Origin of the sequence: Gracilimonas tropica DSM 19535, assembly GCF_000375425.1 — a bacterium.
GTDB classification, from domain to species: domain Bacteria; phylum Bacteroidota; class Rhodothermia; order Balneolales; family Balneolaceae; genus Gracilimonas; species Gracilimonas tropica.
Genome location: NZ_AQXG01000012.1, coordinates 7,501 through 65,171, shown reverse-complemented (window position 1 = coordinate 65,171; position 57,671 = coordinate 7,501). Strand labels below are relative to the sequence as shown.

Annotated in this window: 48 protein-coding genes and 1 tRNA gene (2 of these 49 only partly in view); 20 read left to right on the top strand and 29 right to left on the bottom strand. The window is 43.9% G+C overall.

Annotated elements, in window-relative coordinates:
* The 4 genes from B151_RS19715 to B151_RS0114795 all read left to right on the top strand — a co-directional run.
* On the top strand, positions 1-1,218 hold the 3' portion of the coding sequence (locus B151_RS19715; protein WP_157471056.1) for a GLUG motif-containing protein. Its footprint begins 1,164 nt before the window's first position; the window shows 1,218 of its 2,382 coding nt (coding positions 1,165-2,382); its start codon lies off the left edge, out of view; the stop codon is at positions 1,216-1,218.
* A 78-nt stretch (positions 1,219-1,296) separates the two neighbouring features.
* Positions 1,297-2,364, top strand: coding sequence for a PAS domain-containing sensor histidine kinase (locus B151_RS0114805; protein ID WP_020404430.1), 1,068 nt, complete (start codon positions 1,297-1,299; stop codon positions 2,362-2,364).
* 56 nt (positions 2,365-2,420) lie between these two features.
* Positions 2,421-2,747 carry a hypothetical protein gene (locus tag B151_RS0114800; protein ID WP_020404429.1) on the top strand — a complete coding sequence of 109 codons (327 nt, stop codon included), beginning with the start codon at positions 2,421-2,423 and terminating at the stop codon, positions 2,745-2,747.
* Positions 2,748-2,827: 80 nt separating this feature from the next.
* On the top strand, positions 2,828-4,375 hold the full coding sequence (locus B151_RS0114795) for an amidase (RefSeq protein ID WP_026166692.1): 1,548 nt from the start codon (positions 2,828-2,830) through the stop codon (positions 4,373-4,375).
* Between the two features lie 84 nt (positions 4,376-4,459).
* On the opposite strand, the gene fsa is transcribed toward B151_RS0114795, so the two are convergent.
* Complete coding sequence (gene fsa, locus B151_RS0114790) at positions 4,460-5,116, bottom strand: fructose-6-phosphate aldolase (RefSeq protein WP_020404427.1); 657 nt, start codon at positions 5,114-5,116, stop codon at positions 4,460-4,462.
* Positions 5,117-5,314: 198 nt separating this feature from the next.
* Between fsa and B151_RS0114785 the strand changes: the two genes are divergently transcribed.
* The 4 genes from B151_RS0114785 to B151_RS0114770 all read left to right on the top strand — a co-directional run bounded on the left by B151_RS0114785 (position 5,315) and on the right by B151_RS0114770 (position 13,440).
* Positions 5,315-6,679, top strand: a complete 1,365-nt coding sequence (locus tag B151_RS0114785; RefSeq protein ID WP_020404426.1) for an efflux RND transporter periplasmic adaptor subunit — start codon at positions 5,315-5,317, stop codon at positions 6,677-6,679.
* A gap of 9 nt (positions 6,680-6,688) precedes the next feature.
* Complete coding sequence (locus tag B151_RS0114780; protein WP_020404425.1) at positions 6,689-9,817, top strand: efflux RND transporter permease subunit; 3,129 nt, start codon at positions 6,689-6,691, stop codon at positions 9,815-9,817.
* Positions 9,814-13,005 (top strand): efflux RND transporter permease subunit, encoded by a 3,192-nt coding sequence (locus B151_RS0114775; protein ID WP_020404424.1) that lies wholly within the window; start codon positions 9,814-9,816, stop codon positions 13,003-13,005. Before B151_RS0114780 ends, B151_RS0114775 begins: the two co-directional genes overlap by 4 nt.
* Positions 13,006-13,131: 126 nt before the next feature.
* Positions 13,132-13,440 (top strand): YtxH domain-containing protein, encoded by a 309-nt coding sequence (locus B151_RS0114770; protein WP_020404423.1) that lies wholly within the window; start codon positions 13,132-13,134, stop codon positions 13,438-13,440.
* Between the two features lie 63 nt (positions 13,441-13,503).
* Here the strand turns inward: B151_RS0114770 and B151_RS0114765 are convergent, their stop codons facing one another.
* From B151_RS0114765 to B151_RS0114755, 3 genes are read right to left on the bottom strand one after another with little or no spacing between them, the layout of a single operon-like run.
* A complete protein-coding gene (locus tag B151_RS0114765; RefSeq protein WP_020404422.1) occupies positions 13,504-14,847 on the bottom strand; it encodes a pyridoxal phosphate-dependent decarboxylase family protein in 1,344 nt (447 codons plus the stop codon).
* Positions 14,847-15,722 carry a DUF3078 domain-containing protein gene (locus tag B151_RS0114760; RefSeq protein WP_020404421.1) on the bottom strand — a complete coding sequence of 292 codons (876 nt, stop codon included), beginning with the start codon at positions 15,720-15,722 and terminating at the stop codon, positions 14,847-14,849. Before B151_RS0114760 ends, B151_RS0114765 begins: the two co-directional genes overlap by 1 nt.
* A gap of 27 nt (positions 15,723-15,749) precedes the next feature.
* Positions 15,750-16,256: a phosphoribosyltransferase family protein gene (locus B151_RS0114755; protein ID WP_245550424.1), complete on the bottom strand. Its 507-nt coding sequence runs from the start codon at positions 16,254-16,256 to the stop codon at positions 15,750-15,752.
* Between the two features lie 125 nt (positions 16,257-16,381).
* Here B151_RS0114755 and B151_RS0114750 point away from each other — a divergent pair, with 125 nt between their 5' ends.
* The 8 genes from B151_RS0114750 to B151_RS0114715 all read left to right on the top strand — a co-directional run bounded on the left by B151_RS0114750 (position 16,382) and on the right by B151_RS0114715 (position 23,384).
* Positions 16,382-16,693 carry a YtxH domain-containing protein gene (locus tag B151_RS0114750; protein WP_020404419.1) on the top strand — a complete coding sequence of 104 codons (312 nt, stop codon included), beginning with the start codon at positions 16,382-16,384 and terminating at the stop codon, positions 16,691-16,693.
* Positions 16,686-17,855, top strand: a complete 1,170-nt coding sequence (locus B151_RS0114745; protein WP_020404418.1) for a DUF2851 family protein — start codon at positions 16,686-16,688, stop codon at positions 17,853-17,855. The genes B151_RS0114750 and B151_RS0114745 overlap by 8 nt, the downstream gene beginning before the upstream one ends.
* Positions 17,856-17,903: 48 nt before the next feature.
* Positions 17,904-17,974, top strand: a tRNA-Gln gene (locus B151_RS0114740).
* Positions 17,975-18,076: 102 nt separating this feature from the next.
* Positions 18,077-19,009: a ribose-phosphate diphosphokinase gene (locus B151_RS0114735; RefSeq protein WP_020404417.1), complete on the top strand. Its 933-nt coding sequence runs from the start codon at positions 18,077-18,079 to the stop codon at positions 19,007-19,009.
* Between the two features lie 19 nt (positions 19,010-19,028).
* Complete coding sequence (locus tag B151_RS0114730; protein WP_020404416.1) at positions 19,029-19,742, top strand: 50S ribosomal protein L25; 714 nt, start codon at positions 19,029-19,031, stop codon at positions 19,740-19,742.
* A 42-nt stretch (positions 19,743-19,784) separates the two neighbouring features.
* The gene (gene pth, locus B151_RS0114725; RefSeq protein WP_020404415.1) at positions 19,785-20,342 is read left to right on the top strand and encodes an aminoacyl-tRNA hydrolase; all 558 of its coding nucleotides are present in this window, start codon (positions 19,785-19,787) and stop codon (positions 20,340-20,342) included.
* Between the two features lie 50 nt (positions 20,343-20,392).
* Positions 20,393-22,576 carry a sodium-translocating pyrophosphatase gene (locus B151_RS0114720; RefSeq protein WP_020404414.1) on the top strand — a complete coding sequence of 728 codons (2,184 nt, stop codon included), beginning with the start codon at positions 20,393-20,395 and terminating at the stop codon, positions 22,574-22,576.
* Positions 22,577-22,712: 136 nt separating this feature from the next.
* Complete coding sequence (locus B151_RS0114715) at positions 22,713-23,384, top strand: hypothetical protein (protein ID WP_020404413.1); 672 nt, start codon at positions 22,713-22,715, stop codon at positions 23,382-23,384.
* 43 nt (positions 23,385-23,427) lie between these two features.
* Here B151_RS0114715 and B151_RS0114710 read toward each other — a convergent pair whose 3' ends face one another.
* Complete coding sequence (locus B151_RS0114710) at positions 23,428-26,751, bottom strand: amidohydrolase family protein (RefSeq protein WP_020404412.1); 3,324 nt, start codon at positions 26,749-26,751, stop codon at positions 23,428-23,430.
* Between the two features lie 154 nt (positions 26,752-26,905).
* On the opposite strand from B151_RS0114710, the gene pyrF reads away from it, so the two are divergent.
* Both pyrF and rnhA read left to right on the top strand, forming a co-directional pair.
* Positions 26,906-27,745 carry an orotidine-5'-phosphate decarboxylase gene (gene pyrF, locus B151_RS0114705; RefSeq protein WP_157471054.1) on the top strand — a complete coding sequence of 280 codons (840 nt, stop codon included), beginning with the start codon at positions 26,906-26,908 and terminating at the stop codon, positions 27,743-27,745.
* Positions 27,738-28,181, top strand: coding sequence for a ribonuclease HI (rnhA, locus tag B151_RS0114700; protein ID WP_020404410.1), 444 nt, complete (start codon positions 27,738-27,740; stop codon positions 28,179-28,181). The genes pyrF and rnhA overlap by 8 nt, the downstream gene beginning before the upstream one ends.
* Positions 28,182-28,248: 67 nt before the next feature.
* Here rnhA and tsaD read toward each other — a convergent pair whose 3' ends face one another.
* The 10 genes from tsaD to B151_RS0114650 all read right to left on the bottom strand — a co-directional run bounded on the left by tsaD (position 28,249) and on the right by B151_RS0114650 (position 41,746).
* Entirely contained in the window at positions 28,249-29,235 is a 987-nt protein-coding gene (tsaD, locus tag B151_RS0114695; protein ID WP_020404409.1) for a tRNA (adenosine(37)-N6)-threonylcarbamoyltransferase complex transferase subunit TsaD, read from the bottom strand.
* 447 nt (positions 29,236-29,682) lie between these two features.
* Positions 29,683-29,877: a hypothetical protein gene (locus B151_RS0114690; protein WP_020404408.1), complete on the bottom strand. Its 195-nt coding sequence runs from the start codon at positions 29,875-29,877 to the stop codon at positions 29,683-29,685.
* A 126-nt stretch (positions 29,878-30,003) separates the two neighbouring features.
* Positions 30,004-31,953: a molecular chaperone DnaK gene (gene dnaK / locus B151_RS0114685; RefSeq protein ID WP_020404407.1), complete on the bottom strand. Its 1,950-nt coding sequence runs from the start codon at positions 31,951-31,953 to the stop codon at positions 30,004-30,006.
* Positions 31,954-32,108: 155 nt separating this feature from the next.
* Positions 32,109-32,543: an Hsp20/alpha crystallin family protein gene (locus B151_RS0114680; protein WP_020404406.1), complete on the bottom strand. Its 435-nt coding sequence runs from the start codon at positions 32,541-32,543 to the stop codon at positions 32,109-32,111.
* Positions 32,544-32,768: 225 nt separating this feature from the next.
* On the bottom strand, positions 32,769-34,055 hold the full coding sequence (aroA, locus tag B151_RS0114675) for a 3-phosphoshikimate 1-carboxyvinyltransferase (protein WP_020404405.1): 1,287 nt from the start codon (positions 34,053-34,055) through the stop codon (positions 32,769-32,771).
* Positions 34,052-37,048 (bottom strand): tetratricopeptide repeat protein, encoded by a 2,997-nt coding sequence (locus B151_RS0114670; protein ID WP_051069759.1) that lies wholly within the window; start codon positions 37,046-37,048, stop codon positions 34,052-34,054. Before B151_RS0114670 ends, aroA begins: the two co-directional genes overlap by 4 nt.
* Before the next feature lie 38 nt (positions 37,049-37,086).
* Positions 37,087-37,752, bottom strand: coding sequence for a CBS domain-containing protein (locus tag B151_RS0114665; protein WP_020404403.1), 666 nt, complete (start codon positions 37,750-37,752; stop codon positions 37,087-37,089).
* Positions 37,753-37,754: 2 nt separating this feature from the next.
* A complete protein-coding gene (gene hflX / locus B151_RS0114660) occupies positions 37,755-39,044 on the bottom strand; it encodes a GTPase HflX (protein ID WP_020404402.1) in 1,290 nt (429 codons plus the stop codon).
* A 15-nt stretch (positions 39,045-39,059) separates the two neighbouring features.
* Entirely contained in the window at positions 39,060-39,644 is a 585-nt protein-coding gene (locus tag B151_RS0114655; protein WP_020404401.1) for a hypothetical protein, read from the bottom strand.
* Complete coding sequence (locus B151_RS0114650; protein ID WP_020404400.1) at positions 39,644-41,746, bottom strand: BatA domain-containing protein; 2,103 nt, start codon at positions 41,744-41,746, stop codon at positions 39,644-39,646. Before B151_RS0114650 ends, B151_RS0114655 begins: the two co-directional genes overlap by 1 nt.
* Before the next feature lie 102 nt (positions 41,747-41,848).
* Here B151_RS0114650 and B151_RS0114645 point away from each other — a divergent pair, with 102 nt between their 5' ends.
* The gene (locus B151_RS0114645; protein WP_020404399.1) at positions 41,849-44,485 is read left to right on the top strand and encodes a hypothetical protein; all 2,637 of its coding nucleotides are present in this window, start codon (positions 41,849-41,851) and stop codon (positions 44,483-44,485) included.
* Positions 44,486-44,561: 76 nt separating this feature from the next.
* On the opposite strand, the gene B151_RS0114640 is transcribed toward B151_RS0114645, so the two are convergent.
* From B151_RS0114640 to B151_RS0114590, 11 genes are all read right to left on the bottom strand, one after another.
* Complete coding sequence (locus tag B151_RS0114640) at positions 44,562-45,461, bottom strand: TIGR01777 family oxidoreductase (protein WP_020404398.1); 900 nt, start codon at positions 45,459-45,461, stop codon at positions 44,562-44,564.
* Positions 45,462-45,531: 70 nt separating this feature from the next.
* A complete protein-coding gene (locus B151_RS0114635; RefSeq protein WP_020404397.1) occupies positions 45,532-46,563 on the bottom strand; it encodes a dipeptide epimerase in 1,032 nt (343 codons plus the stop codon).
* Positions 46,550-47,371, bottom strand: a complete 822-nt coding sequence (locus B151_RS0114630) for a phosphatidate cytidylyltransferase (protein WP_020404396.1) — start codon at positions 47,369-47,371, stop codon at positions 46,550-46,552. The genes B151_RS0114635 and B151_RS0114630 overlap by 14 nt, the downstream gene beginning before the upstream one ends.
* A 3-nt stretch (positions 47,372-47,374) precedes the next feature.
* The gene (locus B151_RS0114625) at positions 47,375-47,665 is read right to left on the bottom strand and encodes a putative signal transducing protein (protein ID WP_020404395.1); all 291 of its coding nucleotides are present in this window, start codon (positions 47,663-47,665) and stop codon (positions 47,375-47,377) included.
* Positions 47,662-48,615, bottom strand: coding sequence for a CPBP family intramembrane glutamic endopeptidase (locus tag B151_RS0114620; protein ID WP_020404394.1), 954 nt, complete (start codon positions 48,613-48,615; stop codon positions 47,662-47,664). The genes B151_RS0114625 and B151_RS0114620 overlap by 4 nt, the downstream gene beginning before the upstream one ends.
* A gap of 10 nt (positions 48,616-48,625) precedes the next feature.
* The gene (locus tag B151_RS0114615; protein WP_020404393.1) at positions 48,626-49,168 is read right to left on the bottom strand and encodes a DUF4199 family protein; all 543 of its coding nucleotides are present in this window, start codon (positions 49,166-49,168) and stop codon (positions 48,626-48,628) included.
* A 3-nt stretch (positions 49,169-49,171) separates the two neighbouring features.
* Complete coding sequence (locus B151_RS19710) at positions 49,172-49,639, bottom strand: DUF2085 domain-containing protein (protein WP_020404392.1); 468 nt, start codon at positions 49,637-49,639, stop codon at positions 49,172-49,174.
* 6 nt (positions 49,640-49,645) lie between these two features.
* A complete protein-coding gene (locus B151_RS0114605) occupies positions 49,646-50,083 on the bottom strand; it encodes an acyl-CoA thioesterase (RefSeq protein WP_051069758.1) in 438 nt (145 codons plus the stop codon).
* 4 nt (positions 50,084-50,087) lie between these two features.
* Positions 50,088-51,044: an acetyl-CoA carboxylase carboxyltransferase subunit alpha gene (locus B151_RS0114600; protein ID WP_020404390.1), complete on the bottom strand. Its 957-nt coding sequence runs from the start codon at positions 51,042-51,044 to the stop codon at positions 50,088-50,090.
* Positions 51,045-51,113: 69 nt separating this feature from the next.
* On the bottom strand, positions 51,114-51,842 hold the full coding sequence (locus B151_RS0114595; protein ID WP_020404389.1) for a polyprenol monophosphomannose synthase: 729 nt from the start codon (positions 51,840-51,842) through the stop codon (positions 51,114-51,116).
* 2 nt (positions 51,843-51,844) lie between these two features.
* Positions 51,845-53,272: a sugar transferase gene (locus B151_RS0114590; RefSeq protein WP_020404388.1), complete on the bottom strand. Its 1,428-nt coding sequence runs from the start codon at positions 53,270-53,272 to the stop codon at positions 51,845-51,847.
* A 93-nt stretch (positions 53,273-53,365) separates the two neighbouring features.
* Here B151_RS0114590 and tgt point away from each other — a divergent pair, with 93 nt between their 5' ends.
* A complete protein-coding gene (gene tgt / locus B151_RS0114585; RefSeq protein ID WP_020404387.1) occupies positions 53,366-54,472 on the top strand; it encodes a tRNA guanosine(34) transglycosylase Tgt in 1,107 nt (368 codons plus the stop codon).
* Here tgt and B151_RS19705 read toward each other — a convergent pair.
* The 3 genes in view from B151_RS19705 to porZ are tightly spaced (at most 3 nt apart) and all read right to left on the bottom strand, a layout consistent with a single transcriptional unit that may run on beyond the window.
* Positions 54,469-56,562: a glycosyltransferase gene (locus tag B151_RS19705; protein ID WP_020404386.1), complete on the bottom strand. Its 2,094-nt coding sequence runs from the start codon at positions 56,560-56,562 to the stop codon at positions 54,469-54,471. The two genes, tgt and B151_RS19705, sit on opposite strands and share 4 nt — an antisense overlap.
* Positions 56,563-57,204, bottom strand: a complete 642-nt coding sequence (locus B151_RS0114575; protein ID WP_020404385.1) for a glycosyltransferase family 2 protein — start codon at positions 57,202-57,204, stop codon at positions 56,563-56,565.
* Between the two features lie 3 nt (positions 57,205-57,207).
* On the bottom strand, positions 57,208-57,671 hold the 3' end of the coding sequence (gene porZ / locus B151_RS0114570; protein WP_020404384.1) for a type IX secretion system anionic LPS delivery protein PorZ. The gene runs 1,861 nt beyond the window's last position; the window shows 464 of its 2,325 coding nt (coding positions 1,862-2,325); its start codon lies beyond the right edge, outside the window; its stop codon occupies positions 57,208-57,210.

The window sequence follows — 57,671 nt, the reverse complement described above, 5'->3', positions numbered from 1 at the left end:
CGAAATTGGGGGTACGTTCAAGATGCGCCTCCCATACACTTATGGCAAATACCCTATTTTGCGATTACTAAAGTTGATCCGGATTCAAATTTGATCAGCGGAGACCTTGCTACCATCGAAGTTTTGATCAAAAATGTGGGCAGCCAGCCCGACACCAATCATGTCATCTTCAAAAACGGCGATGGAGATATCCTGGATGAATACCCTGATCTGATTCTTGATCCCGGAAAGCAATTCACCCTTTTCTTTAACTGGCAAACTGCTTTGGACGATCATGGAAAATATCCGATGGAAGTTCAGACGGGGGAATATCACAGGCCTTTTTCTATTACCGTTTCCCGTACACCCGATCCCGTAGAACTCAATGATCCCTATGTATTGGAAGAGCATGTCAATTTAAAACCAAGATTTGACTGGGATCCGGCTTTTTTAGCAGAGAACTATGAGCTGCAAATCTCCAGAAATGAGAACTTCCTGCCTGTTGATGTAGCCATTTCTGAGATAGACACCACCTTTTATACGCTCAGTAAACCCCTTAAACATTATACCTATTACCACTGGCGTGTTCGAGGAGTGAATGCGGATACCGTTGGGCCCTGGAGCGATATTTCTGAGTTCACCACTATCATTGAGAAACCGGTAGCCGTTAAACTGAAAGCGCCGGAAACCGAAACAAAAGATGCCTCCACACAACCCACTTTTATCTGGTATTCAGCAGAACGCAGTGAGGAGTATTTTCTTCAAATAGCTTCAGATGAAGATTTTGAGAAAGTCATTTTCGATACTACCGTGGTTGCCAGCGATACCACTTTGGCCATGAAACGAACCCTGCCTGAAAAGAACGTTCTTTATTGGCGCATGAAATCACTGAATATGGGAGGAGAATCCGGGTGGTCGGAAGCCCGAACCTTTGTACCGCTTATACCCCCTCCCAAACGATCTAAGGTAAACACGTTGGATTATGCCCTGGAGCAGAATTATCCAAATCCCTTTAATCCCGTAACATACATTCAGTACAGCATTCCGGAGCCGGGCAGGGTACACCTTGAAGTTTTAAATATGTTGGGACAAACAGTCGCAATTTTGGTAGATGGGTACAAAGCAGCGGGTTGGCATACAGCCGTATTTGATGCCTCCGAACTTTCCAGTGGATTTTATATTTACCGCATCAAAGCCAGAGATTTCGAGGCAACCAAGAAATTATCTTTGGTCAAATAAATAAATGCCATTTAGTTGCAGAGATGGCTCAAAAAAGATAGTATTTAAGCTTTAGGTTTTAACGAAGGAAAATCACTTATGCCCAATGAATACTCTTTGGCTCCATTTTTTGAACAAACGGCAGACTTACTTTGTATAGCAGGCTTTGACGGGTATTTCAAAAAGGTAAATCCGGCACTTTGCAAATTACTTGAATATTCCGAAGAAGAATTGCTTTCCCGGCCAATAAATTCATTCATTCATCCTGAAGACCGTGAGATCACTTCTAAACACCGGGAGAATATCTTTCAGGGAAAACCACTTCTTAACTTTGAAAACCGGTACGTCAACAGATCTGAAGAGATTGTATGGTTCTCGTGGACTTCCATTCCTAAAGTTGAGGAAAAATTGGTTTATGCTATTGCCAAAGATATCACCCATATTAAATCGCTGGAAAAGGAACGTAATTCCCTGCTCACTAAACTCACAAAAGAGAACGAGCAGCTCAAAAAACTCAATTATACCACCTCTCATGATCTTCGCTCTCCCATTTCCAATCTATTGACCATCTTTGAACTGATCGATAAATCCACGATCCTGGATCCAGAAACCAAAAGTTTTATTGAGTTGCTGGAAGCTTCGGCTAACCACCTGAAGGAATCCCTGGATACCTATATCGACGGGTTCAAAAATAATGTCAGCCTGAATGTTAAAATTACCCGGGTTGAACTTCCCGCTTCACTTGATTACGCAAAGAAGGCCCTTGAATCTCTGCTGCAAGATGCCGGAGCAACCATCCATGCAGATTTTTCCGACTTCTCAGAAGTACTTTTTAATGCAGAATACATGAAAAGTATTTTTTTGAATCTCCTTTCAAATTCGCTTAAGTATGCCCATCCGGACCGGAATCCCGAAATACGGATCAACGCGGAAATGAACAATGGCATAAAGCAGCTCATTTTCTCCGACAACGGAATCGGATTTGACGCATCTAAAGCAAAAGATAAGGTGTTTGGATTGTACCAAACCTTCCACAGCAATACAGACAGCAAAGGCATTGGGCTGTACCTGGTGTACAATCATGTATCAAATATGGGCGGACACATTTCTGTTGACAGTGAAGTGGGTAAAGGCACCACATTTACGATCACTTTCAAAAAGCAATAGTTCACTAAATCTACATTTTCAGGTGATATCATGGCGTAACAAATCAATCTACGCCAATGAAATTTCTGCTCGCTATCCTGATTATTGTTCATGGCCTCATTCACATACTTGGGTTTTTAAAAGGCTTCAACCTGGCTGATATTGAAGCACTCAAGCTTCCAATTTCCAAAACCGGTGGTTTGCTGTGGGGCCTTACTACCTTCGCCCTAATTATAAGCTCGGTCTTGTTGATCCTCGATGTTTCCTTTTGGTGGAAATTGACTCTTGCCGGATTGGCGTTGTCTCAGGTGCTGATATTCTGCTCCTGGGAAGATGCCAAATTTGGATCTATTGCAAACCTGCTAATTCTGGCCGGCATCATCTATATGCTCTTCAAGCAGTGATGTAAAAAATAGTGTATAGGTGGAAATCCATTTCAGGGCTTGTATATTCCTGATCTAACTACGGATCAAATTAATGCACCATGAAAAAATATCTACTGTTAATGGTATTCCCATTTTTAGTGATGGGATGTCAAACTCAATCCAAATACGATCAACTCAATTTAGAGGAGATCACCATAAGTGAGCTGCAGGAAGGCTTTGAAAATGGCGACTTCACGATCGAGGATGTCACGGCCGCTTACCTGGAGCGGATCGCCGAAAAAGACCAAAACGGCCCAAAATTGAATTCAATGCTATACATCAATCCCATGGCCCTTGATGTTGCCAAAGAATTGGACTCAGAACTCCGGGAAGGCAAAAAAAGAGGGCCACTGCATGGTATTCCCGTTGTTTTGAAAGACAATATCGATACCTATGATATGCCAACTACGGCGGGTGCAAATGTTTTGAAAAGCTCGGTTCCGGATCAAGATGCATTTATTGCCCAAAAGCTCAGAAGTGCCGGAGCCATCATTTTGGGAAAGGCAAACTTAAGTGAATGGGCCAATTTCCACAGCAGTTTCTCCTCCAGTGGCTGGAGCGCTTTAGGCGGACAAGTTCATAATCCCTATGACCTGACAAGAAATCCTTGTGGTTCCAGCGCCGGTTCCGGAGCTGCAGCTTCTGCTAACATGGCCGTTTTTGCTATCGGTACGGAGACGAATGGCTCTATTACATGCCCATCTTCAGCAAATGGATTGGTTGGAATAAAACCGACCGTTGGACTTTTGAGCCGCTCCGGCATCATTCCGATTTCTCACACTCAGGATACACCCGGCCCTATGGCACGCACCGTTACAGATGCCGCCACTGCTCTTGGCACCATGGTTGGGGTGGATTCATCAGACTCAAAAACACTGGAAAGTGAAGGAAATTACCATTCAGACTATACTCAATTCCTGAATGCAGACGGACTTGAAGGCAAACGTATCGGGCTTTGGACAGGCTCTCTTGGCGGTCATTTTCGTGTGGATACCCTTATGCATGAAACGGTTCGCCTTCTGGAAAGCAAAGGTGCCACCATTGTTGAAGTGGATCAAATAACCCAGGAAAATGCAGGAGGCGCTTCTTTCCAGGTTCTGCTGTATGAATTTAAGGACGGACTCAACAAATATTTCGCATCGCTCGGTGATGATGCTCCGGTAAAAAATATGGACGAATTAGTGGAAGCAACACTAAACGATCCTGAAGAAATGCGCTATTTCGATCATGATTTGCTGATACAAGCTAATGAAAAAGGCAGCCTTGAATCGAAGGATTATCAGGACGCACTTCAACGCATGTTGCGTATCACGCGGGAAGAAGGAATCGACCGGGTAATGGATGAATATGAACTGGATGCCATCATCGGTCCTACCGGAGGCCCGGCCTGGAAAACAGACCTCACCAATGGGGATAATTTTGCGGTATCGTCCAGTTCGCCGGCCGCACAGTCAGGCTATCCAAATATTACGGTTCCGATGGGCTTTATTGACGGACTTCCGGTTGGGATTTCATTCTTTGGAAGAGCCTGGAGTGAACCGGAGCTGATCGAAATCGCATATGCATTTGAGCAGGCCTCAAATGTAAGAAAAGCTCCGAAATTGTAGTCCCCGGGCTTGCTAAACTTTAGCCATAAAAAAAAGGCACATCATTTTGATGTGCCTTTTTAGTTTCTTAGAGGAAAAGATCTCTTATTTCAGGCTGTTCTGAAGGTCATCCCAATCAGCTAAAAATCGCTCTAAGCCAATATCTGTGAGTGGATGCTTCAGCAAGCTCTTGATCACGCTCAAAGGCATGGTAGCAACATCTGCTCCTTCTTTGGCACATTCCAGTAAGTGCATGGGATGGCGGATGCTGGCTGCCAGTACTTCGGTTTCATATCCATAGTTATCATAAATAGTGATGATATCGCGGATCAGCTGCATTCCTTCGGTGGAGATGTCATCCAGTCTTCCCAAAAACGGGGAAATATAAGTAGCCCCGGCTTTAGCGGCTATCAGTGCCTGAGTGGGTGAAAAGCAAAGTGTGCAATTGGTTTTAATGCCTTCTTCTGAAAATGTTTTAATGGCTTTGATGCCATCTTTGATCAGCGGAACCTTAACTACCACATTCTCAGCAATGGCGGCGATCTTGCGGCCTTCCTCAACGATGGCTGCATATTCTGTGGAAACAACCTCGGCTGAGACATCGCCTTCTACGATATCACAGATCTTGGCAATGTGGCCTTCAAAGTCCTTCACTCCAATTTTAGCACATAAACTTGGATTGGTGGTAACACCGTCGAGCACTCCAAGATCATGAGCCTCTTTGATTTCGTCAAGATCAGCAGTATCAATAAAAAATTTCATCAGGGGCAAAAGTTTGATTGGGATTTATCATCTAAACCTCAAAATAAGGATTAGTATGGACTCATTCATTGCAAATCGAAACATATAATTTCTTTTTTTTACAAAAAGAGAGCATCTAAACTTAAACTTTATCACGAACTTTGTAGTTGAACAAATGCTCTTTCAAAAGCACTCTCAATCAAGAAAATAAGATCACAAGTGAAGAAATTTTTCATACCTATTTTTGTACTCAGTTTATTTGTTTTAGGCTGTAGTGGTGACGATTCCAATAACGGTCAATCCGGTTTTCAGGGTTTCGGAGGCGGTAACTTTGGCCAGCGTGCAACCAGCGTTGAAACGGCTGATGTTGAAATCAGCTCCATTTCTGAACAAGTACGTTCTTTTGGGAATGTAAAAGCCCAGGATGTGATCTCAGTCCTTCCCCAGGTTAGCAACCGTATCACCCAAATTTATGTAGACCTTGGAGATACCGTTCGGCAAGGCCAGACTTTGGCTAAGATACACGATGTCACTTTTCGAGATCAGCTTGCACAGGCGCGTTCTCAACTTGAACAAAGTCGCATTGCAGTGATCAGAGACAGTTCGGAATATTCCCGCCAGCAGCGCTTAATAGACAGAGATTTGACAAGTGAAGCGGAACTTGAGATCGCTGAAGCTAATTACCAGAATTCCTTAGCCCAGCTCGAGTCGGCACAATCATCCTTGACCCAGGCCCTTGAAAATTTTAATAATACCGAGGTTAAAGCGCCGGTTACCGGAGTGATTACAGCACGTTCTCTTGAAGTAGGCGACCTGGCAACAACTGGAACTGAAATCTTTCAGATCGCAAGCACCAACGGGTATGAATCCCGTATTTATCTTCCGGTAGAAGATTGGAGAGCCGTAAAAATCGGGCAGAATGTAAACCTGCGCATCAGCAACGAAAGTGATGTAAGTGCCCGCGGTATCGTTTCCCGTAAAAGCCCGCAACTTGATGAAACAACCGGCTTGGGTGAAGTGGTAATTACTCTCACCAATGTTGGAAATGACATATACCCGGGAGTGCTTGTTGAAAACATCATAAACATTACGACCAAGGAGCGGGCCATGATCGTTCCCCGAAGTGCTCTTGTTGAGCAGGTGGAGACCGTGATCAACCCGGAAACAAACACCATAGATCTTGAAAGAACCTATTCTGTTTTTGTATCCAAAGGAGATTCTATAGCCGAACGGCGTGAACTGGAGCTTGGTATTGAGCAGGGCGACCGCATTGAAGTATTGGCCGGGCTGTTGCCAAGCGACCAAATCATCATCACAGGGCAAAGCGGACTTGATGACGGAGCTCGTATTCAGGTGGCTTCAGGGGAGCGTTTTCAAGCACCTCAGGAACGTGAAATAGGAAGCAGCGATCAGGGAGATAGCAGCCAGGGTAATGAGCGTCAAAATCCGCTCGCAAATATGAGTGAAGAAGAACGGGCCAAGGCGCGTGAGAAAATGCAGGGCATGAGCCGTGAGGAACGTATGGCTTATTTACGGGAATTGAGGCAGCAAAATGCTTCTTCAGCAGACTCAACCTCAAACTAAAAAGAAAACATGGCTTCCATATCCAAAGTAGCGGTCGATCGTCCGATCACATTCCTGATGAGCACCCTTATCCTGTTGGGATTTGGGCTATATGGTTTGCAGAATTTGAGGCTGAATCTGTATCCTGATGTTTCTTTCCCCACTATTACCGTATACACGAGCTATGAAGGAGTGGCTCCGGAAGACATCGAAACGCTGGTTACGCGTCCCATTGAGGAATCGGTGGGCAGCATCAGTGGAATTCGCCGGGTTCGTTCGTTATCTAGCCAGGGAGCCTCTGTAGTAAAACTAAACTTTGAATGGGGAACAGATCTTTACCAGGCCGAAAATGATGTCCGTAAAGAACTTGGTTTCGTGGAGCGGCAGATCCCTGATGATGCCGAAACTCCGTTAGTTTTTTCTTACGACCCCAATCAAGAGCCGATTGTGGTTTTGACAGTGACATCAAATGCACGAAGTGCCCGTGAATTGCGCACATACTCGAAGCAGGTTTTGGAACAGCGTATTGAACGCATTAACGGTATTGCTTCCGCTGAAACCTCCGGAGGGCTTGAACGGCAGATCAACGTTCGTATCGACAATGAAAAGATGCGTTTATATAACATCACCATAGCCGAGATCGCCCAGAAACTTCAGCAGGAAAATATTCAGGTACCTGCAGGACAGCTTACAGAAGGAAATACCAACTACTCCCTGCGGACCATTGGCGAGTTCAAAAATGTGGATCAAATTAGAAATACCATTATTACGGTACGTAATGGTCAGCCACTTCTACTAAAAGACGTTGCGAATGTGGAAGATGGAATTGAACAGCCCATCGGGAACGTGCGTGTTGATGGTGAAGATGGCATCATCCTGAATGTATACCGCCAAAGTGATGCTAATGTGGTAACCGCCGCTAACGCTGTAGTTGACGGACTTGAGAATATCCAGTGCAGTTTACCCTCTGATGTTGAAGTTTCTGTACTCACCAATAAAGCGGATTTCATTGAACAATCCATAAGCAACCTTTTGTGGACCGGGGTGCAAGCCATCATATTGGTTGTTCTGATCCTGCTTGCGTTTCTGAGAAGCGGGCGTTCTGCAACCATCATTGCCATCTCCATTCCGGTTTCGATTGTAACCACCTTCCTGGTGATGGATCTGGCCGATCTTAGTTTGAATATAATTTCCCTTTCCGGACTTACCCTTGCCGTGGGATTGGTGGTAGACAATGCCGTTGTGGTACTTGAGAATATCTTTCGATTCCGTGAACAGGGAGCAAACCGGGATGAAGCTTCGGTTAACGGAGCCAAAGAAGTAGCCGTGCCCATTATCGTTTCCACCCTCACTACCCTGGTGGTATTTTTACCCATCTTGTTTGTACCTGGAATTGCAGGGTTTTTGTTTAGAGACCTGGCCCTTACCATCTCCTTCTCCCTGATCGTCTCTACATTGGTAGCACTAACCCTCATTCCGCTGATGGCCTCTCAGTTTTACAAGGAAACCATGCAGGATCAGGGCGCCCAAAACAAGATTGCACGCTTCTTTAGTAACCTGCTGGAAAAAATGGAAACAACCTATCACGACCAATTGCAGCGGGTGATCGGGAAAAGCGGAAGCGTCGTATTGGCAGCTGTTATCTTTTTTGCTGTCACAGTACCGTTATTTTATATGATAGGTGGCGAGTTTTTTCCACGCGTAGATGAAAACGCCTTCGTACTTGAAGTTCAGCGGGAACCCGGTGTGAACCTGTTTGAATTAGAGCGTTCGATGGGACAGGTGGAGTCAATCATCCGACAGGAAGTACCTGAAGCACGTCTGGTTGTATCTGATTATGGAGACAAAGAAGGAATTGAAGGAGCCGATGACCCCGGAGGTTTTACCGGCACCGTACGGGTTGAATTGGTTTCACAAAATGAACGAAACAGAACACAGGCCGAAATCACCTCCTCCCTTCTGAGAGAATTACAGATCGTACCCGGAGTTCAGATACAGGAAGTTATCATAGACCCACTTAGTCCCGATGGCGAAAATGGGCTGATCGTACAAATTTTTGGGTTTGATCCTGAAGTGAAGAAAGAATTGTCAGAAGGAGTGAAAGAACGCCTCCTGCAAATAGAGGGGATTAATAATGTATTCAGTTCTTCCGATCAGGGGCGTCCGGAGCTTCGCCTCATCATGGACCGTGAACGCATTTCCAGGGTAGGAATGACTACCAATCAAGTTGCCAGTGCGGTCAGTAATGCCGTAAAAGGAAATGTAGCTACCGCTTTTGTAGATCAGGGGGTGGAATATGAGGTAGTGGTGGAATTAGATCCAAGTGATAAAGCCCAATCCGTTGACCTTTCTAATATTCAGGTTCAAACTCCTTCCGGAGAATGGATGCCTCTCAAAAATCTTGCCCGGATTGAACGTTACACCGGCCCTACCAATGTGTTGCGCATTGATCAGGAGCGGGTTACAGAAGTTACAGCTGAGTTGTCCGGCATAGATCTTGCGACTGCATCTGAACGTGCACGAGCATCTCTGAACCAGGTAAACTGGCCGGATGAATACCGCTACGAGATCTCAGGAACAGCCGAAGAACAAGCAGAGTCGTTTGGTTATTTGATGATCGCATTCATGATCGCAGGGATCTTAACATATATGGTGATGGCATCCCAATTTGAAAGCCTTGTAGAACCTTTTATTATCATATTGACCATTCCGCTTGCGTTATCAGGGGTGTTATTGATGCTGTGGATTACCGGTACTTCCATCAGTGTAACATCCATGGTAGGCCTGATCCTGCTCACCGGAATCGTAGTAAATAATGGAATTGTGATGATCGATTATATCAAGATACTTCAGGCGAGAGGAGTAGTTCGCGAAAAAGCAATTGTGGACGGTGCAACCCGACGACTACGTCCTATTTTAATGACCGCCTTCACAACTATTTTGTCCATGGTTCCTTTGGCTCTTGAACTGGGTTCCGGTTCAGAGACCTGGAGCCCAATGGCCCGGACTGTGATCGGTGGGTTGACCATCAGCACTTTGTTGATGCTGTTTGTAGTGCCCTGTTTCTATAACATCATCAATGGCTTGGTAGAAAAATTTGGCTTTGACGCCGTTCATAAAGAAGATCCTTTAGCAAAATCTCAAGAGGCCCTGGCATGAAGCAATTCTCTGTAGCAGGAAGTATTCTCAAGCGCCCCATCACGGTCATTATGATGACATTGATCGTGATTGGTTTTGGGGTTTTTTCTCTTACTAATCTTAAGGTTACGCTGTACCCATCTTTCAATATTCCCGTACTGGCCGTTTCTACCGGATATAATAATGTTGCCCCGGAAGACATCAACAGGATCATTGTAAATCCAATTGAGGGTGCACTTTCTGCTATTGAAGGAATTGAGACACTGGAAGCCCGGGTGAACCGGGGTAGTGCCTTCATTATTCTTCGTCTAAGAGAAGGCTCTGATATCAGAAAAACAGAATTAAAAGTCCGTAAAGCCATCGACCAGATCCGGGGTGAGCTGCCTGGACAAGCCCAGGAACCGGTTATATTTCAGTTTGATCCGGAAAACCGCCCTATCATGCGCCTTAGTATTGATGCTGAGAACAGAGGGCTGGATGAACTTCGAAATATTGGGTTGGAATTGGTGGAAACCCGCCTCGAACGAATTGAAGGATTAGCATCAGCAGAGACACAAGGAGGGCTGGAACGCCGAATTTATGTGGACGTATCACCGATGTCTTTGGCTCAGCATAACCTTTCTCCGTCAGATATTGAAGCAGCCCTTCGGTCGAACAACGTACAGATGCCGATCGGGAATGTGGTTTCGAAACGAATCAATTACAGTATTCGGGCTGAATCTACTTATCAAACGGTTGATGAAATCCGAAACACGATCATCAGGATGTCTGAGAATGGCATTCCCATCCGGGTTGAAGATGTGGCGGATGTCAGCGATGGGTTCACCGACATCACCAGCCTGGTGAAAGTAAACGGCAAGAACAGTGTATCTGTGGAAGTGCAGAAAACCTCAGATGCAAATACACTGGATGTGGTGAATGCAGTCAAGGCCCTGGTCCCCGAGATCAACGAAGTCTTACCCCCGGGCGTAACTCTGCGTGTTCTTTCTGATGAAGGGAAAACTATTGAAGATTCCATCAATAACCTGTCACAATCTGCCCTCGCAGCCCTTGTAGTGGTCATACTTGTTATTCTTATATTTATGGGTGGATGGCGCATTTCTTTAGTTGTGGCATCTACTATACCGGTTTCAATTGCGGCTACATTTGCCGCCATGTACGCAGCAGATCTTACCCTTAATATCCTCACGATTTCAGCCTTGGCATTAGCTATTGGATTGTTGGTAGATAATTCCATCGTGGTCACGGAAAGCATTGCCCGAAAGCTCGAGGAAGGAAAATCCCGTTTTGATGCGGCTTTACAAGGAACCAACGAAGTAATCGGAGCCCTGCTCGGTTCTACCCTTACCACACTTGGTGTATTTGTCCCCATCATTCTGATTTCCGGAACACAAGGAGCCTTTTTTCGGGAATTTGCTTATGCCATCTGTTTCTCGATTGCCTTTTCATTCCTGTCGTCTATCATCTTGGTACCCGTTATTGCTTTGCTGACCTTAGACACCAAACAATTCAATACCAAAAATCTGGCCTTCAGGAGCATTGCAAAACTGGAACGTGGGTACACAAAAATACTAGGGTGGCTTTTTCAACATAAATGGATTCCCCTGCTCGGCATGATCACGATCGCCGGCGGCACTTTCTTTTTGTACAACAATATCACCAAAGAAGGCTTTCCTGAAGCAGATTCCGGCCAGATCGATATCAATATCAGCCTGCCTGAGGGTAGTCAACTCATTAAAACGGCAAATGTCATGGATGAATTCTCTCGCCGTATAAATGAAATGCCTGAGGTGGAAACCATTATTACCAATATCGGCAGAAGTCGCTGGAGCAGCTCCAGTAACCGGGGCGAGATCAGCCTGACCCTGGTTCCTGAAACCGGCAGGGAAATAAGTACAACCGACTTTGCAGCCCAACTTCGTCAAAAACTTACTGCCCCCGGCGTAGATGTGCGTGTGCGGGTTGAAGGCGGCGGATTGAGTTTTGGACGCGGCTGGGATTCAGGAGGAAATTCTATACGGTTGAGCCTCATCGGACCTGAGATCGAAGAGCTATTAGCAATCTCCAGAAAGATCGAAGCCAACCTCATGGAAGACCCAACGGTTATCGATGTTGATAACGGACGAACAGATCCTACCCCGGAACTACATTTTATTGCTGACCGGGAGCGGCTGGCCCGCCTTGGAACCAGTATGAATGCCATCGCCTCTAACCTGCGCACTCAAACCCTTGGAAACACCGCCGGTTATTTTATTAGTGAAGGGCGAGAGATCCCTATTGAAGTCCGCACTCAAAAAGAAGCACTGACCAGCCGGGAAGAATTATTTGACCTTGAAGTATTTCAATACGAAGACCAAAGAATTCCAGTATCAGCGGTTGGTGAATTTATTCCTGTACGCGGGGTAGATTCATTTCAAAGAAGAGATCGTGAAACGGTATTGGATGTAAACATTCAGATACAGGGCAACGCTTTGGAGTATGAGCAAGTGGTACGGAATTTCATTGAATCAGAAATTGTGCTGCCGGATGGATACCGATATGAATTTACCGGAGGAACACGCGAAACACAACAGGGGCAATCAGAGTTTGGCTTTGCTTTGCTGGCGGCACTCATCCTGATGTTCATGATCATGGCCTCACTGTTTGAGAACTTCCGTGACCCATTTGTGATCTGGCTGTGTATTCCACTGGCTATGTTTGGCGCCCTCGCCTTCCTATCCATCATTGGAGATCCGCTTACTACCACAGCCAATATTGGCGTATTCATGCTGGTGGGAATTATCGTTAACAACGGCATTGTATTGGTTGATTATATGCATCTTTATACCAAAGGAGTTTCCTACGATCTGCTGAACCGCAGATCAGTAAGCTGGAAAAACCTGATCATTCCTGTTTTCCTCTGGAAGGAGAAACCAACCGTTAAAGATTCAGTACTTCTTAGCCATATTCTGGAGGCTTGCCGCCGGCGTATGCGACCGATCTTGCTGACAGCCATCACTACCATTTGTTCTATGATCCCGCTTTCTCTGGAGATCGGGTCCGGGGCTGAAACCTGGTCACCTTTGGCTAAATCCGTGATCGGAGGATTGATGTTTGGCTCTATACTGACGCTTTTCATTACTCCGGTTCTATCCGTTTCTCTGAGTATGACCATCGAATGGTTCAAGACATTATTAAAGGGGCAAACAGCAAAAACTACAGAAGTCTGATTTTCAATTTAGTTAGGTAAGTACCTACGCCACAGGCAGAAATAGCGGTAAAAATTTTCATTCCGTCTTGGAAATTGGAACTTGTTCTCGCTATACTTGTTTTAAATAACAAAAAGGAGAAATATCATGAGTAGATCATCAGATTTTGTATCAGGAATAATTTCCGGAGCACTTGTTGGCGCAGCAATCGCATTACTGTATGCCCCCGATACCGGCAAAAACACCCGCGACCGTTTGACTTATCAGTTAAGCAATTATTACGATGAATTGCACGATCTCATCGACCAGTTGAGGGAAGAGAAAGAGATCCTTGTTAGCGAAGCTAAGGAGAAAGGAGACAAAGTAGTGTTGGATGCCAAAGAAAAAGCAGAAGGTTTGATCAAAGAAGCGGAAGACCTATTAGAATCTATCGAAGCTGCTAAACGAAAAGCTTGATCGTTTCTTGATAAACCAACGAAATTTTAGAAGGCCCGGGTGATCTCACACTCAGGGCTTTTTTTATGAAATCCCATCTACTATTCGGTGAAATAGCTGTGGTACAAAATCATAATGCTCTGGCTTCATAAAAACACTGCGCAAGATCGTAACAGATTCGGTATCTACCTTATATTCAGGATGCCGCCGGCTAAAAGCTTCCGACGAGATCTTGTATAAGGAAAGATAAAACGTCCTATCCCGCATCCCCTTTTCGAACACCTCTTTCGACTTTTGGGATATCTTCGAAGTTGTTTCACATTCAGATGGAAAATACCCCAGAATGTCCAGCTCCGGCTCTTTGTATGCCTTTATTTTTTTGGATAATTCTGCAAGCTGATACATTCTTTTGGCAGCTCCCAAACATTTTCTAAGGATCGGCCCAAAGCCTTCATCCTCTTTCAGGGGAAACATTTCCAGGGTGGCCCAAAGAGCAACGGCAGCGGCTCCTGCGCGGGAACACTCCAGGCTTATTTCCCCAAGGTGAAGCTCTTCAGAAGTAAAATAGGTATATGGAGAATCATGCTTGTAGAATTTACCAACCGATGGATCTTTAAATAGCACACATCCACACCCATAGGGCTGTAACCCATGCTTATGAGGATCTACTACGATACTGTCAGCCTCTTGCATCAGCGACCAGGCGGGTTCATTGGAAAGATCCGAATCCTTTAAGACCCGGAAAAACCCCCCGTATGCCGCATCAATATGGATACGGATTCCATGTTCTTTTGCCCAGGGTATGATCTGATCCAGAGGCTCCACCTCACCCAAGCCGGTGGTACCAAGCGTTACTACGATGGTCCCAATTTCCTCCGGATCAACGGCATCAAGATCAAAGCTGCCATCATCTGATATCGCAATTTTATGCCCTTCAACCTTTAATACAGAGCACATTCGTTCATGAGTGTAATGGGCATTCCCGGAATAGGCGATTTTTTTTTTGGGATGTGATTGCCTTGCCACCCAAAGAGCCTCCAGGTTCGCAATGGTTCCGCTTGCAGTCAGATGCCCGAGGAAATCCTCTCCATATCCAAAGAAACCGGCAAGATCGGCCATCACCTCTTTCTCCATTTCAGAGGAAGGAGGTCCGCCATCCAAAGCGTGGTTGTTGGGATTAATGGACATTGCCATGGCGTAAGCAGCCCACGCTAAAGGGTGAGGAGGCTTTAACATCTGCCCTGCATATGCCGGATGATGAAACGGGTAATTGCACTTCAAACGTTGAGCCAACCTTGAAAAAACAGCTTCGGCCCTTTCATCCGAAACAGAGAGTACAGGATCCTGACTCCACGCGCCAAAAGAGGTTCCCCAAGCTGTCAGATCATCCAGCGCTTTACCAAGAAATTTTTGTGCGCCTTTATCCATTAGTAAAGATTTACTGAAATCCCGGCAGACAACACCTGCTTGAGCTGTACTTCACTGGAAAAGTCATTATCGTACCTGAGCTCAAACTGAAATGAGGCACTTACTAAACTGTTGATCTGTCCCACCAGCTCATTCCCCCACTTTACATCCGTTTCAGAAACAGGGATCAGAAAATTAGTAAATGTCTCTAGCGAACTGGTATAAAGTATATTCTCAAAGACTTCTTTTTCAAAATTTATACCGGTCGTTAAACCTCCCTCACCCCGTATGTTCTTGTCTTGGGCCACATTGTAGAGCGACTTCAGGCTGTCATCATTCACAATCGTTTGCTTGAGGGCCAAACCGGCTTCAAACGTTAATCCACTTCCCGGATCGAAAGCCAAACCAACCCCTTCCATGATATAAGCCGGTGCAAGAAAATCTGAGATCAGAACATCTGGCACCCCGTCTTCCGTGCTGTAGTCATACCCTTTGTCGAACTGGGTTCGAAAATTAATATTCCCATATCCCGACCAATTGCTACCTTCACTAAACATATAATTGAAACGATTGATCAGCTCGATCACGTCATCAGTTTTACGAACTCCCTGCCCTTTGATATTGGATTGTCCGTATTTCAAATTTGTTCGAAAACCATAGCTGAATAAACCCTGACGATATTTTAGGGTCAAGATAGAAGAACCAGTTCCACTGATGGAACTCACTCCACCCTGCGACCAGTTATTATATGCTGCTTGTGAGCCGTTAAGACTTGCCACCCAGCTTTGATCCCATCCGTCCAGGGTGTCGGGAATATTTATGGATTGAGCCGTCACAGTAGCTGACATCAACATCAGCACAAAGACGGAGGAAAGTTGTTTGAATATATTTTTCATGGCTTCTCTATATTTAATTTTTATCTCTTATTGATTCTTAAAAAGTATTGCCTGATCAAGCACACCTTCGTTAAGCATTACTTCAATATGCTCGCCTAATTTTGTTGGCACTTTAATACCGGTCAAGTCTGTGCCTAAAGGATATTTTCGGTGGCCCCTGTCGATGAGGGCTGCAATTTCAATGATCTCCGGCTCATAAATACTGCAAATTGATGATAAGGCTGAAAACATTGTTTTTCCTGAAAATATTACATCATCAACAAGCAAAACAAATTTATCGTTGCAATCCGGCAAGTTTCGATTGGCTGCTTTACCCTGTACTTGATATTGATAAGGTTCAACCTGGAGGCCAGCAATTTCCTGAAGATACTCCGCTATTTTTTGAGCAGTGGTATATCCTCTTTCATTCAAGCCGATCAGCACTAAATTGTTTCCGGCTCCCTTGTCTCCCATTCGTTCCCAAACCTGTATCGCCATTCGCCGAAGTGTGCGTTGAATCCGGCGTTCGTTCATAAGTATGATCTGCTTATTCATATCAGTAAAATTAAATTCATCTGAAGGTACCGCTTTCTAAAACAGAGTAAAAAAATAGCAAAAAAATTCCGGCAGATTATTATCTTAACAGTGTTAACCAAAACCCAAAATTTAGGAAGAGAGACATGAAAAGAGGAATTGGAACACTACTGATAGGTTCTGCTGCTTTTGCAGGCGGAATAATTGCCGGGCTACTCCTTACACCAAAATCAGGCCGTGAGAACCGGGAACTCATCAACGAATACGGAAAAGAAACCAAAAACTGGTTACGGGAAAAAGGCCAGCAAATTAAAACAGATGGTGAAAAACGCATTGATAAGGTTTCGAAAGGAATACGAAAAACGGTAAAAGAAGCCGTTCCCGATCTGTATGAAGCAACGGAAAATCTGCACTTTTCTGAAGAAGAAGAGGTAGAAGAAATCACAAAAAATGGGTGATTCCGGCTTTAAACATTCGGAAGCCTTTTTACAATGGATTTGGGAAAACCTGCTGTTTGATTTTACCGCCCTCCAAACCAATGAGGGTCAACCTGTTCATGTTCTGGATCCCGGAAAACAGAATGTAACTGATGGCCCTGATTTTAAACAGGCAATTGTCCAAATAGGTAATTTAACCTGGCATGGTGATGTTGAATTACATATCAACAACCGAGGGTGGTTAGAACACAGGCATCACGAAGACCCCAACTACAACAATGTGATCTTACATGTAGTTGCAGAAAAGGGAGGTCTTCCTGCAATCACCAAAAGTGGACAGCAATTACCAACCCTGAACCTTGAGCCTCATTTATCTAAAGAGCTCTCTCGATTTCTTAAAAGTTTCAGTACTTCAGGCAAACTTAATTGTAGCACGGGTTTGCAGTTTATATCAGAAAGAGCTTTCTATGAACAATTGGATAAAGCACATTTAGAATACTTTGAGAAAAAAGCAGACGATTTCCTCCAATATTATGACCCCGAGTTATTGCCAACCCAAGCCTGGAAATATGCTCTCGTGATTTCACTTTGGGATGGGCTTGGTATTTCGCACAATCGCAAACCGATGCAGAAAACGGCCTGTAAATGGATACAAGTCATTAATTCAGAGAACAGGCTTCCCGCCATTACAGAGATCTTGGAATTTGCAGGGTTCAAAAATAAAATAAACCCTGATCTAAAATGGAATTATAAATCTGTACGCCCGGCCAATCATCCCCGAAATCGCATTATTGAAGCTATAAATTTAAGTGAAGCCATTATAAATCTCCCTTTTGATCATTTCTTAAACCTTGAATTGGCACCTGCCTGGGATCGGTTCCTTTACTCTGCCGGGTTAAAGAAAACCGGCCGCTACCAAATTCTTTATGGCACCGTTTTTCTGCCGGCCCTATATATGTTGGGGAAACTGTTTGCACATCAAAAACTTTCTGATGCTGCTTTCTCCAGTTGGAAACATTTAAAAACTCCTATTCCATCATCTATTTTAAGCTCTTTCCACAGCCTGCCTATCAACAATCAGCGATACCGAAAAAAACTCGGCAGCGTACATCTGCTAAACGCTTACTGTAAAGCCGGTAAATGCACAGAATGTTTTGTACTAAAAAAAGCAATTCAGTCTTGATTGCTTTTATATCACTCCCTATCTTTGGGGTCTGTCAATGACATGCATTGCCCGGTCGTCTAATGGCAGGACAGCTGGTTTTGGTCCAGTCAGTGGGGGTTCGAATCCTCCCCGGGCAACACAAATTAACAAAGGATGACTGCAGAGCCATCCTTTTTGTTTATTAATTTAAGAATTGGTTTCGCAGCCGATTCCAAATCAGAACTGAAGGCCTCCTGCACGTGGATACTCCTCTGGCAATTTTTTCCGGTACAAGTAATCCGGCTTTAGCAAGAGCAATTGCTGAAGAGTATGGTACATCATTAGGTGATGTGACCATCAAAAAATTTTCTGATGGGGAACAATATGTAAAGTATGAGCAGAGTATTCGGGGTGAAGATATTTTCGTTATCCAGTCTACCCCTCCTCCGGGAGATAATATTATCGAGCTTCTGCTCCTGCTTGATGCAGCAAAACGGGCTTCAGTAAAACGAGTTACAGCAGTAATTCCTTATTTCGGTTATGCGCGGCAAGATCGTAAGGATCAACCGCGGGTATCTATTGGTTCCAAATTAATGGCCAATTTATTGGTTAAGGCCGGAGCCGACCGGATTTTAACCATGGATTTACATGCTGCTCAAATTCAAGGTTTTTTTGATATCCCGCTTGACCATTTGTACGCAAGCAGGGCTTTTATTGATCACTTTACTTCTAACCCGATCGACAATCTGGTTGTGGTAGCTCCTGATGTAGGCAGCCTGAAAATGGCTCGGGCCTACTCTAAGAAATTGGGAGCAACGCTGGCTTTTATTGATAAGCGCCGGCCCAAGGCAAACCAGTCTGAGATCATGAATTTGATCGGGGAAGTAGAAGGTAAGAATGTGTTAATAGTCGACGATTTGATCGACACCGCCGGTACATTGACAAATGCTGCTGCGGCTTTGAAAGAGCGCGGTGCATTAAATATAATTGCAATTTGTACACACCCGATCTTGTCGGGACCGGCATTCCAGCGAATTGAAGATTCGCCTATTGACGAGGTGTTGGTTACGGATACCGTGCAGCTGCGCCAACCTTCAGATAAGATAAAGGTGCTCAGTGTAGCCAATATTTTTGCTGAAGCAATACAGCGTATTCACACCAACGACACAATCAGTGCACTGTTTGATAATTAATGATTAATGTAAACGCATTATGGCATACCCAGAATTAGTAAAAATTGAAGGAACAGTAAGAGAGACCAGTAAAAAAGCGAATAAAGCGCTGAGGGAAGAACTCCGCGTTCCTGCTGTTCTCTACGGACCTGAAATTGAAGAAAACATCCATTTTTCTATTGACGAGCTGGAGTTGGAAAAAATTCTCAGAACTCCGCAAACCAAATTACAGGAACTCACGGTTGATGGAAAAACCTATAAAACCCTTCTTAAGAGAACTGAATTTGACCCGGTAACCGACCGCCCCCTACATGCCGACTTTTATGTATTGGCAGACAAGCACCCGGTTACCCTGCGTGTACCGGTAAAGATCACCGGAAACGCCAAAGGTGTTGTTGAAAATGGTGGCCGCGTATTTCAGCCATTGAAATTTGTTCGGGTTCGGGTATTACCGGAAGTAATTCCTGCAGAATTTGAACTTGATATTTCTCCGCTTGCCATTGGCCAGTCTCTTCATATATCTGACATTGACATGGAAGGCATTACCCCTCTGGACGATCTCGGACGTACCATCGTAACTATTCGTCCTCCAAAAGGAGCCGACTTCCTCGAAAACCTCGTCTCCGGTGTGGCTGATGAAGCTGAAGAAGAAGTGGTTGCAGAAGGTGAAGAAGTTGCTGAAGGTGAAGAAGCGGCTGAAGGCGAAGCTCCTGCCGAGGGTGAAGGAGATTCTGAAGAATCAACCGAAGAATAATTACACATTATTCTAAACACTTAAACGTGACTTTCAACTAACATGTCCCTTATTGTTGGATTAGGAAACATCGGGGAAAAGTATGAAGGTACGCGTCACAATATCGGATTTGAAATTGTTGATGCACTCGCTGAAACTCTTTCTATCACATTTGGCCCGGGCGACGGGCCTTTTGTGGTTGCAGAGGGCAGGCACAGAGGGCGGAATGTGGTACTTATAAAGCCAACTACTTATATGAATAAAAGTGGCATGGCTGTTAAGAAGGCGCTTTCTAAATACAAAGCCGACCAACAGGATTGTTTGGTTATCTATGATGACCTCAACCTTGATGTTGGAGACATTCGGCTTAGAGCCTCAGGCAGTGCAGGAGGGCATAACGGAATACAACATATTATTGATCAATTAGGCAACCGGGATTTTCCCCGCCTACGTTTCGGGATAGGAAATGATTTTCCACGGGGCAGACAAGTTGATTTTGTATTATCTCCCTTCAGCAATTCGGATCAGCCTTATTTGGAAGAAGGCATTCAAAAAGCCCATGATGCAGCTCTTTATTTTGTACGAGAAGGCATCAACAAAACCATGAACAATTTTAATTAGATGAGTCCCCACTACGGACAACGCAAATCATAACTAACGCAATCGGAACTATGCAAACAATTACCTATTTGATACCGGTGGCAGGCGTGCTCGCACTCTTGTACACTATTTTTAAGACCTCCTGGGTTTCCAAGCAGGAAATCGGGACAGAAAAAATGGAACGCATCAGCAAGCACATTGCTTCCGGAGCAATGGCTTTCCTGAAAGCTGAATACAAAGTTCTTTCCATATTTGTAGTCGCTGTAGCCATTATCCTTGGATGGAGCGCCAATCCTGAAGTCTCAAGCTGGATGGTTGCAATCTCTTTTGTAGTTGGAGCTGTCTGTTCCGGACTTGCCGGATTTATTGGCATGAAAGTAGCCACTAAAGCCAACGTGCGTACAACCAACGCTGCCCGAACAAGTCTCGGAAAAGGACTTGAAGTTGCATTTGCAGGTGGTTCCGTGATGGGACTTGGCGTAGTAGGACTTGGTGTTTTGGGGCTTTCTCTGCTTTTTATTGGGTTTGGCTCTTACTTTGGCCTTGAAGGTGCTGCAGCCGTAAATAAAGTACTCGCCATTGTAACCGGATTTTCTTTCGGTGCTTCATCTATCGCACTTTTTGCCCGTGTAGGAGGTGGCATTTACACCAAAGCTGCCGATGTTGGTGCTGACCTGGTAGGTAAAGTGGAAGCCGGTATTCCTGAAGATCACCCGCTAAACCCTGCTACCATTGCAGATAACGTAGGTGATAACGTAGGTGATGTTGCTGGTATGGGCGCCGACCTTTTTGAATCGTATGTTGGGTCTATTATTGGTACTATGGTATTGGGTGCTGCTTTTATGGCTATTCCTGAATGGAGTGATAACTTCAACGGACTTTCTGCTGTATTGCTTCCATTAGTGTTAGCCGGAACCGGAATTGTGACCTCAATTCTTGGAACTTTCTTTGTACGGGTTAAAGAAGGTGGAAATCCACAAACAGCACTAAACGTAGGTGAGTTTATTTCTGCTGCCGTTATGCTGGTTGCTTCATTCTTTATTATCCAATGGATGCTTCCCGCTGAATGGACTTTCAACGGACAAACCCTGACCTCTATGGGTGTTTTCTGGGCTACTATTTTCGGTCTTGCTGCCGGATTATTGATCGGACTTGTAACTGAGCATTATACCGGAACCGGCACTAAGCCTGTTTGGTCTATCGTAAAACAGTCCGTAACCGGGTCCGCAACAAATATTATTGCCGGTGTCGGTGTTGGAATGATCTCAACCGCAATTCCTATCATCATTATCGCTGCTGCCATCATTGGAGCTTTCTATTTTGCCGGATTGTACGGTATTGCAATCGCTGCTGTAGGTATGCTTGCAAATACAGGTATTCAGCTTGCTGTTGATGCCTACGGTCCTATCTCTGATAACGCCGGTGGTATTGCTGAAATGTCTGAACTTCCCAGTGAAGTTCGTGAACGTACCGATAAGCTTGACGCCGTTGGTAATACTACTGCAGCCATTGGTAAAGGTTTCGCGATCGGTTCTGCAGCACTTACTGCACTGGCTCTTTTTGCCGCCTTCATCACTGCATATGAAACGGTAAATCCGGGTTCTAATATTTCCATCAATGTAACGAATCCATTTGTAATGGCTTCTCTTTTTGTTGGAGCCATGTTGCCTTTCTTATTCTCTGCACTTTCAATGAATGCAGTAGGCCGTGCAGCTATGAGTATGATCGAAGAAGTACGTCGTCAGTTTAAAGACATTCCTGAGTTGACCGAAGCTCTTGCTGCTATGAACCGAAATGAAGGCAAGAAACTAAGTGAATGGTCAGATGATGACCGTACTAAATTTGAAGCCGCTGACGGTAAAGCCGAATACGAAAAATGCGTGGAGATCTCTACCACAGCTTCAATTCGTGAAATGGTTGCGCCCGGACTGCTGGCTGTAATTGTACCGGTACTATTCGGATTCATCGGCGGACCTGAAATGCTTGGTGGCTTGCTTGCCGGTGTTACAGCTTCCGGCGTGTTGATGGCTCTGTTCCAGTCTAATGCCGGCGGTGCTTGGGATAACGCCAAGAAAATGATTGAAGAAGGCGTTACGATCGACGGCGTTGAATATGGCAAAGGGTCTGCCCCTCACAAAGCCGGTGTGGTAGGTGATACCGTTGGTGATCCTTTTAAGGATACTTCCGGCCCTTCACTAAACATTCTGCTTAAGCTGATGTCAGTAGTTGCACTTGTGATCGCAACCATGATCTAAGCTAAGATCTTAGTATCTTTCCAGCCCTGCACTTAAATGAAGTGCAGGGCTTTTTTGTTTCTATGATCCACGAATTTAAATAGTCACCCAAAGGAGATCTTTTTACGCCTCCTGTAGTGACATAAATAATGAACACATGCCAAGCACTGACATCTTCAAATTGATCTTTCAACACGATCAAAGACTGGATAAACTTGCCGATCGCAATACAAGAGAAAATCCAAAAAAAATAGAGTCTTCTCTCGAGGATTTCATGAAGCCGGATCCTACCTACTCCAAGCTTTACTTCACCGGAACTGATCTCAAAAATGAGCATTTTGGGTTGAATCGGTTGTCTTCTTTTGATGAGATCATCGCGGCGATGGAACTGGCTTTTCCTAACAAAAATATTATTACGGCTAAAACTTCATTTCCATCCATATCCAAAGCCATTCAGGATCTTAGACTGGGTGAAGTTTTTATACTTACGGATAAAGAAACATCGGATCTGGATATCAGCTCATTACATATCGATATAAATTCCAATGTAGGCCATCTTAAAGAAGAGCTTAAAGATGCATTAGAGAACGACCACATTGTAGTGTATAAAGAACAGGCCAAAAATGGTTTCGACCTGCATTTATTTTCAAAGGAAAATGTATATCGGGACCTCTTCTTTCCACTGCAAAAATTAGTTCCCGATCACTTTCGATTTTTCAGCATCAACGGCAAGAAATTCAGATCAGAACGACATTTTTATTTTGAGACCTGGACACTGGATAAACCTCCCCACGGTTTTGAAGAAGTTCACCCGGAGAGTGTGATTTAGTGATGAAGTAGTTTGAATCAGATTTACTTCATCACTTACTTTATCACTTCCGAACTCCCGGAACATTCACTGGCTCTGTATTTTGCCACCAGAAGGTTGGTAATTCTTTTTGGGTGGGAAATACTTCATTCAAGCTTTCCGTTTCATACATCCGTCCATTCTTCATGATAAACTCCAGATCAGCCGTATTTCGAATATTTAACAAAGGGTCAGAATTCAAGATCAGCAAATCAGCCAGTTTTCCTTCCTCAATGGTTCCCAGGTCTGTTTCCAGACCAATAGCTTCTGCGCCCTGAATGGTGGCCACCTTCAAAATATCATGCTCCGAAATACCGCCGGACTGCATCGCCCAGAGCTCCCAATGATATCCCAAACCTTGCAGTTGTCCATGGCTTCCCACTCCGGCCCGGCCTCCTGCTTCTACCAGATCGTTCACAAATGCCGCCAGTTCTTCAAATACATGTTCTTCTTCCATGAACCAGCCTGCATTTCGTCTTCGGGTACGTTCATCCAGATTATTATGGGGCATAAAACGCTGTAACTTTGGCTCATCGTGGGGACGTTCGATCGCATAGAAATAATTTTCGGCCCAGGGTCCACCATAAGCTACCAATAAAGTAGGTGTATAAGCTGTTTGTGAAAATGCCACTAACTCGATCACATCTTCAAATAGGGGAAATATTGGGAAAGAATGCTCATGTCCGGGGTACCCATCGATCACTTGCGTCAGGTTTTCCTTGAAATCAAGAGAACCTTCCGTGGTTGGCATTAACTCCTGCTCTCTGGCAGCCTCAATGATCCACTGTCGCTGCTCACGATTACCGGCCCCATACATTTTGATGGTCTTGGTATCATAATAATCGCTGTAGCGTTTCATCACATCGCGGGCATGATCGAGGTCTTTGATATTCTCGCTGCTGAAGACACCCGGCCCCGTTGAATACACACGTGGACCCAATAATTTACCTGCGTGAACCAGATCCTGATACGTAAGCACATCGGTAGTTGAAGTTTGCGGATCTCTGGTAGTGATCACACCGTACGCCAGGTTCGTCAGGTAAGACCAAAACTCCCCTCGGTGCAAATTCACAGGATGACGAAAATGTGCATGGGTATCTACAAAACCGGGTATGATCGTTTTTCCTGAAACATCTTTGATCTCAGCATTATCCGGTACATCAACCTGCCCACGCTCCCCAATTCCAACAATGCGGTTATCTTTGATGACGAGATCTGCATTCTCAATGATCTCATCCCCATTCATCGTGATCACTTTTGCTCCGCGAAGCACTAAATCTCCTTCAGGAATATCACGATCCGCCATCACACTTATTCGAATTTCCTGAGGCTGATATCCTTTTTCTTTTTCCTCTTTTTCCACCTCAACTTCTTCGCCATTCTCTTCCTCTGATTCTTTTTCATCTTGTTCAGTTTCCATTTTTTTTGCGGCTTTAACGCTATCGTTGTAAGCTTCATCTGCCTCCAAATCATAAATTACATGCGCATTCCCAATTGACCAATGGATACGGTTTGCATCCCAACTCCAGGCAGGGAATTGCCCGCCGATATCCGTCAGCTGATGACTGGGAAAAGAACTCGAAGAACCACCCACACGAATACGTGGGGCTTCTCCTCCTACTTTAGGAACTGTGAGCACGAATAGATCACTATTAACCTGAGCAAGGGCCTGATCTCCTTCCGGGGCCATACGAATCCATGATGCACGGCCACCTCCGCTACGTGTCACTTCCAGGTGTTCTTTTTCATCGGTTCCATCCCAGCGGATAGAAACCAAACCACCCCAGCTGGATAGATAAATACGATCCGATCCTTTCACAAAATGTGGATTTGAACGTCCGTTTGTAAATGCAATAAAGTTATTTGCTCCTCCATCAGCATCGATCCATACAAGATCACTGGTACCCTGAAATGCCGTTCTTCGTGTCGCATTTCGAAAATCTTGTGGTTGTCCTTTGATCACTACAATACGGCTCCCATCGTTATTCCACACCGGATCCTGAAAAACGCCTTCCTCTTCATTCATCTGCTGTAACCTTCTTCCATTCGGCCGAACTTTATATACCTTACCGGTTTCCGGGGTCCACGTTACAAAGGCAATCCATTCTCCATCGGGTGACCAAACCGGTTGTGCCTGTGTTTCATCTAAATCGACGAGTTTACGCGGCTCACCACCAGGCAGCTCCATCGTATAAATTTCATTCAGAGCAGTGAACGCAATTCTCTTTCCATCCGGTGAAGGAACGGCATCGCGTATCTGGGTGATCTCAAACTGTGGGGTATCTTTGATCGGGTAATCGAAATCAAGCTCAGGTCCTAATTCAATACTTCCTTTTACACGGAATGGAATTTCTACCGCATCTCCACCATCAACGGGCAGCTTCCAGATTTTTCCTCCATAAGATGTAACCACATATTTGTTATCCGGGGTGAAGGACATACCGGGCAGTACATCTCTTGAAGCTCGTGATTCCTGATCATCATGCTGAACCGGATATGCCAGCCAGCTTTCATCACCAGTTTTTAAATCGCGTTTCACCAATCCGGTGTGTTCATCGTGGCGTGTTCCATACACCAACCATTTGCCATCCCCTGAAAGCGTTGGGCGAAACGAAGACCCATATCGATCGGATTGTACCGTAATTTCACCCGTTTCCCGATCATAAGTTGCGATCTCGTATTGAGGCAGTGACGCGTTATAATCCCAGGTTCCAAATCGACGAGAGAACCATACATACCGGTCATTGGCCCCGAACGCTCCTTCCAACATCCTCAAATTTCCCGGCTCTTCCGTCAAAGGCACCCCGGAACCTCCGTCAATATGATACATCCAGATCTTGTGATTACCGGGATCATTTTTGGAGGCGATCACATAATTACCATCCGGCATCCACTCGGGCGACTGATACTCATTTTCTTTTCCTTTCGTAAGCTGTTCACTTTCTTCGGTTTCAAGATCATAGATCCAAACGCCTTCTCCACCGGAAGCATCTGAAATAAAGGCAATTTTATTTCCATCCGGGCTGAACCGAGGCTGACTGTCGAACTGCATTCCGCTGGTGATCTGTGTGGCTTCACCACCATCGATCGGAATAGTATACAGGTCACCCAAAAAATCGAAAACGATGGTTTCACCATCAGGACTCACATCCAGCGAGATCCAGGAGCCTTCAGTCAGATCAAAGGAAAATTCCCTGCCCGGCTCAAGTGGTAACTCATTGAGTTCTTCGGTGTCGGTTGAGTCGGAATCGGCATCATCCTGAGCAACTGCTATGCTGGGTGCAAATGCCGTGATGAAAACCATCAAAGTCAAAGTTAAATAAGTAGATGCAGTATCGATCAGTCTCATATTAGTATCTAATTTATGGATGAAAGTATGAAGCTAAAAAAATTGCATCAGCTCCCCAATGCTTTTACAAGTATATACATGCATTATTTACCCTATGGAAATGCTTTCTTCCATTGGCTTTGAGAAATGTTATCTTCCTCAAAAATTTTCATTTATGACATTCCTCGAAAAATTAAAGAACACGATTTCGAATTCCGGCTCAGTTTTGTGTGTAGGCTTAGATCCGAACCTTGACCTTCTTCCTCAACCGATAAAGGATCAGTTTGAGTCTCCTGAAGAACAAGTTAGTTATTTCTGCAAATTGGTGATTGACTACACCTCTGATCACTGTGCAGCCTTTAAACCAAATCTTGCTTTTTTTGAAGCTCTTGGGTCCAATGGACTCTCTGTATTCAGGGAAGTCATTGCACATATTCCGGATGACAAGATCATCATCGCCGATGCCAAGCGAGGTGATATAAGTTCTACAGCTGAACACTATAAAAAAGCGTTTTGGGATGAATTCGAAGTGGATGCCATCACCCTGAATCCCCTGATGGGTTTTGAAACACTGAAAGCTTTTTCCAAGGATGAAAGCAAAGGAATTTATGTGCTCACATTGACCTCAAACCCCGGTGCTTCCGACTTTCTCAAAAAGCCCTTTTCCGGTTTTGACATGATGTCGCAATTCATTGCCGATCAGCTTGCAAAAAAATCTGCTTTTTCTGATTCACATTTGGGAATGGTGATCGGCGCCACGCAAGCGGAAGAGGCGGAAAGTGTGTTGTCGCATCATCCGAAAGGAGCATTGTTAATTCCAGGAATTGGAGCACAAGGTGGTTCTATTTCTGAACTCGCTAAAGCACTTCAGGATCATAAGGGAATTCCGCTGATTAATTCCAGTCGCGGCATTACCTATGCAGGTAAAGATGAAGGCGATTGGCCTGAACATGTTGCCGAAGCCGCAAAATCTATGAAACAGAATCTGAATCAGATCACCAAACAGTATGTCTAATAAACCCGAAGTTATTGTTTACACCGATGGAGCCTGTAGCGGAAATCCGGGTCCGGGAGGCTGGGGAGCGATTTTAAAATGGAATGGCAAAGAGAAAGAACTCTCCGGAGGCGATCCGCAAACCACCAACAACCGAATGGAAATGCAAGCTGTGATCGAAGCATTGAATGCCCTGAAGAAACCCTGTCTGGTCAAAATTCACAGTGACAGTGCCCTAATCATCAACGCCTTTACGCAAGGATGGATCAAGAATTGGCAGAAAAGAGGCTGGCGTAAATCCAATAAAAAACCGGTCGAAAATAAAGAATTATGGCAGGCAATGCTGAAAGCCATGGAACCACATGAAGTGGTTTGGGTGAAGGTTAAAGGCCATGCAGGAATCGAATTAAACGAACGGGCTGACCAATTGGCGGTAGCTGAATCTCAGAAATTCTAAATGTTGAATTTTAAATGTTAAATGGAATACTAAACCCATTTAACATTTAAAATTTAGCATTCAACATTCACGAAAGTGAGGAAAAAGGCACCAGGTCCAAATCATCAAAATGCCCCAGATCGGCCTTCATTTTTCCCGTCATGGCGATCATGGCAGCGTTATCTGTGCAGTAGCTTATTTGGGGAGAATATAGCTTCACTTCCATCTCTTCTGCCATCCTTTGAGATTTTTCCCGCAGCATGGAATTCGCAGAAACTCCTCCGGCAAGTAACACCGTTTTCACTCCGGTTAGTTTGATGGCTCGCTTCAATTTCTTGACCAATACCTCCGAGATCGCAAAAGATACACTGGCGCAAATATCATTTAAATGCTCTTGGATCCAATCCTCTTCTTTATCCTGCAAGTAATACAGCACACTGGTTTTCAACCCGGAAAAACTGAAATCGAGGCCTTCGTGGAGTAGTGCCTGAGGAAATTTATGAAATTTGGGATCTCCTTCTTTAGCGAGTTTATCCATGTGCGGACCAGCTGGATATGGCAGCCCCAAAAGCTTACCGATTTTATCAAAAGCTTCACCGGCTGCATCGTCCCTGGTTTCACCAATAATCTCATGCTCGAATGGGGATTTCACATGTACCAGCTGTGTATGTCCGCCTGAAACGGTTAGTGCGATCAACGGAAACTCCGGCTGATGATCGATGAAATTAGCATAGATATGCGCATCCATGTGGTTCACTCCGATAAGCGGAATATCTCTGGAAAGAGCCAATCCCTTGGCAAAACAAATTCCGACTAACAACGAACCTAGCAAACCCGGCCCCTGCGTTACGGCAATAGCTTCAATTTCATCTAAAGAAGTATTTCCTTCGTCCAGCGCCTGTTCCACCGTTTGGGTAATGGTTTTTTGATGCGCCCGGGAAGCTAACTCCGGCACTACTCCTCCAAACTTTAGGTGGATGGATTGGGATGCTATGATATTGGATTGGATTCCATCATCGGTTAAAACCGCAGCTGAGGTATCGTCGCAAGAAGATTCGATGGCTAAAATGTTCATGCCTCAAAGATAAGAATGTTGGGCTTGAAAGACATGAGGAATAGAACACGGATGACACAGATTGTGCGGATGATCGCTGTTTTTTTAAGTACTCCATTTAACCTAACTTCGCCTCTTCGTTTTGGAAATCTTTTGACAGGAATAAAATGCCTCAGCGGCCTGACGATTGAAACAAGCAACTCTGCAATCCATCTTTCCGCTCAGCTTGCACAAGTCCATTTGTTCAATTCACGAAGAGCGGGGTGATGGATGGACCAAAGGCAAAAAGCCCTTCTTCACCTTAAACCATGATTTGAAGGATTTTAAGATTCTCTTGATTTGCATCCATTCGTAGGGCGGGCAACTTGTCTGCCCAATGCAAATTATTGAATCCCAGATAACCCTACCAGACTCAGTTCATTTAATCAACATTAACTTCTTCGTGCTCAGTTAGAAAACTTTCTGATTTTATTTACTGTTTTTGTCCTGCTCTCGCTCCATTGCATTTCTTTGTTTAAGGTACTGTGCAATCATAGCTGTGTTTTGCGCAATCTCTTCATTGGAGCGAACCAAGCGAAGAACCAACCAAATAACCAAACCGATTATAACCAAGTAGATTATTGCAGGAATTATAAATGCCATTGGACCAAGTACTGAAAACATGATATCGTAAAGTTTTGATTAGTCTTAACAGTACTAAATACAAAAACTCATTAAACAAAAAAATCCCGCTCCGGAAAAACCAAAGCGGGATTTTAAACTTATCGAGAGTAAGTGAGAATGCTCAGCTTACTTGTCGTCTTCGTCATCAACAACTTCGTAATCTGCGTCAACGGCATCTTCGCCACTGTCTTCAGATTCTGAGGAAGCCTCAGCTCCATTGGCGGCTCCGCCTTTAGCGCCGGTGCCGGCTGCTCCACCTGCTGCAGCTTCTTCCTGTGTTGCTTTGTAGATCTCTTCTGAAGCCGCAGACCATGCCTTATTCACGGCTTCGATCGCATCATCAATTTCGTCCATATTTTCTTCTTTATGAACTTTCTCGAGATTTTCGACCGCTTCTTCGATGGTCTTTTTATTATCATCGGAGATCTTGTCGCCGTATTCATCAAGCTGTTTCTTGGTAGAAAAGATCAGACTGTCGACCTGATTGAGTTTCTCTACCTTTTCCTTGATCTGCTTGTCTTCTTCCGCATGTTCTTCGGCCGCTTTCTTCATTTTTTCGATCTCTTCCTCGCTTAATCCTGAAGAAGATTCGATACGAATACTTTGCTCTTTTCCGGTTCCTTTATCTTTTGCGGTAATGTTCAACACACCGTTTGCGTCAATATCGAAGGTAACTTCGATCTGAGGTACTCCGCGTGGAGCCGGTGGAATTCCATCTAAGTGGAAACGTCCAAGGGTTCGGTTATCCTGAGCTTTGGCTCGCTCACCCTGCAATACATGGATCTCAACACTGCTTTGATTGTCAGCTGCCGTTGAGAATACCTGTGATTTGCTGGTTGGAATAGTACTGTTGGACTCGATAAGAGGAGTCATAACACCACCCATAGTTTCGATACCAAGCGTAAGCGGAGTGACATCCAGAAGTACAACGTCTTCCACATCACCTGACATTACACCACCCTGAATAGCAGCACCAACAGCAACCACTTCATCAGGATTTACGCCTTTACTTGGATCTTTGCCAAAGAAGGCTTTTACTTCTTCCTGAATTTTTGGAATTCGGGTTGAACCACCTACTAAAATAACCTGATCGATATCGGACTTGGAAAGACCTGCATCGTCAAGCGCTTTTTTACATGGATCGATAGAACGCTTCACCAAATCATCCACCAACTGTTCAAACTTTGCACGGCTCAGATCAATATTCAGGTGTTTTGGTCCTGAATCCGTTGCCGTCACAAATGGCAGGTTGATATTGGTTTTCTGTGAACTTGAAAGCTCGATCTTAGCTTTTTCGGCAGCATCTTTGAGTCGCTGCATCGCCATTGGATCTTTGCGAAGGTCAATACCTTCATCTTTCTTAAACTCATCAGCAAGGAAGTCGATGATGCGCTGATCAAAGTCGTCTCCACCAAGATGGGTATCACCATTGGTTGATTTCACTTCAAATACTCCATCACCCAATTCAAGGATAGAAACGTCAAAGGTACCACCACCAAGGTCATATACGGCAATTGTTTGATCTTCATCTTTCTTGTCCAGCCCATACGCAAGGGATGCCGCAGTTGGCTCGTTGATAATACGCTTGACTTCAAGTCCGGCAATTTTACCGGCTTCCTGAGTAGCTTTGCGTTGGGCATCGTTGAAGTAAGCCGGTACGGTAATTACCGCCTCTGTTACTTTTTCGCCCAAATATTCTTCAGCGGTTTGCTTCATTTTTTGAAGCACCATCGCAGAAATTTCCTGTGGTGCATATTTGCGATCTTCAATTTCAACACGTGCTGTGCCGTCATCGCCCTTCACCACTTTATACGAAACCTGTTTGGTTTCATCCTTCACTTCGTTAAACATGCGTCCCATGAATCGCTTCACAGAAGCTACAGTTTTATCCGGATTGGTGATCGCCTGTCGTTTTGCAGGAGCTCCAACCAGTCGTTCCCCGTCTTTGGAGAATGCCACAACAGAAGGAGTAGTTCTCCCTCCCTCACTGTTCTGAATTACTACCGGCTCATTACCTTCCATGACGGCAACGCATGAGTTGGTAGTTCCTAAGTCAATTCCTATGATTTTTCCCATTGGTCTGTTCTGTTTTACTTTTTACTGTTATAAATATTCTTGTCTTTTCTTTCCGTGCCGACGCAGAGCGTCAGGCACGAGCCTTAATTATTATATTATTACACCATCCTCGCTACGATCGCTCTGCGTCGTAGCGAATATCAGTAGTCAATATGTTATTTAACCGGAATGGATTGTGAGTCTTTTAATGCTTCTGATTTGGGCATCGCAATCGTCAAAACGCCATTTCTGAAACTGGCTGACACTTCAGCCGCATTTACATTCTGTGGAACGGCAAATGCACGGGCAAATGCACCGCGTCGTCGTTCCTGTCTCTTAAAATCTTCCCCCTCTCCGGCTGTGATCTCGCGCTCACCTTTCACCGTCAGCACATTATTTTTAAGGGAGATCCCAATTTCCTTTTTTGACAGCCCCGGAAGGTCAAGCATGATCTTGTATTCCTCTTCACTTTCCAGGATATCACAATCGGGAGCAAAGTCTTTATCTTCGTTGGCTAATGGCACAACTTTTTCGACAAACTGCTGAATATCTTTGCCAAGCTTAGAGAGATGTCTCTCAATTTCGATACCAAATTCTGTAAAATCTCCCATGAGCATGAGGGTTCGTTCAAATTCAATATCAGATAAGCAATACCAATGCCAACTATGGGAGACGGAAAGAAAACTGACGGAATGACCGACGTATTGTCAGAAGTTATGATGTGATAGAGTGATAAAGTAATGAAGTGAGCATTGGTAATTTTGTACCTATTGCTTACAAGCTTCTTTTTTATTCTGAAGCACCCATTATCTTAAAAAAACTACTTCATCACTTAATTACTTTATCACTTTTTTGAGATCATCCCAAAAGGTAGGATAGGAAACGGCCGCACATTCTGCATCTTGAATTTTACTGATGCCCGTTCCTTTTAGGGAAAGAACGGCAGCGGCCATGGCGATCCGGTGGTCGTGGAAGGATTCGAAGGTGGCAGATTTGAAACTGAAATCAGGGTCTCCGTGGATGATAAGGCCGTCTTCTTGTTCTTCAAAGTTGGCTTCCACAGCTTTCAGCATGTTGGAGATGGCCATAATGCGGTCAGTTTCTTTGTGGCGTAGTTCTTCAGCGCCGGATATAACAGAAGTTCCTTCTGCAAATAACATTGCCACCGACAGAATCGGAAGTTCATCAATACAATTTGGTATGATTTTAGGATCGATTTCAATGGCTTTCAGGGCAGAGCTTTTTACCACAATATCGCCGGCGGGTTCGGCACCTTCCATCCGCTCGTTCTCTATGGTAATGTCTGCGCCCATCTCTCCTAAAATTTCCAACAAAGCATTTCGGGTAGGATTTAACCCCACATTTTCGATCAATAACTCTGCATTCTGCTGAATGGCACCGGCCACCAGCCAAAATGCAGCGGCGGAAAAGTCTCCCGGAATAGTATAACTTTGATTGGGTATTTCATCTGCCCAACTTGCCGAAATGATCTTACGATCCTGCACCAATTTCTGATCTAAATTCAGCAATCGTTCGGTATGATCACGGCTGGGAAGCACTTCAATAACCTGCGTAACCTCTTCCCCAAATAATCCGGCCAGTAGCACACACGATTTTAACTGTGCACTTGGAATGGGAAGTTCGAACTTCAAGGGCTTCAATGGTTCATTCCGGTTAATGAAAAGTGGAGCATAACCGGAGTTTCGGGCTAAAATATGTGCGCCCATCTGCTCCAATGGCTTGATGATTCGTGTCATATCCCGGGCACTCAATGATGGATCTCCTACCAGTTTCGCTGAGAGACCTGAGCCGGCAACTACTCCGGAAAGCAACCGCATGGCTGTACCGGAATTTCCACAATCCAAATCTTTGTCCGGTGATTTCAATCCTTTGCGGCCGGTTCCTTTTATGATCAGCTTTTCACCTTCTTTTTTAACTTCCGCACCCAGCTGCTGTATACAACTTAGGGTGCTTTGCGGATCTTGGGCAGAAGAGTAATTCCCAACTTCTGAAACTCCTTCATGCAGTAAAGAAAAAATGGCAGCGCGTTGAGAAATAGATTTATCGGGGGGGAGTGTCAGAGTTCCTTTCAGTGATAAGGAAGGAGAAATTTCTTTGATCATGAATCAGCTTGGTTTAACAGTCGCTTTGCTTTTTGCTCTGCCGGAGTTCCGGGATATCTGGATATGATGGAGTTCAGGATATTCATTGCCTCACCGCGATTTCCTAAACGAATATGACATTCTGCACTGCGGTATTTAGCCTCCGATACCCAGGTATCAAAAGCCTCAAAAAGCACGCTTACTTTACCATATTCTTCAATAGCAGCGGTGTAATCTTCTTGTAACTGGTGGATCCGTCCCAGGTAAAATTGAGCTTCTGCACCAATTTCGGTACTGCTGCTTTCAGCAATGGGTGCCATATAGTCTCGTGCCTGAACAAAATTTTCTTTTCGCAGCGCTACTTTTCCTAAACCAACTTTTGCAGAATTACTGTTTGCGTTAACCTCCAAAGCAGCTTGAAATTCCTCTTCGGCACGCTCTGTTTCATTCATAGCCAGGCTGGCATTCCCCATTCCTACATAAGCCTCCTGACGATACCTGCCTGCAGATTCGAGCAATTGATTATAGCTACTATATGATCGTTCGAATTCGCCCTGTTCATAGTAAAGCGTTCCGAGCGAGATCAGCGCTGATGCAGCCAGTTCATCTTCCGGAAACTCATTAATAATACTTTCATAGGCTTCAATTGCATCTTCCATTTTACCAATCTGTTTGTACGACTCAGCAAGATTGGAATAAGCTTCGGGCATCAACTCCTCAGAATTTGTCACTCTCAGATACTGGCGAAACTCTTTCACGGCATTCTCATAGTCTCCGGTCTGGAAGACATTGAGGGCCTGACGATACCGAAGCTGATCGGCCGTAGAACTGGTTGGATTGTCACTTAAAAATTCCTCCAGGATCACCGAACTGCTATCTGATTTACCGGCCGATAGTTGCGCATATTGAATACCATTGATCGCTTCAATGATATACTCACTTTTGGGATAGTCTTCCAAAACTTTAGTGTAGGCTGTAATAGCCCGGTTATACTCACCGGCATTGTAATAAGCATCTCCGATATTATATTGAGATCGAGCCGCCCAAGCAGTTCCCGGATATTTGTCGATCACCGTTTGAAATTCTTCTATGGCTTGTGAGTAGTTATTGGTATTCAGATAGATGTAGGCAATATTATACTGAGCTTGCTCCCGCAATCGACTGAAAGGATAAATGCGAAGTGTTTTTCTGAAGTTAGAAACGGCTTCAAAGGTTCTGCCTGCACGATAATAACTGTTGGCGATCTGGAACATCGCGTAGTCACCTCCGGGCTCGGCTCCTATGGCCTGATTGTAACTTTCAATGGCCTGTCTGTATTCACCTAATGCATAATAAGCATCCCCAATCCGGAGTTGAGTGTCTGTATCATAAGGAAAAAGCTGAATATCGGGAGCCTTGTAGTTTTCTAAAAAATTCTTGAGAGGTCCCACAGCATCTTGGTACTGCCCCATTTGAAAATAACTCCAACCCAGGGAATAGAGGGCAGCCCCCATCATGTCATCATCTCTAAAATTTTCAGTAAATGTTCTGAATCGTTGAGCCGCTCTGCTATACTGGCGCAATTTATAGTAACTGTCGGCACTCCAGAACAAGGCTTCTTTCCCCACCTCAGTGGTAGGCGCTTCAGCATATACGGATTCAAAAATTGGCTGAGCCTGCTCATAGGCCTGATTCCGATATAATATCCACGCTTTTTGAAAGCGAGCTTGCCGTTTAAGAGCAGGATCTATGTTCCCAACTTTTTCCGCTTCCTCAAAAGCCTGAATGGCGCGTGTATACTCAGCATTTGCAAAGTACGCTTCTCCCAGCAAAGTGTAGATCTTTCCGGGATCATCCAGTTCCATATCACTTCGAACCAAGTCTAACAAAACTTCTATGGATTCACCGTAAATAGAGGCCTGAAATGCAGAAACCGCCCATTCATAATAGGCAATTTCAACCCACAGGCCGGTTTTGTACCGATCTCCGAATTCCCTGAATGATTGAATAGATTCTTTATACTGGGAGCTTAGTTTTTCGTTTACAGCTTTATAGTAAAGTGCTTTTCGGGCTATTTCATCATTTCCAACGGCAGCTCTTCCAAACGATTCTGCAGCCCAGTGATAGATCTCTTGTTTGTGATACACCCAGCCAAGTCCGTAATGTGCAATCCGTTCCTGATCAGTTCCTTTGGTCATGTTTATATAACGCAAATACGACTTAGACGCTTCCTGATATTCCCCCAAATAGTTTTGGCTTTCTGCGATCAGAAAAACAGCTTTGACCTGTGATCCTTCTCCCAAATACGGCAATGCATTTTGAAGGGCCTCAATAGCTTCCCGGTATTTACCCTGCATATAGTAGGATTCCCCCAAAGCAGTCCCCACCCTTCTTGTGATTTCTTTATTGGGATAGCGTTCTTTAAGAACCTCGAATGCCGAAGATGCAGCATCATAGTGTCCCTGGCTCAGGTATAACCGGCCCCTTGCATATAATGCTTTGGGAGCCCATTCGGAATCGGGATATTCATTCGCCAATTCCATAAAATAGCGCCGGGCATCGGAATAGTCTTCATTCTCTGCGGCGGCTTCAGCTATCCAATACTTCGTTTCTGCAGCAGATCGGTCAGGCATCCAGGAATCAACCGCTTGCTGATAATATAAAATTGCCTTCTCGTATTCCCTTTTGTCGGTATACCTATGACCTGCATCTTTCAACAATTGCTCAGAAAATTCACTGCCGGGATAACGGAGCACAAATTCCCGGTAATAAGATTCGATCTTGGAGGAATCTATTCCGGTCAATGCTCTTGCTAAGTAATAATCCGATGAAATTCGCAATTCGTGGGCGGGATGAGCATCACTGAAAGACTGAAATTGCTGAACAGCTTCCTCAAAAAGGCCCTTTTCGTAGAGATCGATCCCACGTGAATACGCTTGGGTTTCAGGAGCCTGAATATCCTGAGCGTGAACCAGGTTCAACAATAGAAATGACAAAAATACGGAAAGGATGCTGCTTTTTAGAGCGAGGCGCATGTAACTTGCTATGGCTAATAAGGGTTAATAGTTACTTCTTATATGTCAAGATAGCGAATAAGTTCATCCGCTCGGTCAGAAAAATCACCTTCCAGGATCTCACTGTTAGCTTCTGAAGTGATGGTATACCCAAATCGTCGAAGTCCGGCGCTTACAACCGAAGAATCTTCTAAATTTAGTTTAAAAGAAACACGATAAGAAGGATGATCGATATCAGGTTGCTGTACGGCCACACCGAGAATTTTGGCTCCTTCCATTTCGATGATCCTGACAATGTCGGATAGGGTAAAATCCTGTTGTTCCAACTCCACAGAAATGACAGAACCATAGCTCGATAAGTTGAAAAGCTCGCCCAGTGCGGTGAGAACGTCTTTCTTTTTTAGCATCCCGATAAAGTTCATCTTCGTGTCAACAACGGGCAGCAAGTACAATTCTTTGGCCAGCATCACCCTTGATGCCTCGAATAGATGTTGAGATGCCGGAACTGAGATCGGTTCTGCAAGTTCCAGATTCTTTAAAGGGGTTTCTTCGTCTACCACTTCTATCAAGCGATCAAGGGATGCCATTCCCACCAACCGATTGTTTTCATCCACTACCGGTATGCGTGTAGTGTGAAGCAGGTCGATGCGAAGCAGTGCGGCTGCCACGGTGTCATCGAGCTTTAATGGGGATATATCTTTATTTGTGATTTCCTGTACTAACATGATTATACAACTTCGCCATTAGCTCCAATAGTATCCAACAAATGGGATAATTGCTTGAAATCTTTTTTTGCTATACTGAAGGTCAATTCCACATCAGTGCCTTCATAGGTTTCATTTTCAACGGTGGCGTTTTCATGAATAAAAGCAACTGCCTTGTATTTTGAAACCGGAATTTGCATGGTGTGCGTGCTGTAATCCAGCTCTATCATATCTTCAATACTGTCTTCGAGCTGCTTTAAGCCAATTCGCTGTTCAGCTGATACAAATACAGCATTAGGATATTCGCGTTTCATCTCTGAAACCTGATGGGCATCCATCTTATCCACTTTGTTGAACACTAAAATGGTGCGTTTATTTGTGGCTTTAATTTCTTCTAAAGTCTCATTTACCACTTCAATATACTCATGGGCCATCTTAGAAGAAGCATCCACTACATGCAATAAGATATCGGCTTCGCGTACTTCATCTAAAGTAGACTTGAAGCTTTCAACCAGGTTATGCGGAAGCTTTCGGATAAAACCGACGGTATCAGATAATAAAACCGAATGATTCTCCATCTCATGCCGTCGAACCGTGGAATCGAGTGTAGCAAACAACCGGTCTTCAGCAAAAACGCCCGTCTTGGTCAACGCATTCATAAGGGTTGACTTCCCGGCATTGGTGTACCCAACCAGGGATATTCGGGTCATTCCTTCCCGGCCTTTGCGCTGTGTTGTTCGCTGCTTACTGAGTTTTTCAAGCTTATCTTTTAACACAGAAATACGACGGCCGATCAATCTTCTGTCGGTTTCGATCTGTGTTTCACCGGGGCCTTTGGTTCCAATCCCACCTTTTTGGCGGGAAAGGTGAGTCCAGTATCTGGTCAGTCTTGGAAGCAAATACTCTAATTGTGCCAATTCTACCTGTGTTTTTGCTGCCGCTGTTTTAGCACGGGCTGCAAAAATGTCCAATATCAAGGCACTGCGATCCAGTACTTTCGCATCTGTCACCTTCTCAATATTGCGCAATTGGGTTGGGGTCAGGTCATCATCAAAAATAACCGCATCAATGTGCTTCTCCCCCATAATGCGCTTCAGTTCATTCAGCTTTCCTTTTCCTATATAAGTTGAGGAATCCGGGTGGGTCTTATTTTGAAGTATTTTTTCTACCGTGGTTGCGCCGGCTGTATCTGCCAACAGGGAAAGTTCATCTAAATATTCTTCGGCTTGAAAACGGGTGGTTTCAGGGCCGTATAAACCTACCAATGCTACTTTTTCCCGTTCTAAATCAGAATTTTTTACGTCGTCTAACAAATGGTTAAATCTTAATTAATCTTCTTGAATTCTCTTGAGGTCGATATCGGGGAGCGATTGCCCTTTTATGTCATTATCGAGCTTTAAAGATACAATTTTTTTCACTGCTTTATATTTGCTCTGTGGTACAAATAATTTCACCTGCTTAAATCCTTCTGTCAGGCTTTTGTCCATTTCGGAATAGTTAAACAAATATTCTACCCCATTTGGTTTCGAATATTCCACATAATCTAAAATTTGAAACCAGGGTATCGTTTGGGAAGGTTCATTTATGTTCTTTACAATACCATGATCGGTGATATAGTATTTGGAAGCAAGGTAACTTGAAATGAACCACATACTCCCTATCCACAGGTATGCCCATAAAACAGGATATCGCCCGGTATCTTCATGCAAGAAAACAAAAATCGACAATACACCTACCAACCCCAAAAATACGGTTGCAAACAATGGGTATCCACCCAGCTTCCCTGCGCGCCAGCTTAGGCGGACATTCCTGAGCCGCAGCTTATTCTGATAGGAATACACCGCAAGCAGGGTTGATGCCACCGTAAACACCAAAATAACCACTCTAAAAAATATAGATAGTATTTCTTCCATTAGCTTACTGTTTCCGCTTTATACCACATGGAAACCATGGTTTCTGCCACTAAAAATAATAAGCCGGCCAACATAAACCAGCTCCAAATTTCTTTTCCGAACCCGGTTGCCATAATTTCACCGGCCAGATCTTCCTGGTTAATTTCTGCTGTATTGATCCAGTTAATGTCTGCTTCACCCATGGCATTCTCCAAACTTTCTTCATCGGTTTCAGTGAAAACCGATTCTTCAAATCGCAGATTGGCTGACAGTACATAGCTGTTGTTCTCGTCTTTCAGCGTTACCCAGCCGGGGCTCCATTCAAAAGCTGGATATCGAATTCGAATGCCCGCAGGTACAACTTCCGTGGTGGGTTTTATCACATCACTTTCGGTTTCGATAACGACATTTTCAGCATCGATATTTCCCTGCCAGCTAAATGAATTCCCTAATGTATGATTGGCAAACCCTCCTTGATCCGACGAAGCTGCATAAAGTAACAGACGATAATAAAATGGAGCAAAAAGCGGTTTAACCGCAAAGTTGGTCCAGCCCGGATCATTCCCAAACGATGAAAGTATCAGTGTTCCCTGTCCTACCCTCTTTTCATGAACGGCTACATCTCCGTTGTTCATTGTTAACAGATCGAAACTGGTGCCCGAGCCTCCGGTCAATAATTTGTAATAATAGAATATATCAGGATTGGTGAACCGAAGTTCTTCATTCTGTTCCCGTTCAAATAATCCCGAAAAAGCCGGATGATCTTCCAAGATCTTATCGGCTTTGGCTACAGATCTGAAGGAAGCATACTCTCCCTGCAGTCCTCCAAAGCGCCCTACATTAAACTCCGATAAAAACGCATTATAGTTATTTAAAACACCCTGCTCAGAAGGGAAAAATAAGATGCCTCCGCCATTTTGGGCAAAATCCTGAAGGGATGAAAAACTGTATTTCGGCACTTCATTGATGCCATCCAAAATCACCGCATCATAGTTAGACAGGTTTTCAGTTTCCAAGATTTCAGGTGATGCTTCTTTATAATTCATTTGTGCATCATTTTCTCCGGCGGCACGCAGCATAGCCCCGGTGTAGGAGACAAACTCCTGAGAATGATCTTGCCCTCTAATCCAAAGGATATCCCGCTTCTCTGGCACCTGAACCGTAAAGAAATATTCATTATCAGGTTGAAACTCATCTCCTTCTACAAAAATCTTTCCTTTTGCTGAACCGGTTTGGGAAGGAGATATCTCAAAACTGAAGGTCTTTCGTTCGTTGGCCTGAAGAGAAACCGAATATTGCCCGGCATTTTGACCTTCAAACTCCAGTGACACAAATTGATTAGCAGCCGGAACCTCACTTTCATTGGCAAGTTCTACATTCAGGGTAAATGGGATATTCACCCCCAGCATATTGGTACTCGTACTTACATTTGAAACTACGGTATTTTGAACATCCACCGCTCCAACATCTATCACCGTAAAACTAAGTCCCTCCATTTCCGGATCAGCCAACGGTTGCAGTTGACTTTGCTGTCCATCTGTGATCAAAAAAACATTTTTCACCTCATAAGGAGCTTCCTCAAGCGTCTGCACAAGCCCCTTCATCCTACTTGAAATAAAATTACCTGCAGAAACAGCCTCTACTTCATCAACAGATCTTCGAAAATTTGCAGTATTCAAAATATTGGAAATACCGGCTTCTCCATTGGTTAACTGAAGCAAAAACCGGTCTTCATCTTTGGATGATTCTGCTAACTTCAAAGCCAGCTCTTTTGCCTGATCGATAAGAGGCCCCTTTGTACCAATCCGGGACATGCTGATACTATTATCCAACAACACTGCGTTGAGGGCAGGAGCCTGGGCATTTCCTCCTCCTGAGAATGAGGGAGGCAGAAAAGGCCGGGCCAAAACCAGCGCTAAACAAACAATAGCCGCTAAGCGAAGCAGCAGCAACAAAAATCGTTTTACGCGAATTCTTCGAATGGTCGTATTCTTGAGCTCCTTAAAAAATGCAAGTGTAGAAAAAGACACTTTTTGAGGACGCCTTAAATTCAAAAGATGGATCAACAGCGGTAATCCAACTGCTGCCAGTGCAAATAAAAAAAGTGGGTTCAGAAAACTCATTTAGCGCTCAAAAATGTTACCTTTATTTTTTTAACCGGAACTTTATTGATTACCGGAAATTAGTCAATATAAACTGATACCTAAAACTGATACTTTCATTAGATGCAACGTATTGTCCAACTGTTCATTATCTATACGCTCATCCTTATTATAACCGGTTGTTCATCGGGTTCTGATACCAATTGGGTCAACCTGATTCCTCAAAATACTTCTCTGATTTTGGTGCCCGGGCAAGGGGTCAATGTTCAGGATCTTCCGGCCAAAGAATATGCTTCTTATCTTGATGACCTTACCGGTTCATCCATACAGCAGATCTCAGGTTTGGATGTTGAAATTGAGAATCGGTTCCAATTAAAAGCCCTGGCATTATATCCGGCTACCTCCGTTGAATCAAGTTTCCTGTGGATTGCTGATGCCCCGGCCAAAGACCTTGAACAGTGGGCCAGCCGCTTTTATGAACCCTTCACTCAAAATAACTACGAATTTAGAGGACATACCATTCATAAACTCTTTTTTAATAAAGACGAGATCTATGCAGCCCAAACCGGGCGATGGTTATTACTGTCCGAATCGAGCCTGGTGATAGAAAATGCCTTGCGTACTTTTGAAGGACAGGAACCGGCCATTCAGCTATCCGGTGTTCCCCAACCCGGTTCTTTGATTGTGAATACTCCGGAGTTGCACGCATGGGTGCAACAATTTGCAGAAGTGACCTACCGTCCCTCTATTCTTGACAAGTTTGAAGGAACACAGCCTCTTACTTTTTCTTTTACGCAAGAATCTGATTCTACCCATAACGTTGAGCTAACGGCACGACTTCCACTTTCCAATGAAAAAACTTCTCCCTTGGTGGATGCGATCTCTTATCAAAACAAACCCCTGATGCTGGACCGGCATATTGCTTCCAATGCAGCAGCATTTGCCATACTTCGCTTGCCGCCCCTGTCTGTCCCCGCAAAACCGGCCGGCGATTTCATCACGCCACTCGACTCTCTGTTCCAGCAAAACATGGAGGTCTATCAAAACCTTGCCAATACATTGGATGATGAATTTGCTTACGAATCTTTTCCTGAATCCGGCTTATTGACTACGGGAGAGTACTTATTTTTGCGAAAACTTCGTGACCGCGGCTCTTTTCAACAGCAACTGAATGAACTGGCCAATCAGGGTTACCTTAAAAGAGTTGACGGTTCCTACCAAGCCAGCAGTTCCATTCTGGGACAGTTAATAGGCTCTGAGCTTAGTACTCTGCGGGATTTTTACATTGGCTTTTCAAATGATGTGGCCGTTATATCAAAAAGAAAAGGTCTGACGGAAAGCGTTAATTCAGATCGAATTCGCCGTCGGGTTATTTATTATGAGGATTCTTATGCGGATATCCGTAATTCCATGCCTGAAGAGATCAGCGGTTTTTTCTGGGGAGATTCAGACCGTTTCATGCGTTTTCTAAATCCTTTCCTTAAAGATGGAAATGCAGCCGAAGCACTTTTTCGTCGCTTCGACATTACCACACTAATTATGCAAAGTCAGGATAACTACGTTGACCTTACGCTAAAAACCTACTCAAAAGAAGGATCGGTTCAACCCTATGAAGAATTATGGGTCGTTCCTCTTTCCAATTCTGACTTAACCGGAACTCCGGTTATGGGCAACATGGTAGGCAGTTCGGCAGATGAAGTCATCTTTTCAACCGAAGAAGGAAACGTTTATGTTCTTGCTGCAGATGGTACCACTGCGATGCAAGCATCCACGGGAGGCGCCACACCAATCGGAGGGCCGCAATTGTATGATTGGTATGGAAATGGATCAAACATCATCTTTGTAGCCGCCGGCTCTAAAATTTACGCCTGGAATGAGGGCGGTGAATTACTACCTCAATTCCCGATTGATGTAGGCGTTCAGATTACCGCACCGATTCTCGTTCAGGACGTATTGAGAAATGGAGTTCCAGAAATTGTTGTAGCTACGGAAGACCGAAAAGTGCATGTACTCAATGCACGGGGTGAAAATGTTCGCGGATGGCCCAAGAACACCAATGCCTTGGTAACAACACAGCCGGTATTTGAGATATTGGAAGGCACCTGGAGTGTATGGGCCTATTCCGAAAATACACTTCACAGTTGGTTGAGAAATGGAAACAGTCGTCCCGGTTATCCTCAGTTCGTAAATGCCCGATTCACATCATCTCCCACCATATTTGAAAACCAAGTATTAGGCAGCGCCGCCGATGGCTACCTCTATTCTGTAGGAACCGAGCCATTTTTTATAGATTCTCTGGCCACAGTCATCTCTTCCGACTCACTGACCATTCATTCCCTATATGTTTCAAATAGTGAGCTTAGTTCTGTAGCCATACAGGAAAATGTGCTTCTTAAGGATTCAACCGATTTTTACCGTGAAGATTTATTAGCAACTCAAAGTAGCAACGGCTCTCTTTTTCTGTACAACAAAGACGGCAAGCTGAGATTTACTCAAAGTTTAGGACAGCCCGGTTCTGCCACATTTGCCCCCGGACTGTACGATCTTAATGCTGATCTCAATATGGAATTGGTGGCACTGGCCGATTTTGGAAGGCTTTATGCCTGGGAGGTTTTAACCGGCCAAAGATTGTATGACATTCCGACTTCGGGAATGAAATTTCCTGTTATTACTGACTTAAATGGAGATGGCCAAAAAGAACTGATCGCTCAAACAAGAGAAGGGTTACGTGCCTGGACGATTAACAGGGAGCGGAATTAGGGTTTGTTAGTTGCAAGGTTTTAGAGGCAAGGTTCAAGTTTCTAACACCTAACACCTTGTCCCTTGCACTTAAAAACTACCCAATAATATCTGCGAGGGCTTCTTCGAGTTCTTCAAATTGAAACTCAAAACCGTAAACTTGTAATTTCTTGGGCTGCATTCGTATGCTGTCGGTTACCGGTTTGGCGGATTCTCCTAAAGCAATTTTCAGTGCAAACTCTGGCACTTTAAAGATGGAGGGACGATTCATCACATTTCCAAGGGTTTCGGTAAACTCGCTCATGGTTGCCGGATTTGGAGCACACACATTGTAAGCTCCGGAAATTTCTTCATGCTCAATAGGAAAGATGAGCGCTCTGCATAAATCGCTTCGGTGAATCCAGCTCATATACTGATCACCGGAACCAACCGGTCCGCCCACAAAAAACCGAAACGGGGTAAGCATTTTTTCCAGTGCTCCGCCGCCCTCTTCCAATACAATTCCGATCCTTGGATTGGCCACTCTAACTCCGAGTTCTTCGGCTTTTTGGGATTCTGCTTCCCAGTTTTTGCAAACGTTCGCTAAAAAATCATCCCCTTCTGAAGCCGACTCATCCAAAATTTTATCTCCCTGATCTCCATAAACCCCGGATGCCGAAGCCGAGATAAAAACTGCCGGCCGATTTTCTGCCGTGCGCATGGCTTCAACCAAAGTTCGTGTACTTTCTACCCGGCTGTTCATGATTCGTTTTTTGACTGAGTCGGTCCAGCGCTGACCAAACAAACTTTCGCCCGCCAGATTAATGACTGCATCCACTTCATTCATGTGCACAGAAAGGTCATCATCCCAGCTCACAAACTGCTGATTCTTCGCAGATTCATTTTCGTACTTGGCAGGATTGCGCGTCACGATCACCAGATTATGGCCTCGTTTCAAAAGCAACATCCTCAGCTCTTCACCAATAAATCCGGTTCCCCCGGTGATCAGAATATTCATGTTTTCAGAATTTATTCACTTTATATGATGAACCATTTATCGGGGAGTAAGCATTCATTCTTTTTAGATCTCAATGAATGCTATCTATGCCTAATCCTGATCCCTCTGATAATAAAAGGCAGCCTTTATCATTCAGCTTCAATCCCGAAAACGGATCATTCGAAATCAACAAATGCCCGTCCAGATCGGCGTAATCTGCTTCGAGAGCTAATAATGCACCCGCGGCATTTGCGAGAGAACTTTCGATCATACAGCCTATCATTACCTGAAGCCCCAGTTCTTTTGCTTTTGAGATCACCTTTCGCGCTTTCATTAAGCTGCCGATCTTCATCAACTTTATATTGATGACATGAAAGGCCTCCGATATATCTTCTAAATTTTCATTCCCGGTAAAACTTTCATCAGCAGCTAACGGCAAAGGTGACCATTTCTTTAACTCCTTCATCATCTCAAATTCTGAGGCAGGCATTGGTTGCTCGATCAGCTCTATGTTTTGAGTTGCTAAAAACTCGATTTCCCGCTTCGCCTGTGCTACTGTTTTCCAGCCTTCGTTGGCATCAACCCGAAGAGGTTTGTCAGTCACTTCCCGAATGGCTTCAATGATCTCTCTGTCCTGATCCGTGCCCAATTTGATTTTGTAAACGGGGTATTGTTCAGCCTCTTTCACTTTTTCCTGCATCACTTTGGGTGTATCGATGCCGATGGTATATGAAGTTTGAGGGCCTGCTGAAGATTCAAATCCCCACAACTTCCAAAGCGGTTGATTTTGCGATTTTGCCCACCAATCGAGCCAGGTCATTTCTACTGCAGCTTTTGCAGCATATACCACAGGCCCTTCTATCTCTGCCAGTTTAAGCGGGAGGTCTTCCGGCTTTTGTATCTCTCCCAAAAGCTCATCAGACAGTTTTTCGAAATAGTTTATGACAGTCTGCTGAGATTCCTGATACCGTGCATTGGGACTTGCTTCTCCGTATCCTGTAATTCCGTTTTTGGTGATTTTCAGGAAAACAACAGGCACTTCCGAACGACTGCTTCTTGAAATGGTAAATACGTTTTTCAGTTTTAGGGAAAAAGCTTCCCAGGTGATCTCAAAATGAGGCATATCCTAATTTTTGGATGAATTGTAAATACACATAAACGGCCGGTGCTGCAAGAAGGAGCGCATCAAAACGATCAAAAAAACCTCCATGTCCCGGAAGAATGGAGGAAGAATCTTTCACCCCAGCCTTTCGCTTTATCTTACTTTCGATAAGATCTCCGATGGGCCCGAATGTCCCTACCATCAGTATAAGTGGCAAGGCAGCGGTTAGGGAAAAGCCGGAGGTAACAGGGACTGCATAAATGGCGATTACCAGCCCTACAAAGCAACCCACGTATCCGCTGAGGAATCCTTCCCAGGTTTTATTGGGACTTATGGCAGGAGCAAGCTTTCGTTTTCCGAACGATTTTCCGCCAAAATAGGCGAATACATCTCCACCCCAGATCATCAACATAGTGGCGATGGTGAGTAAAAACCCGACCTGGTCGCTGCCGGTTTCCCGGATAAGCATCAAGCAAAGAATGCCAACCGGAGCATATAAACCGGCAAAAAAAGTAGTTGTGAGTTTCGAGATGCTGTCTTCGGCTGTATCAAACGTTTGAATGGCGATAAAAAGGATAAGAATGATAAGCCCGATTTCTAATGCATAAGGAATAAATGGGAATAACATCACCCAAAGGCCAATAGTGTAAGGAAAATAGGGATCAGCAGGCACTTTGGATGAGGCCATCAGGCGAATCATTTCTTGCTGAATAATAAAGCCTATAAAGATCATGATGCCTTTAAAATACCATCCGCCTAACCAGGTAATGGCGATAAAAAGGATGGCTGCAGGAACGGCAAATAAAATACGTTTTGCTAATTCACTCAAAACTCACTCCTCTTCACTGAATCCGGAATTCAGGTCCCGGCTCGACTCTTCCAGATCTGAAAGAGCCTTCCTGGCCTTTTTCTCAAATTCTACCGGTACGTATAAGTACACCATCGCCATTTCTCCCACATTCAAGCTATAAGCCCGGTCTCGTTTAGACAGAATATTGGAAGGAATTTTAAGATTCGATAAATAATTTTTAGCCATCTCAACTTCAATGTCCGTATTACTTTCCAGTACACAAACCCAGTTTTCAATGTCGTTTGGTTTTGGTGAATTAGAGAAAAAGCTCATACAGAAGTGGTTGTATCGGGTTTCAATGTCTTTAAAAAGTAGAGCAGCGCTACGGTGGCTGTTATACTTAAGAAAACTAATAAAAACGGAATATCCATATCCGGACTTATTTGCTGATCCAGCATTTCAGGGTAGAAATCACTGGCGATCACCTGTCCCCCATTATTAATAAAATGAGCTACCATAGCCGGAATCAGGCTGTCTGAGATATACGTCAGATAAGCCAGAAATATGCCTAATGTGGCCAATGGTAAAAAATTTGATAATTGAAGATGGTAGGCTCCAAAAATAGCTCCTGATATTAAAATCGCGGCTGTTATGCCCCAGCTTTTTTCGAACGCACGCTGTACATACCCTCTGTACATGATCTCCTCACATATCGCAGGCACCACGCCAATATGAAATACGCCCAACATCAAAGCATTATCAGATTTTAGAAAATTTGATATCATCTGAGCCATCGTCTCCTGCATCTCTGCCATGAATTCGGGCACCGGAATAAATGAATTCAACCAACCTAAAAATAATATGGTAGGCTGCGCTACAATGAACAATACTGCTCCAATCGCAGTTACTTTCCAGGTATTTTCACTTATCTGAAGCCTTAAGAACTGTTTTCTGCGGCCTTTTACGGCATGTAATTTTACGACCAGCAGAGTGGCCAGTGCCATAATTAAAACCTGTCCGGATGAATTTGCCAGAAACAGAATATCAAAATTACCGGATAACTCATCCATTATGGTTTGTGGGTCCAGAACATCTGCCGTTGCAAATATTCCGATGACTCCCACAATTGCCCCCACTACATTAAAGGCAACCAGAGCAAAGAAGACCCAACCAACAGCCACAGCCCAATGGGCAAAACCGTTACGTTCTACCCATGGGAGTGGTTTAGGTTCTTCAAAAATTTGTGAGTTGTCTTTTTGAGAGGAGGGAATTTCTTGGTCCATTAATTATAGCTTACTCTTCGGATGCAAATACTTTTGCCCCAATTAGTCCTGATATCACGTTCACAATGCCAAGTCCGATAAAAGAATAGAGGGCACGCATCCAGATGGTTCCGGCTCCTTGCTCTTCCATACTTGCAATAGCTTGTTCTTTGGCTTCAGCCGGCATTTGCATGGCTTCGAAGTTTTGGATGTTCCAATCAATGAGAGCTTCTTCAAAACCAGGATCGATGAAATTCCATATTTCGCCGATCAAAACTGAAAATACGGTAGCCAGTGCACCAACCATTAAACCAATTAATGCACCTTTTCCGATCTTGTAGGTTATATCAAAAGTCTTGGCGTAATGCCAGTTAGCATACAAACCTCCAAGTGCACCGATCAGACACCCCAGGGTTGAAAAGAGTTGAGCAGAACTAAATAACGAGCCAGATGGCTCTGATCCTAAGGTCATGTATCCGCCGATCAACGTGAATATTGATACCACAATTGCTGTTAGAAGCGAGGCTAAAATTACTGAATTCCAATAACTGGGCGTTGTTTGTTCATTTTCCATTTGTCACACCGATTTTTTTATTGTGAAAAATTCATCTGTAAGCAGGAAGGCTACGGTAATTCCCAAAATACCTCCCAATATTAACCGGGAGGATAACGTATTCGTCCAAAAACCTAAATAGTTTCCTGTTACATCAACTAAATTTAATATAATAGCAGCAATTAACCATTTCTTTTCTTGTTGGGAATTTATGTCCTGAACTATTTTAAATAAAGGAAGTAAGATCCACCCAATCATGAATAAACCGTAAATACCCAAACACCGTGAACAAACAGCCATCTGTACACCTGCAAGCTGAAATGAACGAGCCGGATCCTGATGGCATATCCTATCAAAAACTTGATACTGCCAGGCATTAAAGATTTCTCCGCTTCCGAATAAGCCCGGCCCCAAAGCAATGACCATCAAAGTAATGCTACTCCCCAAAATAACTGCATATAGCAGCCGATTATGAAAAAGCAGCTTTCCCATACTTTTCTATGTCTGAAGCTTTTGTTGTATTGCTTCTAAAAAAGAAGCCGGAGCCCTGCGTGGTTTTCGGGTTTCCTCATCAACAAAACATAGGGAAACCTCGCCATATACGTGTACGTAATCGGATGAAGCGGTCGTTACTTCATAAAAAGTTTGCAATCGCACGGTTGGTTCTTCAAATACCATCACTTTGATGAACATTTCATCGTCATAAAGAACCGGTATTTTATAATCTACTTCTGAGTGAACCACAGGAAGCATTATGCCCGACTCTTCCAGCTCCCGATACGAAAATCCGAGTGCACGGATCATCTCCGTTCGGGCCACTTCAAAGTATTCGAGGTAACGTCCGTAGTACACATATCCCATACGGTCTGTTTCGGAATAACGACTACGCAGAGTATGAGTGTATTCTATAATCGGAGAACTCTTGGGAAATTCCACCTTTTTATTTCACCGTTTCCCATTCACCCATGGATGCATATTTCTCGATGCGTTGTTCGATGAGCTTTTCAGGTTTTACTTTTTTGAGTTTTTTAAGGCTCTTAAGAATCTGGGATTTCACCGCCTCTGCTGCCGCATCATGATCTCTATGCGCACCACCAAGGGGTTCACTTATCACACCGTCGATCACTTTAAGTTTTTTCAGGTCGGGAGCAGTTAATTTTAGAACGGCGGCAGCTTGTTCTTTGTAGTCCCATGTTTTCCAAAGGATGGATGAGCATGATTCCGGAGAAATCACGGAATACCATGTATTTTCCATCATGTACACTTCATTACCCATGCCAATTCCAATAGCACCGCCACTGGCTCCTTCTCCAATCACAATAGTAATGATGGGCACTTTTAACATAGCCATCATCTTTAGGTTTTTGGCGATTGCTTCTGCCTGTCCCCGTTCTTCTGCTTCCAGCCCCGGATAAGCACCGGGAGTGTCTAAAAGGGTGATAACGGGTATATCGAATTTTTCGGCCAGTTTCATAAGCCGATGAGCTTTACGATAGCCTTCAGGATTGGCCATTCCAAATCTGCGATATTGTCTTTGTTGGGTATCACGCCCTTTCTGATGGCCGATGATCATTACGGTTTGGCCATCAACTTCAGCCAAGCCTCCTACGATAGCTTTATCGTCAGAATGATAGCGATCTCCATGTAGCTCTACAAAGTTTTCCGTCATTTTATAGATGTAATCCAAAGTATAAGGACGATCCGGATGACGAGCGAGCTGCACCCGCTGCCAACGGGTAAGGTTGGAGAAGATATTTTCGCGTAGTTTATCTACACGGTTTCTCAGGCTTTCAATTTCCTTATCAAGTACGCCATCACTTACATTAGAAAGATTTTTAAGCTCTTTGATCTTACTTTCCAATTCGGCAATGGGTTGTTCAAAATCTAAATATTGCATAACTGCTATTAGTTTAACTCTGTGCTAAATATACATAAACTTAGGTTGAAGTGAGGAGAAAGGTTCCACTCAAAGTACACCGAATATACTTCTGAATTTGAGTGCCCAAACTCTCCAGATCGCTTCTCTCACAATTGCTTTAGACATTTTTGATACACCTTCCTCTCTTTCACGAAATACAATAGACACTTCTTTTAATTTAAAACCGGCTTTCCAGGCTCTAAAGTGAAGTTCGATCTGAAAAGCGTAACCATTAGACTTGATCCTGTCTATGGAAATGGCTTCAAGTACTTCCCGCCTGATACATTTAAATCCGGCCGTAGTGTCGAAGATAGGCAAGCCGGTAATAGTTCTTGCATAAATATTGGCTCCGTAGGAAAGGATCAATCGGCTTAATGGCCAATTAATGATACTGATCCCATTTGCATAGCGCGATCCAACCGCCACATCAGCTTCACCTGCTTTGACGGCATCAATAAGTCGGTCAGCATCATCCGGATCATGTGAAAAATCAGCATCCATTTCACAAACAAATTTATATCCTTTATCTAATGCATATTGAAAACCTCGCACATATGCTGTTCCAAGTCCTAATTTCCCTTCCCTTTCGATCAACGCGATTCGATCCTGATACTCCTTTTGGGCATCTTTCACTTTATCAGCTGTTCCGTCCGGGGATCCGTCATCGATGATAAGCACATCCACTCTATTTCTCAGCTTCATTAACCGCTCGATCAAACGCACAATATTATGCGATTCATTATATGTAGGCACAATGATAATAGTATCCGCCGACATTGTTATTGTCCCTTTCCTTTAATTATTGTGATTATGGTATTTATCAGGATCTTAGCATCCATCCTCAGTGAGGCGTTTTCAATATAAAAGAGGTCAAATTTTGTCTTCTCTTTTACATCGTCAAGCGAGGTGTCATATTTCCATTTTACCTGAGCCCATCCTGTTATTCCCGGGCGCACCCTTAACCTTCGGGTATAAAGTGGAATTTGTTTACTGAATTGTTCCACAAAATGAGGACGTTCGGGACGAGGGCCCACTAAACTCATATCCCCTTTGAGTACATTGATCAGCTGTGGAATTTCGTCTATACGAAGCTTTCTCAGCCAATAACCGAGCTTTGTTACCCGCGGATCATCTTTCTTTGCCCAAGTAGGACCGCTATGCTTTTCAGCATTATTCAACATAGTGCGAAATTTATAGATCGTAAACATCTTACCGTTACGACCAACCCTTTTTTGCTTATAAATAGCCGGACCGGGAGAGGTAAGACGAATAGCAATTCCAATGATGATCAAAAAGGGAAAAGTAAGAATCAGAAATAACAGGGAGACTAAAATATCAAAAACACGCTTAATGGTCTTTTCCCAAAGCGGCATAGGTTCAGGGGAAATTTCCACCAATGGAAGCCCGAAGATCTGGTTGGTTTTACTGAGGCCACTCACCAATTGGTAAAAGTCAGGTAATAATTTAAGTGAAACTTCCGGGGTGTCGACTTTTGAGATCACATCCACAAGGTCCTTTCTGCGGTCGGGCTCCAGTGCTACCAATATCTCCTGGACTTTATGCTCTTCCATAATTTGCTTGATATCCGCGAGCTTGCCAATCACCTCTTCTTCCTTTACTCCGTGAATTGGGTCAGGCATACGCCCATTAACCTGTATAAATCCCAGCACTTGCATCCCGAGGGTTTTATTTCTGTTCAGGTCCTCATAGGCAGCTCTTGCTGTTTGTCCGGTTCCTATTATAACGGCACGATGTAACCCTTTACCTCGTTGAGCATAGTATTTTTGAATGGTTCGTACTATAAATCTATTTATCGCAAGTAAAACGAAGATCGTCGCCCAATAGGCAACAATAATTGAGCGTTGCTCACTAATGGAGATATTCTCATTTACATTTATGATGAAATATAGAATGAGGACCCCAAGTAAACTCGCTTTCAGTACTTTCAGAAATTCATCAAGACGGGACACGAGATAAAGTTTTTTATAAGATCCCATGACCACGAATACGGCAAGCCAATAGAAACTCATTACAATACCACCGGTAATGAAATTCAGGTTGAAATCCTGAATGAGTATATTCATTGTGTTGGGATAGAAGGAATGAAATACAAACCAACTTGCCAGTATGATCAAAAAATCTAACACACTGGTAAAAATTACTTCCCTATATCTTTTTAACTTTAGCACAGTAACTTGTAAGGCCATTTTAAATTAAGATTGCCAAAATAAGCAATTTTATAAAGGCTGCATAACTTCAAAATTTTAAATTTCGTCCATTTGTATTCTCTAAAACGTACGGTGTCAACAACTAAGGCAAGACTTGGTGAACTTAAAACTGATCACGGAACCATAGAAACCCCCATATTCATGCCCGTGGGTACGCTTGGCACGGTAAAGGCAGTTTCCCAGGATATGCTGAAGCAGAAGGTTAAAGCCCAGATCATACTTGGAAATACCTACCATCTTTATTTGCGGCCGGGATGTGATATCATAAAAAAAGCCGGGGGATTACATTCGTTCATGAAGTGGGACCGTCCCATTCTTACCGATTCAGGCGGATATCAGATCTTTTCCCTTTCAGACAACAGGGAATTGGATGAAGAAGGAGCTCACTTCAAAAGCCATATAGATGGCTCCAAACATTCCTTTACCCCGGAAAATGTAGTTGAAATACAACGAATTCTCGGTTCTGACATTATGATGCTGCTGGATGAATGCCCTCCATATCCCAGTTCGTACGAATACGCAAAAAATTCTATGGAACTTACCCACCGCTGGGCAAAACGGGGGCGCAAAGCTTTCCTTGAAACAGAACCCCTTTATGGACACAAACAAGCTCAATTCGGGATTGTACAGGGTGGGACATATAAAGATCTTCGTATCGAATCCTCAAAATTTATGGCCGATCAGGATTTTGAGGGTATTGCTATTGGAGGACTGAGTGTGGGAGAACCCATCGAGATGATGTATGAATTCACGGATTTAAACACTGATTATCTGCCTAAGGATAAAGCACGATACCTGATGGGCGTTGGAACACCTGCAAATTTGCTGGAAGGAGTAGCCCGGGGCGTGGATATGTTCGACTGCGTGATGCCTACGCGTAACGCCCGTAACGGCACCATCTTTACACGCAACGGCCGGGTAAATATCCGCAATGCCCAATGGAAAAAACATCATGATTTCCTCGATCCCGATTTCCCTTCCGAACTATGCAGCAAATACACTATGTCCTATATCCATCACCTTTTTAGAAACGACGAGATTTTCGGTCTCATACTCGCATCGGTACATAACCTAACATTCTACTTATGGCTAATGGAAGAAGTTAGGCAACACATTGCAAACGATACATTTGGAGAATGGTACCCCGGCATGGTTAAGCAACTGGAGCAACGTATTTAATCTTGTTCTTGGTTTACTTTCAGGGACGCAATTTGATCCAATGGGTAAGGCCCGTTAAAAATCATCTTGATCAGGATATCAAGATCCATCCACAGCGAATAATTTTGAAGATAATACAGCTCAAAACTTTCTTCATCATCCGGATGAGCAATACGGTGTTCACTTATTTGAACCAAGCCTGTAATTCCCTTTTTTACAGGATCATTATGGTCCATAACCGCTTTGTGAAGTGGGGCACCAACTAAACTCAGTTTACCGGTTAAAACATAGAGCAATATTCTAAAACGGTTTTTCCAGGCATGTTCCTTTATACCTTTATACAGCTTTATATTTTCTACCCAGACCCATTCTTTTTTAGCAAACACCAGGGAAGGAAATACAAAGACCCCAATTAAGATTGTTAAAGGCATACTTATTCCAATATCCAGAACGCGTTTAATGAACCGGTTATAAGGCTTGGAGTAGTCAAACTCTACTTCCACCAGTGGAATGGCTTCAAGATATTCCACATTGGATTTTCCAAGAATGAAATCCATGGAATCCGGGATAAGTTTGAAGATCACATCTTGCTTCTGGAGGTTGGAAATTTCTTTGAGCATCTGTTTATAGCTGATCGAATTCAATGCAAAAAAAACCTGGTCAATGCTATAAGCCCGTACCAGATCCTTCAATTGTGCAAGTTCGCCTAAATAGGATACTGAATCAGTCTTTTGTCCCGTCGGACTCACATACCCTACAACTTCATAACTCCAATCCGGCCTGGAATGTATTTTATTGGTAATGTTTTGGGTCTGATCAATATTCCCTACAATCAAAACCCGTGAACTTCTGATCTTTCCACGTGGAGCTTCTCCTGAGTTTCGGGAATTCAATTTCGCCACTCTATAAACTAAGGTCAGAACTAAGCCGATCACAAAACTGACCGCGAAAATGAGGCGGGAAAAGGCTAATTCCCTCGCAAAAAATGTAATCAGGATAAGAGCACTATAAGCTACAAAAACAGCCTTAAGGTGGGCCGAGATAGAATTCAGATTTCTCTTATACAGCCCGAAAATTCCTGCTGCCACAAAATAAAGCCCGCTAAAAAGTAAGTTAATCCAAAGGAAATTCAGGTTATCCGGCTGCAATATAACCGTCATATCAAAATTAAATCGGATAGCAAAGCCTAACAAAAGAGCAATATTGAGCAATAGCAGGTCCATGATTACTGTTCCCGCCTGTTTTACCCTGCTTCCAATAAATGAAAACAAGGTTCGTAACAAAATGGCAATATAGATCAGCACCTTAAACAGAAAGCTGTACCTTGAGCTGTATTGCTTATCAAAAAACTGGTACAATGCTTTATTAAAGAGTCGAATATATTTCAGATCTCCTTTTTTGGTGCTTTCCCCTTTGTAATGAATTATAGATGTATCCGGTACATAGTCGATATGATAGCCTGTTTTCTGAATACGATAGCAAAGGTCAATATCCTCTCCATACATAAAAAAACGCTCATCAAATCCTCCGAGTTTTTGAAGTACTTCCGTTCTCCAGAACATGAAAGAGCCGGATAAAACCGGGACCTTAGATGGCTCATCTTCTCCCAACCAACTCAGATAGTATTTCCCGAAAAGCTTACTTTTTGGAAATAGTGAATTCAATCCAAACACCTTACAAGCAGCCGACCAAATAGTAGGTACCGACCTTCGTGATTCAGGAGCAAAGGTTCCATCCGGATTTAAGATCTTACATCCACAAGCTCCACATTCTTCATGCTTTTCCATGTGATCAAAAAGAGTGGTGAGTGTATCCTCGCTGACTAACGTATCGGGATTAATGATCAGAGTATATTGTCCCTTAGCCTGACTTATCGCCTGGTTGTTGGCCTTCCCGAATCCGATATTCTCATCATTCTGAATGTAATGTACGTTGGGGAAACGCTTTTTTAGGTAAGAAACTGAATTATCCCCAGAGGCATTATCCACCACAAAAATTTCGAGCGACAAACCGTCAGAACTGCGCTCCAGAGAATTCAAGAGATTAGCGATATACTCTTTTACCTTATAATTGACGATTACAACAGATATGTCGATTTTAGAAGTTGTCATCTATAAGCCCAGCTTGTTAAGAAAAAAATCGAGCTTTCCTTTTAATCCAAGTCCATACCCAAAACGATCTGCAGTCCCTCTCCAATGGTGGTGAATGTAATCAGAGATCGGAAATGGTTCTAATTTTAGTCCTTTTTTATGTGCCTCTTTAAAATTATGAATGGTTGGCTGTCCGTGATGAATAAATGGTGGTAATTCAGCATAGTACTTACGCTTAAGAAATAGATAAGGAGTTAAAATCACCTCAATGCCATCTTCATTCTTGAAGCCCCTTTCATTTACCGTTATCACTTCACCAACGGCATAAACTCCGTTATTCTGTGCAATATCCTGCATTTGTTCCAAAAAGCCCTTCTTGTGGGTTTCGGTATCACTATCCAAAAAGAACACAAACTTTGAAGAAATGTAATTCTTAAGAATCAGGTCCATGGCGGGACCGTGGTAGATATTTTTCTCTAAAGTGAGAGATTTAGTGTGAGGAAGTTCCCCCTCCAACTTATCAATCAAGGAAGGGGAATAGTCTTTTGATCCATTGTCTACCAATAAAAGAGGCTGTTCCGGGTATACATTCCTAAACGAACGTGCTGCCACTTCAAGCAGGTCCGGCGTTTGATAGTTTATTATTACGGTTGTGATATCCATTTATCAGCGTACGATCACCACTTTCCCCATTCCTGTTTGCCTGCTGTCATCTTCATAAGCTATTATAAAATAGACTCCGGTACCCAGCTCATTGCCATTATAACCCAAACCGTCCCACTTAATGCTGCCTCCCCGTGCCTCAATTTCCTGAACTACGGATCCATCTACACCTACTATTTTAAGCGTGGTTTCCTCACTTAAACCTTCGATCACAATTCCTGAGTTTTCTGTATAGGAAAATGGATTTGGGAATACCTTCAGCGTATTCATTTCTTGAACGGGAGCTTTAGAAATACCTTGATAGCTTATTAAACCTACATCGGTGGCAATGAAAACTTCTCCGGTCATATCATTGATAGCAATCGAGATAATATTATTGGAATAAAGCGGGCTATTTTCTGTGGTGAACCGATCAATGATTCGGCTTCCTTCCGCATTTAGTACCCAAATACCCTGATTTACACTTC

Bases quoted from the DNA above. Each gene is read 5' to 3' on its own strand.
- pyrF (WP_157471054.1), top strand. From the start codon at position 26,906: ATGACATTCCTCGAAAAATTAAAGAACACGATTTCGAATTCCGGCTCA.
- B151_RS0114640 (WP_020404398.1), bottom strand. From the start codon at position 45,461: ATGAATATTCTGATCACCGGGGGAACCGGATTTATTGGTGAAGAGCTG.
- rnhA (WP_020404410.1), top strand. From the start codon at position 27,738: ATGTCTAATAAACCCGAAGTTATTGTTTACACCGATGGAGCCTGTAGC.
- B151_RS0114670 (WP_051069759.1), bottom strand. From the start codon at position 37,048: ATGCGCCTCGCTCTAAAAAGCAGCATCCTTTCCGTATTTTTGTCATTT.
- B151_RS0114645 (WP_020404399.1), top strand. From the start codon at position 41,849: ATGCAACGTATTGTCCAACTGTTCATTATCTATACGCTCATCCTTATT.
- B151_RS0114615 (WP_020404393.1), bottom strand. From the start codon at position 49,168: ATGGAAAATGAACAAACAACGCCCAGTTATTGGAATTCAGTAATTTTA.
- B151_RS0114775 (WP_020404424.1), top strand. From the start codon at position 9,814: ATGAAGCAATTCTCTGTAGCAGGAAGTATTCTCAAGCGCCCCATCACG.
- B151_RS0114595 (WP_020404389.1), bottom strand. From the start codon at position 51,842: ATGTCGGCGGATACTATTATCATTGTGCCTACATATAATGAATCGCAT.
- B151_RS0114765 (WP_020404422.1), bottom strand. From the start codon at position 14,847: ATGGATAAAGGCGCACAAAAATTTCTTGGTAAAGCGCTGGATGATCTG.
- pth (WP_020404415.1), top strand. From the start codon at position 19,785: ATGTCCCTTATTGTTGGATTAGGAAACATCGGGGAAAAGTATGAAGGT.
- B151_RS0114780 (WP_020404425.1), top strand. From the start codon at position 6,689: ATGGCTTCCATATCCAAAGTAGCGGTCGATCGTCCGATCACATTCCTG.
- B151_RS0114690 (WP_020404408.1), bottom strand. From the start codon at position 29,877: ATGTTTTCAGTACTTGGTCCAATGGCATTTATAATTCCTGCAATAATC.
- B151_RS0114755 (WP_245550424.1), bottom strand. From the start codon at position 16,256: ATGAATAAGCAGATCATACTTATGAACGAACGCCGGATTCAACGCACA.
- B151_RS0114800 (WP_020404429.1), top strand. From the start codon at position 2,421: ATGAAATTTCTGCTCGCTATCCTGATTATTGTTCATGGCCTCATTCAC.
- B151_RS19710 (WP_020404392.1), bottom strand. From the start codon at position 49,639: ATGGGAAAGCTGCTTTTTCATAATCGGCTGCTATATGCAGTTATTTTG.
- B151_RS0114710 (WP_020404412.1), bottom strand. From the start codon at position 26,751: ATGAGACTGATCGATACTGCATCTACTTATTTAACTTTGACTTTGATG.
- B151_RS0114625 (WP_020404395.1), bottom strand. From the start codon at position 47,665: ATGAGCTTTTTCTCTAATTCACCAAAACCAAACGACATTGAAAACTGG.
- B151_RS0114730 (WP_020404416.1), top strand. From the start codon at position 19,029: ATGGCATACCCAGAATTAGTAAAAATTGAAGGAACAGTAAGAGAGACC.
- B151_RS0114590 (WP_020404388.1), bottom strand. From the start codon at position 53,272: ATGGCCTTACAAGTTACTGTGCTAAAGTTAAAAAGATATAGGGAAGTA.
- dnaK (WP_020404407.1), bottom strand. From the start codon at position 31,953: ATGGGAAAAATCATAGGAATTGACTTAGGAACTACCAACTCATGCGTT.
- B151_RS0114665 (WP_020404403.1), bottom strand. From the start codon at position 37,752: ATGTTAGTACAGGAAATCACAAATAAAGATATATCCCCATTAAAGCTC.
- B151_RS0114770 (WP_020404423.1), top strand. From the start codon at position 13,132: ATGAGTAGATCATCAGATTTTGTATCAGGAATAATTTCCGGAGCACTT.
- fsa (WP_020404427.1), bottom strand. From the start codon at position 5,116: ATGAAATTTTTTATTGATACTGCTGATCTTGACGAAATCAAAGAGGCT.
- B151_RS0114760 (WP_020404421.1), bottom strand. From the start codon at position 15,722: ATGAAAAATATATTCAAACAACTTTCCTCCGTCTTTGTGCTGATGTTG.
- B151_RS0114720 (WP_020404414.1), top strand. From the start codon at position 20,393: ATGCAAACAATTACCTATTTGATACCGGTGGCAGGCGTGCTCGCACTC.
- B151_RS0114805 (WP_020404430.1), top strand. From the start codon at position 1,297: ATGCCCAATGAATACTCTTTGGCTCCATTTTTTGAACAAACGGCAGAC.
- B151_RS0114650 (WP_020404400.1), bottom strand. From the start codon at position 41,746: ATGAGTTTTCTGAACCCACTTTTTTTATTTGCACTGGCAGCAGTTGGA.
- tsaD (WP_020404409.1), bottom strand. From the start codon at position 29,235: ATGAACATTTTAGCCATCGAATCTTCTTGCGACGATACCTCAGCTGCG.
- B151_RS0114750 (WP_020404419.1), top strand. From the start codon at position 16,382: ATGAAAAGAGGAATTGGAACACTACTGATAGGTTCTGCTGCTTTTGCA.
- B151_RS0114575 (WP_020404385.1), bottom strand. From the start codon at position 57,204: ATGGATATCACAACCGTAATAATAAACTATCAAACGCCGGACCTGCTT.
- B151_RS0114620 (WP_020404394.1), bottom strand. From the start codon at position 48,615: ATGGACCAAGAAATTCCCTCCTCTCAAAAAGACAACTCACAAATTTTT.
- B151_RS0114680 (WP_020404406.1), bottom strand. From the start codon at position 32,543: ATGGGAGATTTTACAGAATTTGGTATCGAAATTGAGAGACATCTCTCT.
- B151_RS0114795 (WP_026166692.1), top strand. From the start codon at position 2,828: ATGAAAAAATATCTACTGTTAATGGTATTCCCATTTTTAGTGATGGGA.
- aroA (WP_020404405.1), bottom strand. From the start codon at position 34,055: ATGATCAAAGAAATTTCTCCTTCCTTATCACTGAAAGGAACTCTGACA.
- B151_RS0114600 (WP_020404390.1), bottom strand. From the start codon at position 51,044: ATGCAATATTTAGATTTTGAACAACCCATTGCCGAATTGGAAAGTAAG.
- B151_RS19705 (WP_020404386.1), bottom strand. From the start codon at position 56,562: ATGACAACTTCTAAAATCGACATATCTGTTGTAATCGTCAATTATAAG.
- B151_RS0114655 (WP_020404401.1), bottom strand. From the start codon at position 39,644: ATGGAAGAAATACTATCTATATTTTTTAGAGTGGTTATTTTGGTGTTT.
- B151_RS0114715 (WP_020404413.1), top strand. From the start codon at position 22,713: ATGCCAAGCACTGACATCTTCAAATTGATCTTTCAACACGATCAAAGA.
- B151_RS0114635 (WP_020404397.1), bottom strand. From the start codon at position 46,563: ATGCCTCATTTTGAGATCACCTGGGAAGCTTTTTCCCTAAAACTGAAA.
- B151_RS0114745 (WP_020404418.1), top strand. From the start codon at position 16,686: ATGGGTGATTCCGGCTTTAAACATTCGGAAGCCTTTTTACAATGGATT.